Raw genomic sequence first — 57,671 nt, forward strand, 5'->3', positions numbered from 1 at the left:
GAAATAATTTTACGAATCTCTAATAAATCATCAGCAGATTGAATAAAAGAAAGCGCTACCCAATCTACTTCACAAGTTTGTAATGCAGCATGAAGATCCTCTCGATCTTTTTGAGTCAATGCCTGAGTTGTTAAAAAAGTATCTGGAAATGAAATGCCCTTACGATCGGCAATAGAGATGCCAGCAATCACTTTACATTTTATAAAACCTATACCTTTCTCCTGCACACATAGCTTTACCCTGCCATCATCAATCAGCAATCGATCCCCTATCTTGATGGATGCAAAAATCTCTGGATGCGGAAGCATAACACGATCTGAACTGCCAAGAGAATCTTTGTTGTCCAAAGTAAAAATTTGTCCTTCTGTTAGATCGACTTTAGAATTTGCAAATTTACCAACACGAAATTTAGGGCCTTGTAAATCTATTAAAATGCCAATAGGACGTCTAGATCTTAACTCTACCGCTCGTATTTTTTTTATAAGCTCACACATTTTGTCATGACTAGTGTGACTCATATTGATACGAAATACATCCGTTCCTTCTTCATGCAAACGATTGATAACATCTTCTGAAAAAGAAGAAGGACCCAATGTGGAAATAATTTTAATCCTACGAAGGTTCACCATCCTTATCTCCTATCTTGTGCAGGCTCAGTGAGTTGTACTGTCCAATTCTCATGTTGCCCTGTATCGTATTCAGTAAAACCAACTCTCAAATAACCACGCGTATAACAATTCTTTATATCCACGATATTAAATTCATCTTGCCCTACACACATTTGCACATTTCCAGCCCAGTGCTCACTATGTGAAACTCCCTCGGCATACAAATAATAGTACCGTGAATGCAAAGCACCTTTTACAACAGTTTCACAAGTATTCCCAGGAATCTGCCACCATCCTTCCGTCATCCATCCACCTTTTACAGCAGGATACCCTACAGCAACACCGATTAAATTTTTAGTGCCATTACAAACCCGAAAACCAGCAAAAGACACATTTGAACAAAAAATCATAGCTCCAAAGCAAAAACATATCAAAAAACTACGAAGCATGTAAAAGCCTCCATGCTACAATAAATAACAGAAAACATATTCACCTCTTATCATCTTCCGACTATCGAAAAAATTTACGAACAGACGTCAACGATACAACATACATTTAGTATTGCACCATTGAGGTTTTTACCAATACTTTTTTCAAAAAATATTTTCTTAAAAACAGCAAAAATTCTTTCAACATCTTTATCGCTATTCAACCACTTATGAATTTTCTATTGATCAAATATTATTTTTATCAATTATCCTCTTGGAACGGAAATATGGAATATTCAGGTACCATGAGGAATACATCTCTTGTAACAGCATTACGATATGCTCAACATATTAAAGGCATGAGTGTTGACAATGCTATTTGAGCGAAAATATTCTCTAGAAATCACATTGATATTCATCAATAGAAAGATTAATACGTAAACACATTAAGAAAAAATTTTTGCGTTTGTTACAAAAATATGGTCTCTCTGTTAAGATGAGAAGATTGCCAATTCGGTTTTTTCAATTACTATATCTAGGATTGTTGAATATAATGCTTGTACGTTTCTACCCTTTGAACTTTGCTCTTTCTCCGAAGATACAATACAGAATCTTTTTTTTTCATCAAATGCAATTACAGTCTTTGGTTGTGTAGCATAAAAACACACTGCTTATGAATCCCGACGCGTTTCATCATCATGAACAAGAAACTTTATAATGACCGGACTGTTCTGTGTGAATAATTGGTTCAGTGAAATCGATTTTTATGTCTGCAGCAATATAAAAAGAAAAACAGGATCCTGAAAATCATGACCTCATTTTCACATAAAAAGATATGGGAAGCAATAGATCGGATGGCAGAGCGACATAATCTCACTCCTTCAGGTCTCGCTCGAAAAGCAGGATTAGACCCGACTTCCTTCAATAAATCCAAGAGATTCGGTATTGAAGGACGAAACCGATGGCCTTCAACGGAATCGATTTTTAAAATACTAGCCGCTACAAATGAAACAATCTGCCAATTGCTTGATCTACCATTTTCCGATGGCAGAACTACTGAAAAAAAAGAAAAGGAAATCCCCCTTCTATATTTTCCACCAAGTGGGTCGGGTGGTTTTTTTGATAGCGGAGTATTTCCTACTGGAAACAAATGGAATACTGTAGGAGTCCCCGAAATTCGATCTCCACACAATGGAATATATGCGATTCAGACACAAGACACAAGACACAAGACACAAGACACAAGACACAAGCATGTTGCCTTTGTATAGAAAAGGAGATATACTGATTTTAAATTCTGCTATACAAGTCAATTGTGGTGATAGACTACTGATCAAACCTCGTACAGGCGATATAGTTGCTAAGGTGTTGATAAGCAGAAGAGGAAGATCCATAGACCTCATGTCTTTGAACTGTTGTTATCCTGTCGATACCGTTGAAATGTCTGATATAGAGTGGATTGCTAGAATATTATGGGCGAGCCAGTGATTGCGTTTAGGCTAAAGTATACGGAAAATTTTCGGTACCGAGCAATTTGAAAACCTTGGGACTTTTGCATTTACTATGGAGTCAAGCTTTGGATTATTCGCCTGTGAACTACCGTACATTTAATCTTCCAATTATTTTGTATATCGTGATTAAATAATCCTCAATTAAAAGAGATAAAAGTAATGAATTCCGAATCGAAAGCTAATTATTCTGGTACGCTGTATCTGCCTAGAACCGATTTTCCCATGCGCGCAAAATTACCGCAAAAGGAATCAGAATTAATCACATATTGGCAAAAAATTCGCCTATTTGATAAAATCCGCGAGAGTGCAGTTGGTCGTAAAAATTTTACGTTACACGATGGCCCTCCTTATGCCAACGGACATATCCACATAGGGCACGCGTTGAACAAGATATTAAAAGATGTAATAGTTCGCTCATTTCAAATGAGAAATTTTAATGCTTGTTTTGTCCCTGGATGGGATTGTCATGGACTTCCCATTGAATGGAAAGTAGAAAATGAATATCTCGCAAAGGGGAAAAAAAAAGATGACATCCCTGTGAATGAATTTCGCCAAGCATGTCGTGATTCTGCCAGTGCATGGGTTAAAATTCAATCAAAGGAATTTCAAAGATTAGGTATCGTAGGAGATTTCGAAAATCCTTATACTACAATGACAAGAGAATCAGAAGCGCAAATAGCATCTGAACTTTTAAAGATTGCTGAATCTGATCAAATATATCGTGGCATCAAGCCTATTATGTGGTCAATTGCGGAACAAACTACCTTAGCAGAAGCAGAAATCGAGTATCACGATGTGGATAGCGATTCTATCTTGGTGGGCTTCCCCGTAAAATCCTCTGCTGATTATTTGATAAAATCACAAATTGTAATATGGACAACAACACCATGGACGATTCCTGGGAATCGAGCTATTGCATTTTCGTCAAACCATCAGTACGGACTCTATGATGTAATCTCTTGCAGTGGGCAACATACATTTGACACAGGCAAGAAACTGATAATTTCTAAAAATCTCGCACAAAGCATAGCAAATCAAACCAATGTAAAGATCGCATTAGTTTGCGATGTAAAGGCTGAGGATCTATCTAAGACGATGTGTTCACATCCCTTAAAAAAGCTTGGCTATACGTTTTCCGTCCCTTTAATTGATGCTGAATACGTTGCAAATGACTGCGGAACAGGATTCGTGCACGTAGCTCCTAGCCATGGAGTTGAAGATTTTACCGCTTGGAATGAGGCAAAGGATATACTTCTCAATCGCTCAGTTGATATAAAAGTTCCCTCGCCTGTCGATGGAAGGGGATTCTATACAACGGAAGCTCCTGGATTCAGTGGAGCACGTGTCTTAGATGATGCAGGAGAGAAAGGAAATGCGAATGAAGTAGTGATTGCAGCCTTGATAAATGCTTGCGCAATCCTAAATCGAAGCATTGTAAAGCATTCATACCCTCATTCTTGGAGGTCCAAAAAACCCATAATATTCAGAACTACATCCCAATGGTTCTTACACATGGATAAAAAGCTGGGAGATGGATCTACCCTCCGTTCTCGTGCACTTTCAGAAGTAGAAAAAATACGATTTTTCCCATCTTCAGGGAAGAATCGCCTGCGCTCTATGATTGAGAATCGCCCTGACTGGCTCCTATCACGTCAGAGAAATTGGGGAGTTCCAATTTGTTTTTTTTACAATGAGAAAGGAGAAATTCTTCTAGATAAAGCAATCAACGATCGTATTATCAAAACTTTTAAAGATCAAGGATCAGATGCATGGTTTAGCGAAGGATCGCGTGATTTCTTTCTTGGAGACAGAGCCTCGGAACCTTGGATACAGTCAAAAGACATCTTAGATGTATGGTTTGATTCTGCTTGTACACATACCATCCTTCTTGGGAAAGACCCGAAATTAGCGTGGCCAGCAGATGTATATTTAGAAGGATCGGATCAGCATCGTGGCTGGTTTCAACACTCACTGTTAGAAAGTTGTGCAACGCGTGGATCCACTCCTTTTACATCACTCATCACTCATGGGTTCTCTGTCGACGAAAATGGCGAAAAAATGTCAAAATCAAAAGGCAACGTGGTTTTCCCTGAAGAAATAATTTCAGAATCAGGCGCCGATGTATTACGATATTGGGCAGTTAATTCTGACTATCATGATGATCAACGCCTTGGGAAAAATATTATCCAAACCAATATTGATACATACCGAAAATTACGCAATACAATTCGTTGGATGCTGGGAATGCTTGCACATGATACAGGTAACGAACCGTCTCTTGCTGACATGCCTGCTCTTGAACAGCTCATGCTTCACCGCTTAACAGAACTTGATCAAGTAGTGCGCGAAGCTTATGATGCCTTTAATTTCAAAGAAGTCGTTCGTCAACTTACAAATTTTTCTAATGCAGAACTCTCTTCCTTTTATTTTGATATACGTAAAGATTCTCTTTATTGCGATTCTCCTTCTAGCTTGAAACGTCTTTCTAGCATTGCGGTAATACGAATATTATGTCGGCATCTGATAATTTGGATCGCTCCTATATTGCCGTTTACAGCAGAAGAAGCGTGGCTTTCCTTGAATCCAGAGGCTGTTTCTGTGCATCTTGAGCTTTTTCCTATCATACCGCTGGAGTGGCAGAACGCTTGTCTTTCTAAAAAATGGGGAAAAATCCTTCAATTACGCAAAGTAGTCACGAGTGCTTTAGAAATAGAACGAAAAGCAAAACATATAGGATCATCTCTAGAAACTGCTCCCACTCTATACATCACAGATTCATCTCTGATATCCAATATAGAAGGAGAAAATCTTGCCGAAATATGCATAACCTCAGACATAACAATCGTTCATAGCAACGGTCCTACTGACGCATTTCGCCTATCTGACGTTCCGAACGTTAGCGTCCAATGCCTCAAAGCAGAAGGGAAAAAATGCGCTCGATCATGGCGTGTTACTAAAGATGTTGGATTAGATGCCTCCTATCCGGATGTATCTGCTCGTGATGCTGCTGTGTTGCATGAGTTGGGATATCCTAAAAATTCAAATGTGTAATCATTATTAGATTTTTGAACTTGCAAGCATCCTTTGTTGTGAGGTACGGCAAAAGGATGCTATCTCTTCTAAGATGGAAACATCTTATCAATATTGATGGATAGGTTGTCTATAGAAGAGCTATCGCTGTGATATGCTAAAAAAGGCAGAAAACTGGCACTGAATCCTCAGTGATGTTATTGTTCTTCAGACGATTTTCTTTAACAAACTGAAGAAGCTATGTTACATAGCAAAGACATATAAGAGGATTAGGAAGAAAAGGAAAACACGTGACTGAATACGCGAGCTATTTGACCATTCCACACCTTTTTCCTAGAAAAAATTTTTACCGAGAAGAATCATCAAAAGAGTTATTGACTGTGTACTTTCCAAAACCATTACAGATGCGATCTACGTAACGACGATAATGACCATACTCTTTAATAGCAACGTATCCAATTATTTTGGATTTCGTTTATTTTTCTATCATCCAATAAAATGATACCCTGATAAGGTGCAATCTTGGCGTTAGGTATCGCTAGCTCCTTTAATCCCATACATCTGATAAGCGTACTAGCAACGGAATTACTGTTTTTACCAATCCCTAAAAAGGGATAGGGCATATTTTTTTCATTAAGAATTTCTTTTGTGTGTACGGCCGCATTCCACCTACTCATCACACATTCTTCAGAAGAAGAACATAAAACCACTTGTTCTTGATCTTCTTTATATAAACAAGGATACTTAAACTCAAATACTTTCAACCTATCAGACGGAAGATACCCAATTGGCTTGAACTTCCCATCTTTGTTGACAACAAGACCATCAAGTTCAGCAACGAATTCTTTATTGGAATCAAAAACGACCAACAACCTGTGTGCAAAGAATAACCCTATGGTTAATTGAGATAAAACTATGGTAAAATTCTGACTGGTATCACTTTCAGCACTGATCACGATTTATCCCTTACTGTCAAAATATTTCGCCTATCTTCTTTTGCATCGCGCCATATGTTTTCATTAAACAATCAAGATTCTATGAATCAAATAAAAATTCCATGTCAACAGTCATATCGTCATTAGACAAAAAATCTCCTCTATATCATTAAGGATGAAAGACTTGTTGTCAAAAAAAACCGCAGTACTTCTTATCTGAAATCATGAAGTAATACACGCGTCGATAAAAATCATACATTCATTTTAAAAGTATAGTTCCTTCCTATTGGTAAATTATATTTTAAGCTTATATTTAAAACAAATTTTAATTTATATTTATAAAAAGTAAATAATATAGATACAATTAATAAACTATAATTACAAAATAGATTATAAATTACATAAAAAAATATCTATAATACAAATAGAATTTATTTTAATTATTATTTTTATATTTAAAGGAATTATTACTATGATTATTTCAGAATTGAACAAAAGCTCACCACAGATACTTACTCAAAAATCAGAAAATGCTCTTAATAATAATATAAACAAAAAAGAACCTGCCGCAAACTTAGAAAGCAGATCAGTAGTAACTCCTATCGATAACCAGCCTTCCCACAAAACATTAACGTGCATCAAAGAGGCATGCATAAGCATGATCCCTGTTTATGGCACCATCCAAGAATTTAAAAAAGGAAATTATGGATGGGGCGCATTGGGAATTGTAAGCGACGTTGCCTTACTCGCAATACCAGCTGCATACCTTGGAAAAGTACTATTTGGTTTAGTACGCGGAAGCAGTATTGCTACTAAAATAGCAACGACTGGAATTGCAACCGTTGTCCAAGAAGCAACTGTTATGACAAAAACTACTCAAGAAGGCGCTCTTCTAGCAAAAGAGGGAATAGAAGCGACCCATATAATGGAAGGAGGTTCTACCGCTATAAAAAGCGAATCTGTAGGTGCTAAAGAATTAATTTCTGCATCACAAAACAGCCAAACAGTTACCCAAACTGGTAACATAAGCGATGCAACAAAGGCATCTTCAACGATCAAGGATGCACAATCAATCGACAGATCGCAAGCAATATTTCAAAAGATGCCATTAGAGGAATATCCTAGACTACAAAAGATAGGCATCAATTACTTTCGGGATTTTAAATTGCTCGGTACAAATAAGGTCTATAAAAATCTATTAGATGCGAGTCGTGCTACCGAATTCATCATAGATGGGAAGAAAATTAATATTGATAGCGCTCAAAATATGCTAGCAGAACTCAATAAAATATTTCCTAAAGATTTCGAAAAAGTACAACTTATATCTAGTTATGCTCATGAACATATATTTTGTAAGCCTTTCACAAAGGATCTCCTCAATCTTGCAAATAAGAACATATACCAATTATCTAATCCTCGTTACTCTTATCAATTCAATACCTTAAAAGATAAAACAATAAGTTTTGTTGCAAAAGAAGAGGGACTGGTTACCTACTTAAACGGGTCTCTACATCGCAATTATGGTATTAAGGCTGAAGGAATTCTTTCTCGAAACGCCCCCCCAGAACTTCATTTTTCATCCTATGTCAATTGATGATGCATGCAAATAGATCTTTAAAAATAGAATAAGGAATGCACGATTTACAAGTTCATTCCTTTCTATTCATACATTTAAAATTAAAATAAGTATTATTTTAAGTTTATAAAAAGTAAATATTATATATACAATTGATAAACTATAATTATAAAATTAGTTATACTTTTTATAGAAAATAAATATAATATAATTAAGATTTAATTTTAATTTTAATTTTAATTTTAATTATTTAAAGGAAATTATTACTATGAATATTTCAGAAATTAACAAATATTTCCCTCCCAATAATAATATAGAGAGGAAAGAGATCGCTGATAAATTAATCAAAAATATCTCAATTGTTGACAAAACGATGGACGTATTGCCTCTGTATCATCAAGTTCGCGAATTGACACAAAACAAAGCTTCCACTGAACAAGTCATCGATATCTCAACAAAAGTAAAAGACGTCGCAGTAGACGTCGCAGTGAGCATGATTCCTATTTATGGCACTTACCGAGAATTTAAAAAAGGAAATTATGGATGGGGTATAGTAGGAGCTATCAGCGATGCCGCCCTATTGATACCAGTAGTCGGATATGGCGCAAGAGCGGCAATCAATTTAGTACGTGGAGGCAGTATCGCTCTTAAAGCAGGAACAGCCGGAACAATGATCGCTGCTAAAGAAGCCTGTACTATAGCACAAGCCACTGAGAAAACCGCTAAGCTGACAGCTCTGACAAAAGAAGGGATTACATCTATCCGTACAATAGAAGGCAGTTCTGTAACCATAAAAAGTGAGTCTATAGGTACCAAAGCATCAATCTCTAGCACTAATACAGCTGAAAAATCAGCAATTTCCCAAAAAATTACAACAAATAGCACCACAGAAATAGGAAAAACAACTGAAGTCGTCGAAGAATCAATTTCTAAAATAAACTCCCAATTATCCAAAAGTACTCCTCAGGGTATTTGGACAAAAGCCCTTACAAAAGCAGATCCTGCATTGGAATCTATATATCAAAGAGGTAAAATATTTTCAAATACAATAAAAAACAATGCATTTATAGAGAAATTAGCGCACACTACAAAAGCAATTGATAAGAAAATACCTTTCATAGGCAATCAATGGAGAGACATCAATACAGCACATAGTGAATTTAAAATGGTTCCATTGTCTGATCAAACTTTATTCAGAGATTTCCAAGGTCTATGCGGGAAAAATATCGATAACCAATTTATACTTGATCTCAATCGCGCCTCATTTATTTTCAATGGAAAGAAACTGGCGAGAGACAATTCAGCGGAAGCGATACAAAAACTTATGAATCAATTTGCTAAAAACCCTAAACAACTTCAACTGATTTCTAGTTATGCCAATCAATCTATTTTTGCCGATTCAGTGGTTCACTTGATGCAGTCAATACCTGAGTTTGCAAAATATGCATCAAAAAGTGGCAGTGCTAGTAAATTTACAGCTAAAACTTTAACAAATGGGGAAGTGGCATTCACAGCTAAGTACACTACAAAGGTTCAAGCCGTCGATAAAATAGCAGGGAAGCCACTTAAAGAATACGGATTAAAAATATCAGGAATTCTTTCTCCAGACAAAGCAACAGAACTACAACGTTCTTTTTATCTCAAGTAAGCATAACAAGCCATATTCACCAGAGTATATGGCTTGTTACTCATAATCAATAGCGAACAGATTTTCTCCTTGAATAAACCACAAAAGATAATCTACCCATCAAATAATTTAATGAACGATCCGATAGTTGTCTTCGAACCAGAAGATTCCACATAATTGCTCTTTCTCAATCAAAAATTTTAAATCTTATGTACACATACTAATATTTTTCTGATTTGTAATAGTACTCAATCAATTCATTATCTGATTCAAATAATATTAATGAATCGAGCAATGCTAACGACAATCTGAAGTTTTTCGTGTCTATCTCTATATCTTTTGATTGAATATCTCCTGAATAAAGGATAAATTATCCTTACATACTCAATACAAGATAGAGACAGGATTGAATCGGTATCTATGATGGAATCCTACCCTGAGCCTAAAAAATAAAAGGAAGTATTTGTATTGCTTACAAGTATAATTTTAGAAATAAGGTCTTTTTCGGCCTTGATTCTAGTGATAGTAAATATTAACTTCTGCGATACAATGAAGAAAATTATTAGGCTGATGGTATGAGTAGAAAAGTACGAAAATTCGATACTGTATTTCCTTTTACCAACTATATACGTTACTCAATCATAAGCCTCCCTGTAGTGTTTCTAGGTGTGGTTTGTTGCCTTTTAGCTATAATATTAATCATTTTTAAGGATTCCCTAGATAATAGCATATCCTTTGGATTGTTCGGAATGCTTGCTATCGTTGGGATATTATTATTGCTACTGCTCGCAATTGGTTCTATTGAAATGACAATAAAACCGAAGATTCCTCTTGAAACAATTTTTATGGATAGTGAACCAGAGGGGATATTAATTACAAATGAACGTGGGCATATAATTTATGCAAATAATGCATATAATGCACTTACCAATGCTGTCTGGAACAAAAGAACTAAATCTTTGGAAAGTCTTCTCTCGCGCAATCAAGAAGCTAGCGAAGCGCTTTATCGCCTTATCAACAGCTTGCGTTTAAAAAGCGAAGGTAGTGAAGAGTTTCGTTTAATGCAATCTTTAAACAACTATTCTCAAAATTCTGAACCTCATTGGTATCGTCTTAAAGCACGGGTTCTACCTATTTCATTACATAAAGAAAAATTGCTATATGCATGGCGTATCACTGATATTACTTCCGAACGCAAGGATCAGGAAAAGTTCTTTCGAGAATTACAAAATGCTATTGATTACCTTGATCATTCTCCTGTAGGCTTTATGTCAGCCGATCATCAAGGGAAAATTTTGTATATTAATGCTACTCTTGCAGAATGGATTGGCATTGATCTTACTACGTTTACATCAAAATCAATATCTATCGGAGATATTACAGCGGGAGAAGGACTGGCCCTCATTCAAGCTATTCGCACAGAACCCAGCCATCAAAAAATTACAACATTAGATTTAGATCTGCGCCGAATAGATAATGGACATGGAATTCCTGTAAAAATTGTACACCATATCTTGGCTTCATGCGACGGCAAGCCCGGAGAAAGCCGCACTGTTGTCGTCTCTCGCAAAAACTGTGATTCCGGCGATCCATCTGGAACAATCGCAAATATGCGCTTTAACCGTTTTTTTAATAATATACCTATGGCTATCGCTTCTATCGATAAGAAAGGCAGAATTCTACGTACCAACGCACATTTTCTTAAACTTTTTCCTAATTGTACGGAAGGCGATGGCACTTCTAATGATATATTCTCCATTGTCCATAAAAACGAAAAACGCAAGATTATCGCTGCTCTATATGATGCAAACGATCAGAAAAGTGATATTTCCCCTATTGATTCTCCTCATCCCCAAGACGAAAATCGCTACTTTCGTTTTTATATCAGCGCCACACTTGACCGTAGTACAGAAGCACCTGAGGAACAAGCAATTCTGTATACTGTTGAAATAACAGAACAAAAAGCCCTAGAAGCACGTATGGCACAGACTCAAAAATTAAATGCTGTTGGCACGCTTGCTGGGGGAATAGCTCATGACTTTAACAATGTGCTCACCGCAATTCTTCTATCTTCTGATCATTTATTATTACAATCACGCTCTTCTGATGCTAGTTTTGCCGATCTTATGGAGATAAAGCATAATGCTAATCGCGCAGCAATCTTAGTACGGCAATTGCTTGCTTTTTCTAGAAAACAAACCATGCGCCTTACGGTACTCAACCTTACCGAGGTAATCGGTAATTTACGTATGATGATTCAAAAATTAATTTCTGAACCTCCACAAGTGAAACTCACCGTAGATTATGAACGTGACTTGTGGGGTGTCAAAACCGATTTATCTCAGTTCGAACAGGTATTAGTAAACCTGTGTGTTAACGCTCATCACGCGATAATGCTCAAAGAAAGTGGTTCTTTGACCGTGCGCACTCGTAATATTCCATCAACAGAAATACACACCTTTAATTATTCAGATCTTCCAACAAAAGATATGGTATTAGTAGAAGTAGAAGATACGGGGATTGGAATGTCTCCTGATATTATGGAAAAAATATTCGAGCCATTCTTTACTACTAAAAAAGTAGGAGAAGGAACAGGGCTAGGACTTTCAGTTGTTTATGGAATAATACGACAATCTGGCGGATACATATTACCCGAATCTGAAGTAGGGAAAGGCACTATATTCCGTATATTTTTGCCAAGATATGTTCAAGAGCATACTCAAGAATCCCATTACTCCCACGATATTGCTATTATACCACAAGAAGAACCCGCAGATCTGACAGGAAATTCAGCTATAGTCTTACTTGTAGAAGATGAAGATTCTGTGCGACGTGGTAGCAAAAGAATGCTAGAAACACGTGGTTATACTGTACATGAAGCGTTCTCTGGAACGGATGCTCTAAAGGTTATGGAAAAACTACAAGGCCGCGTTGATATTGTTATCTCTGATGTAGTGATGCCCGAAATGGATGGACCAACACTCCTTCGCGAATTAAGAAAAACGTATCCAAGTTTAAAATTTATCTTTATTTCCGGCTATGCAGAAGATGCATTTTCTAAGAATTTACCTAAAGATGCCAAGTTCAGTTTTTTATCAAAACCATTTTCGCTCAAACAATTAGCTACATCCGTTCATGAACTTCTCCAGTCAGATTCTTAAGACCGTTCTTTTTTTCTATCAAGTGAAGCCAATACCAATTAAGATACTTTTTCCAACAGATCATACCAATGTAAAATTACTCCAATGGTACATAGGCTATATGCTGAGCGTCAAAGGATGTGAGATCAATAATCTATCACTCCAAAGGAGTATATATTATTTCTCCAGTCTATAGTTGATTCACTTAAAATAAATTATTTTAAACATATCACCATAAAATCAACTGTACATGTACATCATCCTCAAATAACTGAAATATAATCGAGAAGATACTGTAAAAAAAATTATCCTGATCAAGAAAGCTGTCTTAGAACCGCCTGCAAAATACCACCATTTTTAAGATGGTTAATCTCATCAAGAGTATCAATACAACAAATGATAGGAACACATTTAAATGTACCATCAGAATAATGAATTTCCAAAGTAGATTCTTGTCGAGGAGAAATCGTTTTTAATTTTCTAATATTAATGATTTCATCACCTTTAATGTTCAAATTTTTCCAAGAAATACCTTTTCCGAAAGCAAATGGAATGACCCCCATACCTATCAAATTTGACCGGTGTATACGCTCAAATGATTCTGCAATCACAGATCGTACACCTAATAGTCTTGTACCCTTAGCAGCCCAATCCCGCGAAGAACCATTCCCATATTCAACACCAGCGAATACCACCAAAGGCACTTGATCTACCTTATATCTCATAGCAGCATCGTAAATAAATAACTCTTCCTTAGAAGGATAATGAATTGTATACCCCCCTTTTTTTCCTTCTTCCCCCAGCATATAATTACAAATCCGGATGTTAGAAAAGGTACCTCGCATCATAACTTCATGATTTCCTCGTCGAGTACCAAACTGGTTAAAATCTTTTTCTTTAACACCTCTTTGACGTAAATAGCTAGCAGCAGCAGATTGCAATGGGATCGATCCAGCAGGAGAAATATGATCCGTAGTGATCTTATCACCCAACAAACATAAAATACGAGCTCCACAAATATCTACAATTTCTGGAATATGCTTACTAATCGTTTCAAAATAAGGAGGATTACGCACATAAGTTGATTTTTCGTCCCACATATAAGTTTCGCTTTCGGGCACCTCAATATTCCACCAACTACTATCACCCTTAAATACATCAGAGTACTTTTTCTTATATAAATCACACGTCACATACTTATTAACAAAACTTTGAATCTCACTATCCTTTGGCCAGATATCCCTTAGATATACAGGACTTCCTTGTTGATCTTCTCCTATAGGATCTTTTATGAGATTTTTTCTCACGTTTCCTGCAAGAGCGTAAGCGACTACTAAAGGAGGAGATAAAAGATAATTTGCTTCTACATCTGGAGAAATACGACCTTCAAAGTTACGATTTCCGGATAATACACCCGCCACTACTAAGCTTTTTTGATGAATAACTTCGGAAATTTCTTTTTTTAACGCTCCAGAATTCCCAATACATGTGGTACATCCAAAACCGACAAGGCTAAATCCTAATGCTTCTAGATATTCTACAAGCCCCGCTTGTACAAGATATTCATACGAGACTTGCGATCCTGGAGCACACGAGGTTTTGACCCATGGCTTAGATTTTAAACCTGCTCGAACCGCATTACGAGCTAATAAACCAGCTCCTATCATGACAGATGGATTGAAGGTATTCGTACAAGATGTTATAGAAGCAATTGCTACATCTCCGTGCTTTAAATGAAAATCACATCCTTTAACAGGATATTTTTCGTCTAATGTATGTGATTTTTTATAATACTCATTCATCTCAGTAACAAAACTAGAAGGAACTTCGCTAAGGGAAAGACGAGATTCTGGACGTCTAGGTCCCGCAACGGAAGGAGAAACATTTCCAAGATCCAGCTTCATTTTTTTTGTAAATGCAACCTTCTCGTAATCTATGTCCTCACGCCACATACCTTGGACCTTAGTATATGCTTCTACAAGGTCAACACGACTGTTAGAGCGCCCTGATAACCTTAAATAATCAATAGTTCCTCTATCAACTGGGAAAAATCCACATGTAGCACCATATTCCGGCGCCATATTTGCTATAGTCGCGCGATCTGCAAGCACCATACTTTCAAATCCAGAACCAAAAAATTCAACAAACTTTGATACTACCCCTTCTTTGCGCAACATCTGTGTAATCGTCAATACAAGATCCGTTGCCGTAACCCCTTCTTGCAGGCTACCTGTTACCTCAAAACCAACAACTTCTGGAAGCAGCATTGAAATAGGACATCCTAACATCGCAGCTTCGGCCTCAATACCGCCTACACCCCAACCCAAAATACCTAAAGCATTAATCATCGTAGTATGGCTATCAGTACCGACGCAAGTATCAGGATAAGCTATATTCTCTCCGTTTTCATTTTTGGTCCAAACCGATTGACCAAGATATTCAAGATTGATCTGATGGCAAATACCTGTCCCAGGAGGGACGACTCGAAAATTCTTAAAGGATTTTTGTCCCCATTTCAAAAAACGATAACGTTCTTCATTACGCTGATATTCCAAATCTTTATTACGAGTGACTGCATCCTTATTTCCCGAGTAATCTACTATCAGAGAGTGATCTATCACAAGATCTACTGGAACAAGGGGATTAATATTTTGAGGGTCCCCTCCTAAGACGACAATCGCATCGCGCATAGCAGCCAAATCAACCACAGCAGGGACACCCGTAAAATCCTGCATAAGAACACGCGAAAAACGATAGGAAACCTCACTTTCAACCGTCCCTTTGTTGTCTAACCATTTTACAAATGCATGAATCTGTTCCTTAGTGACAGTACAACCATCTTCAAATCTTAATAAATTCTCAAGCAAAACCTTCATTGAACATGGGAGACGAGATATACCTTGCAAACCATTAGCTTCAGCTTTTGGCAAGCTGTAATAAACATAATCAATCCCTCCCACTGATAGTATAGAACGACAATTAAAACTGTTTAAGGATCGGGACATCTATTCATACCTTTATCGTAAAATACACAGAAAAACGTAAAAAAATTATTATAATTGAATAGGCAAAACAAAGAGACTAAATCCACCGCCTACTCATTCAATCACAACATCATTAAATCTTATTTAACCTTATAAATATTTAGGTGAGATTATATCTATTTTACTCTCAATAACGAAAAAGCGACCTTCAACAGGTCGCTTTTCATCATTCAATAACTTATATATACGTACTTTAATCTCTTCTACTTCCTAAAAATCTAAGAAGATGCACGAAAATTTGGATAAAATCCATATAGAGCATCAAAGCTCCTATCACAGACTGGCGCTCCGCATAAGCTACATCATAACGATCCGAATATGCCTCTTTGATTTTTTGAGTATCATACGCTGTAAGGGCAGAAAAAATAACCAATCCCATAGCACTCATAGTTAAATCAATTGCAGAAGAACGCATAAATAAATTAACTAAAGACAGTAAAAATAATCCGAATGCCCCCATGATCATGAAGGATCCAATAGGACCTAAATCCCTCTTTGTTGTGTACCCATAAAGAGATAGGGAACCAAAAGAAGCTGCAGTAATAAAAAACGTCTGTACAATGCTCTTGCTAGTATAAACCAGAAAAAAACTAGAAAGAGACAATCCTATGAGAGCAGAATACAATAGAAACATCATTTTTGCCGCGTAAGCACTTAAAGAATGTAAACGGACGTTCAGAAAAATAAATACACCCAAAGGCGCGAATATGAATATCCAACGCAAAGGAGAAGTGTACATAAGAGCACCAAATCCCGTCAACATAACACCACGGTTAATGATGATAGATGCTGCATCTGGATCCACAGTAGTTGCCAAAATATTGACTAAAAATGACATAATACCGGTGACGCCAAGCCCTAGAGCCATAAGGTTATAAACCCTAATCATATACGCCCGTAAACCCTGATCGATTGTAGAACCAAATCCACTTCCTGAGTTTACCACTCTCTGGTAATTACGAATATCAGACATTTTCACCCTCTAATAATTAAACATCTTGTGTACATAAACAAGAAACAATCTTAAATCTCATCCATCATTCAACGGTCGTAACACATAACCTGATGCAAAGACAAGACCTAAATAAAACCCTCTATCACATCGTATACAAACCAAACACGTGGGCTGATTATAAATCATAATCTAATCTTTGCAAATAGAAATATTTCTCTTCACATTTCTAAAGACAACCCGATTCATACCATATAATATCTTTATTAATTTGAGCATATTTAATGCATAATGATTTGTGCTATTCAACGGTTATCTACACATCACATCATTTCTACCATATCTAAGGCTTAAAAGGAAACGATGTGATACCACCTCTTAATTAAGGAAAAATGGCAGAGAAAATTTTTATATCACGAAATTAAAGAAATAGCACGTTGAAACTCTTGAGCTGCGGATACTGGATCTGCAGCCCTCACGATAGGACGAGAAACAACTATATGGCTAGCACCATATTTCAACGCTGTTTCCGGAGTCGCAAATCTTTTCTGACCATCTGTTGCACTCCCTAGCATCCTAATACCAGGAGTCACAATAACCATATTATGACCTACTATTTCTCGTACCATCCGTACCTCTTGAGGAGAACACACTATTCCACCCATTCCTATATCACGTGCTTGAACTGCACGCATTCTCACCATATCAGAGATATCTTTTTCATAACCCGATTCTCTGAGATCAAAATCATCCATTGAAGTCAATACGGTCACAGCAAGCAAGCAAATACCTGTATCTCGCACAACACTCACAGCCGAACGCATAGTTTGAGGATATGCATGCACTGTTAACATGGCAACTCCCATGTTTGCTATATGCTCAATAGCTGCAGTGACAGAACTTCCTATATCAAATAACTTCATATCTAAAAAAACACTTTTGCCATCTGATATCAAATCACGTGCTAACTCTAATCCTCCTGAAAAAGATAAATGATACCCTATTTTATAAAAGGAGACCGTATCACTCAAAATTGACACGATTCTTTCTGCCTCCTTTACCGTTGGAAGATCAAGTCCAACAACAAGACGCTTCTTCTCGTCAACATCAATGATTAATCCAGCATCCATACCCACTTACTACACCAATCGCTTATTTTATTAATATAAAATTCTCTTTTCTAACAAAGAACCTGACCAATCAAAATTGAAAAAACTGGTAGTTCACAATTTATAATCTGTATTTCACGCATTTTATAAATATAAACTTTGGATTTTAATACCTCTATATCCTCATAGGCATCAAAACATAAAATGCATTCACTTTGTTATCTTTGTTATTTTTGCTATCTTTGTCTTTCCCTCGGATAAAAACAGATGAATTAGAACTATCCAATCGAAAAACAACTTCATCGTCAACGACTTCATCACTTGAAATATTATCAATAATTTCCAGTAAATATTTATAATTAAAACAAATATCCATGGGACATTCGTTATAATACACATTCATACTTTCTATTGCTTTCCCCATATCAGGATTATCAACTGTCATACATAGTTTATCAGAAGATAAAGACAACTTTACTGCTTGGATCCGCACAGACGACATTATTGATACGCGATCCACAGCTTGCCTCAAGTTAGTACAATTAACTCGTAATTCTTTATCATTACTACAAGGAATTACATTTTGATAGTTAGGAAATTCTCCATCTATCAACCTTACACTCATAGAAAGGGATTCTATATTCAAATGAATGCGTGATTCAGAAAGACTAACCTTTACAGACGAATCTTTGCTAGAAAGAATCCTGAGAATTTCTCCAACTGCTTTACGGGGCACAATAATACTCGGCATCTTTGCTATTTGGGCCACAATGTCAACCTCAGCTACCGCCAAACGATGCCCATCAGTTGCCACAGCACATAATTTCAGATCTTCTTCATTAATATGAAAAAAAATACCATTTAAGTAATATCTTATCTCTTCAGTCGCCATCGCAAAATGCGTGCGTTCTACAAGATTTTTTAAAACAGAAGACGCAAGTTCAAAAGAATACACATACTCTTCTTCTTTTGTACTAGGAAATTCCGATTCTGGAAAAGACTGTAAATAAAAATTTGAATCTCCATGAGAAATATTTACTTCTGTTCCAAGTTCATTTTCCTTAAAAAACGAAATCTGCGCACCATCTTGCAACTTACGTACTATATCATAAAGAAGATGCGCAGAAACAGTAATAGAACCACAAACATCAACGCTAGCAGGGATCGCTCCCGTAATTTCAATTTCAGGACCGCTTGCCTTTATCTCCAAAAGACCATCATTGGCCTGCAGTAAAACATGACATGAAACGGGAATAGTATTCTTGCGCTCAATAATCCTACAAGCATGACCTAAAAGTTCCAATATATCAGAACGCTCAACAGTAATCTTCATATAGCCCCTGCATTTCCGTACGATACAAAAAATTTCTCACCATATAATACTAAACAACACAATTCATCAATAAGATTTAGTTGATAATAGAACCATACCTTGCTAAAAAAATGTACTATTACAGCTCCTGATTTAAAACGCGCACCAAGATACAAAAAATGGTATGCGAGGAATTGATAATACTGATTTAAGCAATAAAGTCACCTCATAAGATAGTGAACTAAGGTATATCATCCAAACGTTCAATGTCAGCGATTCACATAATAAGAACAAGGTGCATTATAACAATCTCCCTCCTTAAAAAAGAAGGAAAACCCTGATGAAAGAATATTTTTCAACATCTGATCCTATAATCAGTAGTTTGCTGGATACAGATTTTTATAAAATTCTTATGTTACAATTAATTTGGAAATTCTACCCAGATATTAAAGTTACTTTTTCGCTATTTAATCGTCAAACACAATTACATTTATCAGATAAAATAGACGAGTCCGAGTTACGCACCCAACTAGATCATGTCCGCTCCTTACGAATCACTGAAAAAGAAAGGAAATGGCTTGTCGAGAATAGTTTCTATGGGAAAAAGCAACTTTTTGAACCGAAATTTCTATCATGGCTTTCTGATTTTCAGCTACCAGAATATGATCTTTCACATAAAAAAGGACAGTATGTCCTTAATTTTCATGGATTATGGAAAGATGTAACCTTATGGGAAATTCCTTCCTTGATCATAATAAGCACACTTTATTCTCGCATCACTGTTCGTTCAATGAATCCTTTTTCTGTAGATCTACTGTACGCCCAAGCAAAAAAAAAACTCTGGTCCAAGATTATCAAATTAAAAAATTTCTCTGGATTAAAAATAGTGGATTTTGGAACACGTCGCCGACACTCTCTCACATGGCAGAAATGGTGCATCGAAGCTTTACAAGAAGGCATTAAAGATTCATTTCTTGGCACTTCTAATGCCCTTCTTGCAATGAATTATAAAATCAACGCCATTGGAACTAGTGCACATGAATTGCCTATGGTAGCAGCTGCAATCACACGCACAGACATAGAAACTCAAAATGCCCCTTATCAAATGATGCAACAGTGGAATAGATTGTACGATGACAATCTACTTATAGTATTACCCGACTCTTTTGGAACTGATTTTTTCTTAGAACACGCCCCTTCCTGGATGACTCAATGGAAAGGGTTTCGTCATGATAGCGCATCTCCTATTGAAGGGGGAGAAAAAATCATTGCTTGGTGGAAAAAAATGAATTGCAACCCACAAAATAAATTCTTGGTTTTCTCAGATAATCTTGATGTTGATTCAATCATCTATACTTATAAACACTTCGAAAATCGCGTACAAATGATCTTTGGATGGGGGACAAACCTCACAAACGATTTTGATGGTTGCACACCTTATCAGAATCTACAAACAGAAAAATTGCAAATTGTATGCAAAGTAACTAAGGCCAACGACAAACATGCCGTTAAACTATCGGATGATCCAGCTAAAACGACAGGAGATATCTCCGAAATCAAGCGCTATCTAAAAATATTTAAAATAAAAAAATCATAAATAATTTCTGCCAAATAATTCGCCATCTTTATAGCAAAGCATTAATAAAACAGAAAAAAATATATTCATTGCCTATTTAAAACTACCCATTCACCGGCATAAGCGAGAAAAAACCGCAAAATAGGAGTATATTTTTTAACTCAAGGCCTCTATCTAGATAACGTCATTTCCATTTTCATGGCGGACAGAGAGGGATTCGAACCCTCGATACGCTTTAACGTATACACGCGTTCCAGGCGTGCGCCTTAGACCACTCGGCCATCTGTCCTATTAGAAAGACCCTGAATCACTGAGCCATCCAACCTTTTAGTCCACAAGGAATCCTTCTAATAAAAAACAAATCTATCCCTGATTATCATTGGAATCGCCAGCATCATTCCCACGATTCTTAAGAGCCATACCCAGTATATCACCTAGCGATGCTCCTGAATCTGAAGAACCAAATTGTGCAACAGCACCTTTCTCTTCTGCTATTTCCAAAGCTTTGATAGACAAAGAAACTTTTCCATCCTTCTTAGAGACATTGACAACGCAAGCGTCTACTATTTGCCCTTTGGAAAAACGTCCAGGATCCTGATCTACACGATCACGCGATAAATCAGAACGACGTATAAAGGAATTAATACCCTTGTGATCAATAAGAGAAACTTCTATACCACCTTCACTAACAGAAATTACTTCACACGATACGACATCATTCTTCCGCAAGCTACTCACAGAATCGACAACGTCCGGAGCAGAGCCACTGAGCTGTTTCACCCCTAAAGATATACGCTCTTTTCCAACGTCAATATCTAGAACAACCGCTTTAACGATATCTCCTTTAGCATACTCTGCAATCACCTTTTCCCCTGGACGATTCCAATCAAGATCAGAAAGGTGTATCATCCCATCTAAATGTTCGTCTAGACCAATAAATAATCCAAAATCAGTCTTGTTTTTAACTTCACCCTCAACCTCCGTACCAGGCGGATGACTTTTGGAAAACTCTTCCCAAGGATTAATAAGGGCTTGCTTTAACCCGAGAGAGATGCGCTTTCTAGCAGGATTAACTTCCAAAATAACAACCTCAACTTGCTGCCCAACGGAAAGAATCTTGCTAGGATGAATGTTCTTCTTCGTCCAAGATATTTGAGAAATATGAGCTAATCCCTCAATACCAGATTGCAATTCGACAAACACTCCATAATCTGTAAGGTTTGTAACAACACCCGAAACCTTACTCCCTTCAACATACTTATCCTGAACATCATCCCAAGGATTTTTTTCTAATTGTTTCATCCCCAGAGATATTCGATGTGTTTCCTGATTAATCCGTATAATCTTTACTTTAACTTGCTGTCCTATACTTAAAACTTTTGAAGGATGAAGAATACGATGCCATGCTATATCAGTAACATGTAACAAACCATCAACGCCAGACAAATCCACAAATACGCCATAATCCGTAATATTCTTGACAGTACCTTCGATAACCTGCCCCTCTTCAAGCTTCTGGACTATCTCAGAACGCTGTTCGGCGCGTGATTCCTCTAGGACTGCACGTCGGGAAACAACGATATTCCCACGTCTTTTATCCATCTTCAAAATCTCAAAAAGCTGAGGTTCATGCATGAGAGGAGTAACATCTCTAACTGGGCGAATATCTATCTGCGAACGCGGCAAAAAAGCCACTTCTCCATTAAGATCAACAGTCATTCCACCTTTAACTTGGTTAAATATCACACCTTCGATTCTCTCTCCAGCCCGAAATTTGGCTTCTATTTTTTCCCATACCCCTTCACGCAATGCTTTATCTCGAGAGAAAACAGCCTCTCCTAAAGAATTCTCTGTGCGTTCAACATACACTTCAACTTCATCGCCAACCTTGATAGGAGTATACTGCCCTTTCCCCATGAACTCCCTTCGAGGAATACGCCCCTCAAATTTGAGCCCTACATCAACAACTACAGTATCCTTCTCTAGGCCTACAACGATACCCTTAGTTACACAATTCTCAGCAAGATCCTTCTTAGTAAAGCTCTCCTCAAGAAGGGTAGCAAAATCCTCGCGGGACGGATTGGTAAAAGACATCAACACTCCTGATAAGCAACAAACAAAAAATCCTATTACTTCATCTGTCCCAATAATCTGAGATCAACGAAACAATCTGAAATCAACGAACGTAACAAAAACCTAAAATCACACAAAAAAAGAAAGCAGGCAAGAACTTTTAACTGTTGTCAAGCTTTGTGTCAATAAGTCCTTTTGCAACTTTACACATAGTACCTATATCCATCTCCGATGTATCAAAAAAATAAGCATCCTTATCTCGTACAAGTGGGCAATAACTCCGATTTCTATCTTGATTATCACGATTTCGTAAATCTTCAAGAATCTTAACGTAATCAACTTTTTCTCCACGAGAAACCATTTCATTATAACGCCTCCGCGCTCGTATATCCAAAGAAGCTGTTACGTAAAATTTTATCCTAGCATCTGGAAAAATGATTGTCCCTATATCTCTCCCATCAAGAATCACACCCAGTTTATTTTGAGCAAAAGACCGTTGAATATCAATTAGCGCATCACGAACAGAATCTATTGAAGCAACCTGTGATGCCACATTAGCAATGGCATTTGAAGAAAGTTGTGCCTTATCTAGATTAGACAATACGATATTTTGCGCTATTTTTATTGCCATTTTTTCATCATCTAATGATATACCAGCATCTAAAATATTTTTAGCAACAGCTCGATAAATCAGCCCCGTATCAAGATAATGAAATCCATATTCAAGCGCAATAAAACGAGATAATACTCCTTTGCCAGCCGCCGCAGTGCCATCAATAGCAATAATAATACTCTGTGATTCTAATCTACCCATTCAATCCTAGCGCCTAAAGTCTTCATTAAGTTTATAAAATCTGGAAAAATAGTAGAGATCATAGTATAATCGTCAACAACAACCGAATATTCCGATGCAAGCCCCATAACAAGAAAGCTCATTGCTACACGATAACCAAACTTTGATTGCACCATATGCCCTGTACTACATCCCAATCCCTTACCTCCAGGGACTCCTTTAATCATGAGATAATCCCCCTCTCTTTCATATTGAATATTATTAATATTGAAGCATTCGATAATCCCAGAGAATTGCTTGGATGTCATTACCTCTGCCAGCCCCTTTATAATCGTTTCTCCTTCGGCAAAAGCAGAAATCACCAATAAAATAGGATATTCATCTACTATAGATCGTAAACGATTATCGGATATCGTAATCCCTTTGATCTTGGAAAAACGGACTCGAATGTCAGCAATATTTTCACCACTCTCAATGCGAGAATTTGAGAGAGTAATATCCGCTCCCATTTCTCGCAAGATGTCAATTATTCCAACTCGCAATGGATTAGTTAACACATTTAAAAGCTTTATATCAGATCCAGGAATCAATAAAGCAGCGGCTAATGGGAAAAAAGCAATAGAAGAATCTCCTGGTATTTTTAAATTACATCCTGAAATCCTTTTTCTTCCTTCTATTCGAACTGAATAATCTTCAATGGTATCGGACTTGATTAATAAATCGACTCCAAATTCTTTGAGGATAATTTCCATATGATCTTGTGTCTTTACAGGCTCTATAACTTCGGTAATGCCGGGAGTATTGAGTCCTGCTAATAAAACAACCGATTTCGATTGCACTGAATCCATAGGAGATTTATATACAATTGGATTTGGTGTTCTTGGACCATGCAAAACCAATGGAAGACGCTTATCTTCAGGAAGTTTTACCTGAACTCCCATCTGATATAAAGGGGCTAAGAGAGATTCGATTGTCGGCTGTAAAATTTCTGCCCTTCCCTTAAAAAAAGTTTGAAAATCATATACGCCGACAACTCCCATCATGAGTCCATATCCCATATCGAAGCCTTTAAAATCTAATGGATATTCTGGGGATAACAAACATCCATTGCCTACACCTTGGACAATCCATTCTCTGTCTTTTTTAGTAAAACGTGCTCCTAAATAATGCATCATTCTCATTGTATTGAGCACATCATCGCTTTCCAACACCCCCCTTATCTGCGTCTCTCCTGCAGCAATGCCCCCTAATATGATAGAAAAATGTGAAAGAGACCTATCTCCTGGAATGCAAATAGTTCCCTGAAGACCACATGAATAAGATGATTGAATCGTACTTTTTTTACAAACAAATGACATGAAGGGCAAAAATTTCCACTTAACTAAGCTCTGAATTAGAGAAAAACACGCTACCTCTCGAATTACAATATTGCAAATAAAAATGTATTATTACAAACACATGCTCTCTTGCTTTTTTATAATCCTTATAATAAAGTTCCATCCTTGTTATAGATGGCGTAGATTGCGCTAATTCACCTAACATGAGGACTTTACATTTTGGCAAAACCAGAGCTTGGAACTAAAAGAACTTGCCCAGATACGGGTAAAAGGTTTTATGATTTAAACAAACAAGTGATTGTATCTCCTTACACACAAAATTCTTGGCCTCTCGCATACTTTGAAGCCCCCACCTCTCCTGAAAAAGAAAAAGAAATTTGTAGTCTCGAAGAAGAGACGGAGGTTAAGCCTTTCGTGAAGCACACATCAGAAGAAGAAGAAGAAAGCCCTATATCCAAGGAAGAAGATGATACTAGCCTTGATATGGAATATGTTCAAGAAATGGATCTTGATGACGACGACGATTTCCTCGAACAGAATGATACCGATACCGACACCGATGTAGTTGACATGGATATTAGTATCCCTGATGATGCAGACGAAAACTGACGATTGTAAAGGATAAAATATAGGCAATTAACGATTTAGCCATGATTAAGTTTCCTAGCCCTTATGCGCTAAGAAATTCTAATTTGGTCAAATTCGTTGCAGGTCAGGGGCTATAGCTCAGTTGGTAGAGCGCTTGCATGGCATGCAAGAGGTCAGCGGTTCGATTCCGCTTAGCTCCACCACTAAGCAGGCAATGTGTGCCACTATTACTATATAATTCTAGTAGCTATCCATGTGCGTTATTAAACGCTCTCGAAAATGCGCGCAAGAATTGACAATACCTCTCTGAGATTAAAAACTTCTTTAATAAGTTTGCGTAGTACATCGCAAGCATGCATTTATGCTATTTAGTATGCGGCGAGGCTTTATGCTCAAAAAACCGACTTCATATCGTTGCAATTCAGATACAGATCGTATATCCGTAAACGACACGTGGTAAGTCCTGTGTAAAAAGTGTTTTTGCGTTGAGTTAGTTGGAACTTTAGCTTATGAAGTCCTCGTTCTTAGGAGGAAGAATCGCAAATTTATTGGGAGAAGCAATACATACTTTCTGTATCCATCCTAATAATATAGAGGATTTATTGTAGAATAAGTGCTTTATTGATCGGAATGTGATATCGCAACTCTAAAGATTAAAAAAGGAAATTTAGGATAGAGCGTTTTGTCATGAAAAATAGAAAATCTAGCTATACTTACGAGGAGATTCTTCGCTGTGGAGAAGGAGAAATGTTTGGAGAAGGCAATGCGCAACTTCCTAAACCTCCCATGCTAATGTTCCACCGTATAACACAAATTTCTGAAACTGGAGGCAATTATAACCAAGGGGTGGTACGTGCTGAAATGGACATTACCCCTAACTTGTGGTTCTTCGATTGCCATTTTAAAAACGATCCTGTGATGCCCGGATGTCTTGGATTAGACGCCCTATGGCAACTTACAGGTTTTTTTCTCGGATGGTTGGGAGAACTGGGGAAAGGAAGAGCCGTATCCGTTTCTAACATAAAATTTAGGGGTATGGTAACACCTGATTGTAAACTCGTTGAATATGGAATAGACTTTAAAAAGATATTGCGGGGTCGAGTAGTTCTTGGGGCTGCTGATGGATGGGTAAAAGTCAATGGAAAAGAAATATATCAAGCAAACGATTTACGCGTTTGCCTTACTATAGACCGTGGAGTGACTTAGTGCAAAACGTAGTTATTGCAAATAAAAGGAAGAGACTTTTATTATGAGACGGGTAGCTGTTACAGGAATGGGGATTGTGTCTTCCATAGGGAATAATGTTTCTGAGGTGGCGATTTCGTTGCGAGAAGCAAGATCTGGCATTACATTCTCAGAAGATTTTGCGAAATTTGGCTTTCGTTGCCAAGTATGGGGGAAACCCCTTCTTAATGCAGCAGAGTTGATTGACCGAAAAGCCATGCGTTTTCTATCACAGGGAGGAACGTGGGGGCATCTCGCTATGCAAGAAGCGATTACCGATTCCCGCCTGCAACCGTGTGAAATAACTCATGAAAGGACAGGGTTAATTGCTGGATCAGGTGGGCCTTCTACGAAATGCATTGTTAGTGCCGCTGATCTTACTCGCGAACATTGTAGTACTCGGCGTATAGGTCCATTTGCAGTACCTAAAGCAATGTCATCTACGGCATCTGCCACTTTGTCAACTTGGTTTAAAATACGCGGAACTAGCTATTCAATTTCTTCAGCTTGCGCTACTTCTGCCCATTGCATCGGGAATGCTGCAGAATTAATTCAATCTGGGAAACAAGATATAATGTTTGCAGGGGGACAAGAAGATCTTGATTGGACGATGTCTAATCTTTTTGATGCAATGGGCGCCATGTCGTCACATTTCAATCACGATCCTTGTTCTGCCTCTAGACCATATGATTCTAGACGCGATGGATTTGTAATATCTGGCGGAGCAGCAGTCATTGTTCTGGAGGAAATGGAACGAGCTAAAGCACGTGGTGCAAAAATTTATGCTGAATTAACTGGGTATGGCAGTACGTGTGATGGCGACGATATGGTGTCTCCTTCTGGAGAAGGAGCTATACGTTGCATGCGTCAGGCTTTAAGCTCAGTGGAAGAGCCCGTCGATTATATTAATACTCATGGAACAGCAACTCCTAAAGGAGATAAAAAGGAAGTAGAGGCTATTAGAGAGGTATTTAAAGGTAATATTCCATATATCCAATCAACGAAGTCTCTAACTGGACATTCGTTAGGCGCTGCAGGAGCTCAAGAGGCAATCTATTGTTTAATAATGATGCAAGAGAGGTTTATCGGAGAAAGTAAAAATATTGAGGAAATCGATCCTGAATTTAAAGGAATCCCAATAGTTCGAAAACGCATTGATAATGCAAAAATTGATACGGTTCTGTCCAATTCTTTTGGATTCGGTGGAACAAATGCAACTCTTGTCTTTCGCCGATATAAAGGATGATAGGATGATCAATATCCTAAAAGGAAAACGTGGTTTAATTATGGGGGTTGCGAATGATCATTCCATAGCATGGGGGATAGCCAAGGTATTACATTCTGCAGGAGCGCAACTCGCCTTTTCTTACCAAGGGGAATCAATCGGCAAAAGATTAAAACCTCTGGCATTAACGGTAGATTCTGATTTTATGATTCCTTGTAACGTGGAAGATCCATCATCCATGGATTTACTATTTGAACGAATTAAAGAGCGTTGGGAAACCTTAGATTTCGTCGTCCACTCCATAGCTTTTTCTGATAAAAATGAATTGAGAGGACCTTACTACAATACTAGCCGTGATAATTTTATCCAGACTATGTTAGTATCTTGTTTTTCTTTTACTGAAATCGTGAGGCGTGCAGCACAATTAATGCCCCATGGAGGTGCTATGATTACACTTACCTATGGTGGTTCTATGAGAGTAGTTCCTAATTATAATGCTATGGCACCTGCTAAATCAGCTCTTGAATCTTCCACTAAATATTTAGCATGCGATTATGGGGGTATGAACATACGCATTAATGCTATTTCTGCTGGACCTGTTCGCACTTTAGCTGGTGCCAGTATTTCAAATGGGCGTGATATCGCTGCTTGGAGCAAAGAAAACTCTCCTCTTAAACGCACCGTATCACTCGAAGATATAGGAAACTCTGCTCTTTATTTACTCTCTTATCTCTCTAATGGTGTGACTGGGGAAATTCATTACGTAGATTGTGGATATAATATTGTTGCTATGCCTTCATATAATAAGAACAAGGTAATCGAGAATTAAACTAAAATTGTATTTTATTGAAAGTATATCAATGTAATTGCATTTATATTGGTGTCTCTAATTTTAATTGAAAAAGAACCATAGTCCTATCGTGTTTTTAACGATGTTCTGTTAACTTATCGCAATGTAGCCTTTGTTCTTTTGGATGGAAAATCAACTGTAGTTACTCCGAATAAAAATCTTGTATCATATTATTTTTTTTCTAACCACATCGACTTCGTTTTTATAAAACGCATTCTATGTAATCTTCGAAATAACATTTTGTAATAATCAGAATAAATCGTCACTACAAATATCAATCATTGAGGTATTTAAGACAGGTAATCAGGGTATTCACTCTTAAAAAGGTAATGATCTCAAAAATATTATATAAATTAACTAGTTTTTAACTACGTTTGAGGGATGATCATTAGTATTAAGCCTGTTGCGATTATCATCGAATATTAAAGAGTAAACAAGACACGATGAGTGGATTAACACCCTTAAAAGATCATTCTAGTTGTGCGGTATCTAAAAAATCAGAATTAGAGAACCCTTCTGGTATGACAGACATTCATCGTATTAAAAATTGGATCCAAAAAGTTATAGGGGAAGAGAAAAACAAGCCTTTAAGTCAAGAACAAAAAGAAAAAATAAAGATTTTGTGGTCCTCGTTAAGAAAAATTGCCGGTAGCAATGAAGAAGTGAGTGATCCCAACTTGAATTCCCCTATCCAGAGAGAAGATGATTGCAATGTAGTAAGGACAAATGATGATACTAAGCAAATATTTAATCTTTTGAGAAAAAAGCTTTCCAATCCTCATCTGCAACAACATATTGAAAGCAAAACAGAACAAAACGGAGGTATAGATCCTAACCTACAATCAGAATCCCTCCCTACCATCCCTGGTACTGCAATACGAGAAGATGATGATATAGACATTTTTCATTCTGATATGGCTAAGCTATCAAAAAGTATAACTGAATTATGCCGTATTATATCTATTCCAGGGATAAAAAAATCTCATTCCCAACTTGAAAAAATACTTTCCAAAATGGAAAATATTGCAAAAGAGTGTTCTCTACAGAGTGTAGAAAATAATTGGAAAGGTGCTCTACAACACTTTAAAAAATTGGATTTCAAAAATCTTCACGAAAAAATTAATACTCTCTCCTGCCAAATGAATGTTATGCAGTGCACTTTTGATAAAAACAACAATGGATTCGCAGCATCCGGTATTGATGAAAAGCTGGTATCTATTGTAAATAGTACTCATAATCTTTTATCGTTACTGAAGCTTTTGAATGAAAAAATATCAACAAAAGGTGTATTATCATTCGATACCAAACTATCGGAAATCAAAACTGCTGTCGAAAAAAATAGAAAATATGCCCAGTCTTATACCCAAAAATTTGTTGAAAAATTCGAAAAACACTTAGAAAGTATTGGCGCGCAAGTTCAGGATATACACAGCGACGTTAGAGAGCAGCAAAAACCTGCGAAACCAAGATTAGACCTCATTGAAAAAATCGGTGAACGTCTTGGCAATTTGGAATCCCATGTTGCAAATATCATGCTAAAGTTGGAGGAAAGGCAAAATACTTCAGAAGATCCCGCCATTTTACGTAATTTAGAAAATCAACTTCTTAATATCAAAGATCTTGTAACAAACGATTTGAAAGATAATAGGACACTTCGGGAACCTGATCAGCATGTTTTTGGTCTAGAGGATTATATCGTTAAAACTGCCCATAAAACAGCTAGATCGATGTTGAATTCAATCAATAAAAGTCAAGATATAGAACGAATCTTACAAAAAAATATGCATGAATATTGTAAAGAAATACAGAAAGTACATGCAGAACAAACAATCAAAAACTTCACTACACTTTATGACATGCTTGTGAAAATTTTCCAAAAATTAGGAACTCTCACAGAAGAAGGACGCAGATTACCTTACTCTACCTCTAATGATTTGTCTCCAAACCATCAGGCGTCGCACAAATATTCCGAACTCTTCAAAAATCTCTGTAGTGATAATACTCCATCAGTAAATCAAACCAGAGTTGAATCGAACACATATAATGAACAATATCCAATATTATCTTCCAACAACTCTTTAGATCAACATAATCACCCGCACGACATCTCAGAAACACAAGGCGATTCGGTTTATGATCAAAAAAAACGAGAAAAAGAGTTCAATAGTCCTCATGACATACAACATATGTTGGAGAGAGTATCCCTAATACAGCAGGGAATTTTAGAAGACGATAACACAATTCCTACTTATATCTCTGCTGTAAGACGAACAACATCGACATCAACTATGCGGAGTAATGATCTCAAAGAAAAAAATATAGGGAAGAAAATATGGAATTTCACTAAGTATATCACCTCTAACCGGTGGGTTACATCTATCATGTTAGTAGCAACGTTACTAGTTTCTTCATTTTTATTATCCCCTGCTTTATTGGTTAGGGAAACATTTTTCTTTAAAAGTTAAATCACACATTACCTTTTCAACACTCTATTTAAAAAGAATTGTTTATCCAGATCATTCTTTCTCTTCTTTTTATTCTAGATATATTCCTTCCAAAAATGTTCGCAAGTTCGATGCATTCCTACAACAGGCTACTTAGTAACTAGGTGTTGTGTTACATACTTCTAAAGCCTTCTAAAGCATGTATTAATTCACTAGTAGTAGGAACATGATCCATGGGAGGGCCTAAGATTGCAAGAGTCGGCGTGCTACTAAATATTTTTTTTGCTACTCCTACAATATCTTCACAGGTGATAGCCGATATTGTATCGATTATTTTTTCGCTACACAAAATACTACCACAAAACATTACTTGTTTAGAAATTTCCAAAGCACGTAAATAAGACCGTTCTTGACTTTTTATCAACTTTGCGTGGATTTTAGCACATTCCTTATCTATTTCTCTTTGTTCTATATTTTCCAACAAGGACTGTACCACTTCAACAATAGAAGATGTCAACGCCATAATGTTTTCTTTTGCTGTAGCGGAAGCAATGTAAAGAACACCATTATCAGAAAAATTTTCATGATGGGCTGATATCGAATAGCATAGTCCACGTTTTTCTCTAACCTCTTGAAAAAGCCTTGAAGACATTCCATCTCCAAGAATAGATGCTAATATATTTGTTAGATAGAAATCACGCGACTGATATGCACATCCATTAAATCCTAACATCATATGTTCTTCTGCAAGATCTCTTTTTTGAATATATTCCCCACCAACATATACTGCTGGCTTCATACTTTCTTTTATTTTTGCCACTGAACACACATTAAAATAACTCTCAACCTGAGACACACAGAATTCATGATCAACTGCCCCTACACATACTACGTACATACGATCTGCTGTATAATTACGGGATACAAAGGAAATTATTTTCTCTGGTGTGAAAGATGAAATAGTCTCTGGTTTCCCTAAAATTGGTCTTCCTATAATTTGATCTTTCCAAACCATTTCCGAAAAACGGGCATCAAGAAAATCCCATGAATCATCTTCAGACATACCAATTTCTTCCAACACGACATTTCTCTCGCGCTCTATATCAGATGGATTAAAGGAAGAATTACTTAACATATCACCTATAATCTCAAGAGCTAAGGGAACATGCTCTTTTAAAACCCAAGCATGGTAAGAAGTATGTTCAAGTGACGTATAAGCATTGATATCTCCGCCTACTTTTTCAATCTCTTCTACAATTTCTTTTGCAGTACGTTTAGTTGTTCCCTTAAATAACATATGCTCAAGGAAATGAGCCATGCCATGTTCTTCTTGCCTTTCATTACGAGAACCAGCACGTATATTTACTTTTACGAACGCACTGTCAATTGGCATTACCTCGGTTATAACGGTAATACCAGAAGAAGTTTTGCTAATTCTAAGGTTCAATTTTACTCTCCATATTTCTTTTTTTTATGAATTTTTTAATTTCATCTATATTCTTATTCATCACTTTACAATTCTCAGGTCTTCGCATCATCTGTTCCAACGATATAGGACAATCTGGAACTATACCTGAAGCCGCTTTGACAGTATCTGGGAATTTTGAAGGATGCGCCGTAGCAAGCGTTACCATTGGTGTTGAAGAACTCTTCCTGCATGCTAATGCAGCATGAATACCAACAGCGGTATGCGGATCAACGAGATAATTAGACTTTTCTAAAACAGACTTAATAACAGAATTTACATCTTCCATAGAAGCCCTTTTAGCAGAAAAGGACAAAGACATTTTCTGCAAATGCTCAGAATCAATTCGAAAGTACTTTTTGTTTTCAAGGGAATAAAATGCTTCTTTTACAAGAAGAGAATTCCTTCCACTAATTTCAAATAATAGTCTTTCAAAATTAGAAGGTATTTGTATGTCCATTGCAGGTGATGTAGTTTCCATTACTATTTCTGGCCTATACATACCCATATCAAACATACGCACAAGTGTGTCATTTTCATTAGTCGCTATAATCAACTTCTCAATAGGGAGTCCCATCATTTTTGCCATATATCCTGCAAAAATGTCACCAAAATTACCGGTTGGAACGCTAAAAGAAATATTACGATTTGGACTACCTAGAGCAATAGAAGAAACAAAATAATAAACAATTTGCGCCATAATACGCGCCCAATTTATGGAATTAATGCCTGATAGATTGACTGAATGGCAGAAAAAAACATCTGAAAATAAATTTTTAACTATTTTTTGACAATCATCAAAACTACTTTGAACAGCTATAACGTTAATATTAGATGCTTCAGAAGTCGTCATTTGCTTTTGCTGAACAACAGAAATTCTGCCTTCTGGAAAAAGAATATACATATTTATTCTTTTCTTACCTGCAAATGCTTTGATAGCAGCGGCACCTGTATCCCCAGAAGTTGCGCCTACTATTGTTATATAATGATCTCTTTCTTCTAAAATATGATCCATCAATTCTGCTATGAATTGCATTGCTATATCTTTAAATGACAAAGTTGGACCATGAAATAGTTCTAACAGGAACTCATTCGCATTTAATTGGATCAGCGGTGTAACCGCTGCATTTCGAAAACAATGATATGACCTGTTCACTATATCCCGAAGTTTACTAGACTTGATCTCTTGTCCAATAAAAAGACGAAAAATAAATAGCGCAATTTCCTGATAACTTAAACCCCGCAGATCCTTGATCTCTTTCTCAGACAAACGAGGAATATATTTTGGGATATACAACCCCCCATCTGTCGCTAATCCAGAAAGAATCGTATCACAAAAACCAAGACTTAAGTCAACATTACGGGTGGATATATATTTCATAAAATACTAAAAAACCATATTTGCCCAAAAAAAGTATCACTAAAACGAAAAAATAATTTTCTTCGGCTAACGTATACGAAAAAGTAGCTCAATTCGACGTAATACCGGTATCAAAAAAGTATTTCAATATAGTTACCGTTACTTTACCATACTGCACAAATAAATTTCCTGTCCATAGTATCATGACCTGCTTGAAGAAAAAAACTCTACTATCATTAAGATATTTTCTATACGTGAATAGTATTCTATATCGAACAATTTTTGATATTTTCGCATATAATTTAACAAAAACAGTTTAGCTTAATACTTTATCAACTAACTTCGGTAACCATATTATCATGGTTTAAAAGCGTTAACACAAAAATAAAGTATTCTTTCATGAGCCAAAAGAACTCTCTTGCTATTAATGAAAATCAAAATTCCATTTTTGAATGGAAAGACAAAATAATCAAAGGAAATAGCATATCGGTTTTGGAAAAATTGCCTGCTAAATCCGTTGATCTCATTTTTGCAGATCCTCCCTATAATCTCCAATTAAATGGGCAATTATATCGACCTGATCATTCTTTAGTTGATGCTGTAACTGATTCGTGGGATAAATTTTCTTCTTTTGAAGCTTATGATGCTTTTACGCGTGCATGGCTTTTAGCCTGTCGACGTGTTCTCAAACCCAATGGAACATTATGGGTCATAGGTTCATACCATAATATTTTTCGGATAGGAACCATGTTACAGAATCTAAATTTCTGGATATTGAACGATATTGTATGGAGAAAATCCAATCCAATGCCAAATTTCAGAGGTCGTCGATTCCAAAATGCACATGAAACTCTTATTTGGGCATCTCCCTCTCCAAAAGCAAAAGGTTATACTTTTAACTACGACGCTTTAAAAGCAGCCAATGAAGATGTGCAAATGCGTTCTGACTGGCTTATCCCCATTTGTTCTGGATCGGAACGTTTACGTAATAAAGATGGTGAAAAATTGCATCCTACCCAAAAGCCTGAAGCCCTCTTATCGCGTATTCTTGTCTCTTCTACCAAACCTGGAGACATAATCTTGGATCCTTTTTTTGGATCTGGGACCAGTGGCGCTGTCGCAAAGAAACTTAGAAGATCCTTTATAGGAATAGAAATGAAACAAGATTATATTGATATTGCGACTAAACGAATCGCATCCGTTCAGCCTTTGGGCAATATTGAACTGACTGTCCTAACGGGAAAGAGAACGGAACCACGTGTTGCTTTTAATCTTCTCGTAGAAAGAGGACTAATACAGCCAGGACAAATCTTGACCAATGCTCAAGGAAATATCAGTGCAACTGTATGCGCCGATGGCACTTTGATCTCTGGTACAGAATTAGGCTCTATTCATCGTGTTGGTGCCAAAGTAAGTGGTTCGGAAACTTGTAACGGATGGAATTTTTGGTATTTTGAAAAGTTAGGGGAATTACATTCCATTAATACATTGCGTATTTTAGTCCGCAAAGAGTTATACAACTGTTGAAGCACCAATGATAGTTGATGGTGATAAATAAATATCACCATTCTCCTTATGTTTTTTAAATTCCCCAAGTATATCAACTCAAATATTCTCGTATCCATATAATAAAAAAAACATATCACTACCTTCAGATAATAATTTTTCAGAATTTTATTGGGACTACAATTATCAATAATGTAGAAAATTTTTCCATTATTAGTACTCACACGGAAAAAATAAGCTCAAAATTGCCTAAAAAAGGATTAAAAGTGTTACACAAGCGTCGCAAAGCATTAAGATATGGTTTTTTCGCTGATTTTTTTCTGCTACATTCCTGCTGATAAAAGGGTGGAAAATTATAGCCTTACGTTATCGCAATCGCTGTGGCGAAATTGATATCATTGCACATCGTAATAATCTTGTTATTTTCGTAGAAGTCAAAGCAAGAAAAAATATTCAAGATGCCATTTTTTCTGTCTCGCATAATAGCCGCAGACGCATTCGTTCTGCTAGCGCGATTTGGCTTGCACAGCAGACTAATGTCCAATTACTGTCATATCGATATGATATCATTTTAGTAATCCCATGGCGATTACCACAATATTTTCCTCACGCTTTCTAATCCTTGATGATATGGTTCATTTATAAATGAATATTTTTAGACTTTATTGCGATTGACTTATAGAATACTTTTTAAAGGTACAAATATATTCTTTATCCATATTGGATCAAGAAATACATTACAATCCATCATAGGTAATAATACAGTAGCCGGAGGAGTAATAATAATGAATGATGATTCAATCAATCTAGACGATCTATCTCATCTACCTTTTGAAGAAGCAGTATCGGAACTTGAAAATATCATCGCAAAACTTGAACGTGGGGATGTAACCTTAGATGAATCCATCTCTATTTATGAACGGGGTGAAGCTCTAAAATCGCATTGTGAATTCTTGCTTTGTTCTGCGGAAAAGAGAATTGAGCAAATAAAATTAAACCGTGACAATAAAATACAGAGCGTTAAACCTTTCGATGAGAAAAATTAAAAATAAGGCATATCACTTTTTAATATGAGAACTATACAAAAAAATTATCAATAGCTTCTGCTTAGGTATTTTTAACGAGAGGGAATCTCTCTTTTAATAATTTCAATATAGAATTAAATCCCAGAGGTGAAGCAACATGAGAATCTTGGATATAATCACATCCCATCCTAGTAAGCTCTTTGATATCAATCTCTCCATAAATATCCTTGGCAATTATCGTCGTCTCTATATTTTTTGCCATTGGAATGATCGAACGTAATATAGCAATACGCTTTTCTGTAGAACCAGTCATTAAAGATCCATTAAATTTTACCGTATCAAACGGAATATATCCGAGATATGACAATAATGAGCATTTCGTTCCAAAATCATCAAGAGTTAAACTAATTCCTATTTTTCGCAGCCTACCAAGTAACAACCGACTCCTTTCGGGGTTACCCATCACAACAGATTCAGAAAATGACAACTTAATCCTACTAGGAGAATACAGTGTCTTAGAAATCAAAGCCTGCATACCTTCACATAATTCATTGTCTAAAAGATCTTTACTAGCGATATTAATCAATATAAAAATCGGTGGCATATTTGCTTGATCACGCCAACTTATAATATCCCTAGCAATCCGTTCTAACATAAACAAATTTATCGCTTTGATCATACATAGCTCTTCGGCAATCAACATAAATTCAGAAGAAGATATATTACCCCATTTAGGATGATCCCACTGTATAAGCGCTTCAAGCCCTACAATTTCCTCATCCATTAAACGTATTATAGGATGATATACGAGATACAGCTCAGAATTTTCCACTGCAAGACACAAGTCTTCTTTTATCATCACTCTATCACTGCGAAAAGAAGAAACTCGAAATGACTCCACATGATTTCCTCCTCTATGCTTAGCATGATACATAGCTAATTCAGCATTTTTAAGCATCTCACTTGACGTAATCTTAGAGCTTGTCCAACTTGCAAAACCAATTGACGCAGTAACCGTAATTTCGCGTTCCAAAAGATTAATAGGCATGGCTATGGACTTTCTCATAGCTATCGCAAAATCCGCTATTTTTAAGGAATTATTTTCAGATATAAGAATAATACCAAACCGATTACCAGAGAGACGTGCAAGTATATCCGGAAATTTTAACAATTCACCAATTCTCCTAGTCAAAGACACTAGGACATCGTCTCCAACCGCAATACCTAATACATCATTAATCTTCTTATATTTATCAATATCGATAACCATAACAGTAGGACGTAGGTTATCATCTGTTGCCGACAAATCAAGAATTGTTGTAAGACGATCTAGAAAGGATTGTCGATTCGGTATTCCTGTCAGATTATCTTGAAATGCATTACATAAAATACCTTCTAGAGACTTTTTCTGTTCGGTTATATCATTTGCAATTCCAATATAGCGTAAAATATCGCCATTGGAATTTGACATAGGCCGAATCCGAATAATCATCCAATGAAATTGATTGTCTGCTGCACGTACTCTAAATTCATACTGTAATCTTCCCCGTCGATATCCTACGAAACTATCCAGTATAGTGCGAAAATTATCTCGATCATTGATATGTATATATGGCAACCAATTGCGTATCGGTCCATGCATAGAACCAGAAGCCAAACCTAATATAGTAGCAATATCTGGAGTAGTTGTTACCCTATCACGAACTATATCCCAATCCCATACAATATCTCCTGATCCCAATACTGCTAAAGACTGACGCTCTCCATCTGAAAAAATACCCTGAGAAAAATATCCTGTTGCCAATACGTGCTGAATCACCGTAAAACCTATCAGTATAACGATTAATACTAAGCCACCAACAAGAGCTGGTTGTATAATATCGTTATCTAATCGCTTGGTTATAGCCATCCATAGCCCAATAAACCATATAAAAATTAGAATCCAAGCTGGAATCAATAAAACAGCACGTTCGTACCCTTTCATTCCATGATAAATAATAAAGTATGTGTAATACAAAACGATGCTGGCAAGAGTAATACGAGCAATACTTGCTGTTACCATGGGATAATAAAAAGACATACAAAATAATATTGCTATGCAAGCAATCCCACTAAACGTAATATATCCTACTTTAGCGTGCCATCTATTCCAATGTAGATACATAAAAAGAAAAATAATTAAAGAAGAAGATAATGCTATTTCAGAGCAAGCTCGCCAAATTAACAGTTCCCCTGATGGCAGATTAACAAGTTTAGAAAGAAAACCAAAGTCAATACTAATATATCCAAGAACAACCCATGCCATTGCAAAAGTGGGGATAAGCATAGAACTTCTGTTAACCATATAAAAAATAGTTAAAAAAATTGCTAACAGACTCGCAACGCCAATTATGATTCCTCGATATAATGTAAAAGAATTGACTGTATCTTTATAAAAATTTGGTTCCCAAAGATAGATTTGAGGCAAATTTGGAGTACTTATCTCCATAATAAAAGTCACAACAGCCCCTGGATTAATAGTGATGCGAAATACATCCGAATCAGAATTAGGTATACGATCCAAAGAAAACCCTTCTGAAGGTGTAACGGAAATAATACGACGAGATCCAAGATCTGGGGAAAAAAAATGCGACCCTACAAGACGATAATGAGGGACAACAATCAAACGCTCAAGTTGACTATCAGATGTGTTGGCCAACGCAAAAACAGCCCAATCCCCTCGGTGCCGAATACTTGATGCACTAACTTCAATACGCCTACTGATACCATCTATATCTGCTGCCGTGAATACTTGAAAATCTTCCCCCTGATTAACATAAATTCTCGTTATAGACGTTAAATCTAAGACCCTGTCACTAGAAGAAATATTAATCGGCTCAATAGCAAAAGATGGTGATACCATCCACAAAAGAAATAGCACTAAAATCAAAAATGCTTTTTCAAAATGACTTCTCAAAGAATTGCTTAACAGCACAATACTACCCCGTGTGTCTATAAAACAATAGACTTGTATTTGATCTCAGATAGCATACCTTAGAGAGAAAATAGAGGAATGCCCTCTAATTCTATTTACATTTTTCCCAATAAATTTGCTACAAATTCGGTAGTATTTTTCGATAATATCCACTGCCTAATATAACCCTGCAATTATAAGTGTAAAAGGAATAAACAATTGACAATACTTACTTCCTACATCGCAATAGTGTCCTCCATACACATTCTTATCTAAATGGAGGACATCTTTGGAATATAATATATATACTACCAAATCTATATCCACGCGCGATAGATCTATAGGCAGAAGAATACGTTAAATACAATTTATAGAACCATCTAGAACGGAAAAGAAACAATACTCCTTTCACACAATATCCACGATTTCTTTCAAGAGCTTCAAATACCAACTAACCTGTGATAACTTTCATTATCAATGTTTCAGAAATTTAAAATGCAGGAGTAAATCAACTTTAAACACCCGTGGTGCCCAGAGCCGGATTTGAACCGGCGACACATGGATTTTCAGTCCATTGCTCTACCAAGCTGAGCTATCTGGGCATTAACACAAAGACACCACCATCTTGAGAAACAAAAACATATCGTATTTACAATATATCCTTGACTTCTTCCTCAGATTTTTCATCCTCCACTGCTGCGATTACATACTCACCATGAAGCCAACGCGAAAGATCAATCGAACGACACTGTGTAGAGCAAAAAGGATAAAACTCAACCATAGATCCCTTTCTACATTCAGGACAAATAGATTTTAATGACCTAAAATCTGATGTTTGCAAGTTTTATTATCCTCTTCAGACTACAATTGCAATACACAACCTAAACAATCCGATAAATCCTGTCGGTAATAGCATGTTTTATCCAAGATACACAATACCCCACACAAGCATTTTAAACAGGAAGCCTACCTAATAGCACGCAAATAAAATGATCACTTGAAACGATAAGTAATACGAGCTCTCGTCATATCATATGGATTCATTGCTACTTTTACTTTATCCCCAAGTGATATGCGAATTCTATGCTTACGCATACGACCTGCAGTGTAAGCAATAACTACCGCATTATCAAGATACGAAATAGGATCAACACCATCGTTCCCAGATTCAGAACCAGACTCTGAAAAATTGGATTTTACTTTAGAATCCAATTTGCAATCAGCGGAAGAATCATCATCATTTGTAATTAACTTCACTCGGAAATTAGCATTCGGCAATAACTCAGATACAATACCAGAAAATTCAAGGGTTTCTTCTTTAGGCATATTAGATAAGACATCCTATAATCAATAAATATTGATAGCTTTTACGCCATAAAAATATAACATAACATAACAACGAAAATGCTAAACATGATTCGAGTATTTCTTCTAGAAGACTACTTGTCAATCCTTAATTTTATTACCATAGGAGAAAATCTCCCTCATCATTCTGTCTTCAAAAAATAAGGGGGAGATCGACTTTCCCCCACCACATAAAATTAATGTACAAACTAATAATTTTTTACACTGAATCCAATCCTCAGACAGTTATTTTTAGATCAAGGAATACTCAACATAGCAAAAACCACTCATTATATTACAATAATTTTTATCAATGAATGCTACGCATACCCTCCATGGACATCATATTGTTATTAAGATGATACATCACCCACATCGACCCAACAAAACAAATAGCCACCATGATAATCGTGAAAATCATTGCCATAATACTCCATCCATCTTCAACCTTGGTACTCATGTGCAAGAAAAACACTAAATGAACTATTATTTGCGCAATAGCACATAGGACAATTGTTAAACACATTATATTTTTATCTAGGAAGAAACCTTTCATAACTATTCCAAAGGGAATAATGGTTAAAATCAAAGATAATATGAAACCAACTAAACATTGTTTTTTTGTCCCATAAGAATGCATATTCATATTGTGAATGTTGTCATATTTCATCCTTATCTTCCTTCTATCAAAAAGATCACACGACACCCATAAGGTATACAAAAGAAAAAACACATATCCAAATCAAATCCAAGAAATGCCAAAACATAGATAAACAGATCAAACGACGCTGATTACCAGAAATAAGACCTTTCTTTAAAATCTGAATAACTAGAACAAAAAGCCAAATAAGACCAAAAAATACATGCAAGCCATGCAGACCCACCAAAGCAAAAAAAGATGATAGAAATGCAGAACGCTGAGGTACCGCCTCCATAGAAATCAAATGTGCAAATTCATAAATCTCCATTATGATGAAAATCATTCCAAAAAACGCCGTAACCAACAACCAACTAACTGTTTTATGAATCAGCCTTTTAGTAGCTGAAGCTAACATTGCAAAACTACAAGATAGCGATGATAACAACAAAACAATGGTCGAAACAAAGATTCCGCTAATATCAAAAACATCTATCGGCGCTGGACCTGCAGCATAATTTTTCCCCAGAACAGCATACGTTACAAAAAAAACGGCAAACATCAAACAATCACTCATCAGATAAATCCAGAAACCCAGATACGTACCATCATGATCAACGCAACTTTCTTTTTTATCTTTTACGTAAAAAAGAGAGAAATTTGGTGATTTCCCAATTTTTTGTCTGCTCATTTTAACAATGCTCCCTGTCTTTTGGCATGTTCATTTTTCTATGAACTTCTTCAGAAAATGCCACATCTTTCGCAGAAACTTCATATCCGTCATTATAATTAAATGTATGAAATATCGTATAGAAAACAATTGATATAAAAGAGAGAAGTGCTAGCCACCACATATACCATACCATCGCAAAGGAAAAAACAATACTCAACGCTGCCAAAATAATACCCGTAGCAGTATTTGACGGCATATGAATTGGCATAAAACCTTCGGATGGATAGCGATATCCACGATTCTTCATATGTTCCCAAGCATCTATTGTAGATACGATAGGAGTAAAAGCAAAATTATACTGTGGACTAGGAGAAGAGATAGACCACTCCAAGGTACGTCCATCCCATGGATCCCCAATCGTATCCTGTAATTTAGATCTATTTAAGAAGGAGACAATAAATGATAAAACAAAAGAAAACACCCCAATTCCTATAAGTACAGCTCCTAACAACGCTACAACATAGTAAACTTGCAAAGTAGTATCTTCATATTGACTTAATCGACGAGTCACACCTTTTAATCCAAGGGCATAAAGCGGCATAAACGCTAGGTAAAAACCGACAAACCAACACCAAAAAGAAACCTTTCCCCAAAAAGAATTGAGTTGATAACCAAAAGCCTTAGGAAACCAATAAACGATCCCCGCAAACAAACCAAAAACAACACCTCCAATTATAGTATTATGAAAGTGAGCAACCAAAAACAATGAATTGTGCAGCGTAAAATCCGCTGGAGGAACAGCGAGCAATACCCCTGTCATACCCCCTATCAAAAAAGTTATCATAAAACCTAAAGTCCACATCATCGGAACTTCAAAACGCACTTTTCCTAAACGCATTGTAAAGAGCCAATTGAAAATTTTAGCCCCCGTAGGCACTGCTATAACCATTGTCATGATTCCAAAGAAAGCATTCACATTAGCCCCAGAACCCATGGTAAAGAAATGATGTAACCAAACAGTATACGACAAGATTGTTATTGCTAACGTCGCATAAACCATGGAATTATATCCAAACAGTCTCTTTCCCGAAAAAGTTGCAACAACTTCAGAAAAAATCCCAAAAGCCGGTAATACGAGTATATACACTTCTGGATGTCCCCATATCCAAATCAAATTAATATACATCATTGGATTACCACCAAGATGGTTAGTAAAAAAATTAGTACCTATATAACGATCAAGTGTTAACAAGAAAAGTGTGGCTGTTAAAATAGGAAACGCAGCTATAATCATTATATTAGAACAAAAAGCAGTCCAAACGAATACTGGCATCTTCATCATCGTCATTCCTGGACAACGCATCTTTATGATAGTCACTACTAAATTTATTCCGGATAAAGTCGTTCCGATCCCCGCAATTTGTAATCCCCAAATATAATAATCAACTCCAACTCCAGGAGAGTACGATATTCCAGATAACGGAGGATATGCTAACCAACCTACAGAAGCAAATTCGCCTATAAATAAAGAGCACATTATAACTACTGCGCCCGCAACAGTCATCCAAAACGAAAAATTATTCAAAAAAGGGAAAGAAACGTCTCGAGCACCTATTTGCAATGGAACTACAAAATTCATGATGCCTGTGATCATGGGCATAGCCACGAAAAAAATCATAATCACACCATGAGCTGTAAATATCTGATCATAGTGATGAGCATCCAGATATCCTTCTCCCCCGCCAGATGCTATAGCTTGCTGAAGACGCATCATTATAGCATCCGCAAAACCTCGAAAAAGCATCACCAAAGACAGTATTATATACATAATACCTATTTTTTTATGATCAACACTTGTAAACCATTCTTTCCACAAGTAACCCCAAAGACGATAGTATGTAATAGCGAAAATAATAGATACGCCTACTAAAGCCACCACAAAAAATGTCCCCAATACTATAGGGATGTTATAAGGAATGGAATTAATCGTTAAACGTCCAAATATGAACTTATGGAAATCAATGTTTTGTAGCATCTATGCTCTTTCCCTACACAATAAACATTACCACCTAAAATATGCAAAACTAGGATACGAAAGAACCCTCTTTGAGAACATATTGCTCACAATTGAATTATTTCTACATCTTCCTCCTACTACTGTCTATAACCCTCATCATATATGAGAGAATGACGATCAATACCCCTCATTCCCCCTCCCCCTAAAGCATCAATCCGCATCATTTCATCCATACATATTTTACCTGGATGAACACACAAATTAAGGATGGAATAATATAATCCTTTCTCTATAGGAGAAAAATAACGGACTGAATCACGTTCTGAAGGCTTTTTTAATAAGAGATATTCCTGCCGATTAAGAAAAGTTCCTTGGCGTTTTACTTTTGAAATCCAATCTTCAAATCCCTTCTCCGATTTCCCATAAAATTTAAAACGCATATGCGAAAAACCTCTACCTGAATAATTAGCAGAAAATCCGCTATATGCCCCTTTTTTATTCATCACAGCATGCAATTTAGTCTCCATGCCAGCCATGGCATAAATTTGTCCAGCCAAACCAGGGATATAGAAAGAATTCATAACAGAAGAAGCAGTAATCCTAAACTCCAAAGGACGATCTATTGGAACAACTAATTCATTAATTATCGCAACTTGCTGTTCTGGCAATAAGAAAAGCCATTTCCAATCCAAAGCTACAACCTCTACAACAAGGGGTTTACTATTCTTGGCAATAGATTTGCTCTCACTAATCCTTTCTAAGGGCGCATAAGGATCCATGCGATGCGTAGCATCCCAAGTGATTACGGCCAAAAAACCAACAATCACCAATGGGACAAGCCAGACAAAAAGTTCCAATAGAGTCGAATGACACCACTTAGGGTCATAACGGGCTTTCTTGTTGGTAGAACGATATTTCCAAGCAAAAAACAAGATAGAAAAAAAAACTGGGACGACTATTAATAACATCAAAGCAACTGCTATACGAATAAGACTCGCTTGTTGCAAAGCAATATCCCCGTAGGGATCCATGACGATAAATTCAAAACCTGAAAGCATTACACTCGAGAAAAATAGAAAAAAGAATTTCAGAGATTTACCCACGCTAACCCCCATCCAGTTAAGACAATCGCTCATAATAATCGAAAGTGGACTCCCTAATAGTTGCCTTAAATTATATAAAAAAATAAAAGTTTTAAAAAATAATTACGCTAGTTATCAACACGCCGTGTGTTATACTATGTAATCGAATTATTTTCTACCGTATTTATATAGAAACTATTTGCCTCAAATTTCACAAAAGGAAATAAGAATTCTTCTTGACTTTGCTAGAAACCAATCATAGGATTTCCTCTCTACTATGTATGGATTTATTATCGCTTTTTCACCCTTATATCGTGAAGCGGAATTTTACGGGATGCAAAATGGCAAAAGCAGCAACTATAAAGATTAAACTAATATCATCTGCGGGAACCGGTTCTTTTTATGTCACTAAAAAGAACTCCCGTACCATGTCAGGTAAAATGGTAAAAAACAAATATGATCCCGTAATTAGAAAACATGTAGAGTTTAAAGAAGGAAAAATAAAGTAACAGTAACAACAATTCACTCTTACATCCTCTTTAGATGGATAAATAATGTGCTTGTGGCATGTTTTTGAACAGAGATGATCGCTTAGTTAGTGCTTTTTGGATCGTATATCAACCAAGGGCTCTATATTTTCTCCCACTCTATACAGTAGAGAGTAGTGTAATTCCCATAAGTCTCGATCAATATGCATTAAATTTGTGTATTTTCTCGAATTTTCGTTCTTGAAAAATAATGACACGATTGCAATCAATGCTCACATATTAACATCAGGCTTCTCCTATATACTTTTTAATCGTTTCCATAAAGATAGACAAAGAAATTGGCTTAGAAATATATGCCTCACAACCTCCCTTACGAATCCTCTCCTCATCTCCTTTCATCGCAAAGGCTGTTACCGCTATGACGGGAATCTCCTGTAGTTCACTATCTTCTTTTATTTGCTTTGTAATCTCTAATCCAGAAATTTCCTGAAGCTGTATGTCCATGATAATAACATCTGGTTTATGTTGCCGAGCAAGCTCCAAAGCCTCCATACCATTTCTCGTCTGAAGAGCTATATACCCAGACGTCTCGATTAAATCTCTAAAGAGCTTCATATTTAGCTCATTATCCTCTACGATCATGACTTTTTTCAGCATCTTAACATTCCGATCATAAAATTCTCTCAAATGCAATAAAATACACTAAAAGAAACCTCTTAATAATTTGTATTTCATATTGATATCTCTATCCATCACTCTCGATGACAAATTGAGTTTTCAGTCAATTTTGACCAGTGACACTATCTCAAAAAATAAAGACCTCACATGCGATTATCTGCACTTCGCATATCGCCTGATCTCGGTCTCATATAAAAATACTCGAAACCCGTTATACAAAAATTCACATGCCAAACGAGACTCTAAACGATAAAAATAAATTACGCATTAAATTATAGTCATCTACAAAATACCCGAAAACCTAAAAAGTGAATCACTCTAACGACGCGTACTATCCTGTATCATGCTATCGATTATTTTGGAAAAAACACCTTCCGACATATCACCAAGATACAGATTCCCTCCTATGAAGAAAACAGGGGTAGAATCAATTGCAAAATCCTCGGAAGCGCGTTTTTTCCCCGCTTTAATATCATCTAAAATGTTTTGATCGTTCAAACACGTGTCAAAATCATTTTTGGAAAAACCGGCAAATTTAGCCATATTCAATAAAGCATCTCGGTAGTTTTTCGAATTTATCCAATCATCCTGTTTATTAAATAACAAAGAAACAAAACCCCAATACCCACCGTCCATGCGCTTCTCCGCACACCGAGCCAACATAACAGCAACCGTCGACACAGAATCCAAAGGAAATTCTCGCAAAATATACCGTAACTTACCAGTTTTTATGTACTTATCTTCAAGATATTTGAACGTTTTATTATGAAATTCCGCACAATGAAAACACGTCATCGATGCATATTCAACCATTGTAACTGGCGCATCTTTTTGCCCAATTGATACATCTTTCATGGTGCTGGGAGAAGCAGCAAGCAAAGCGCGAAAATCTACTACACCATCGGGAATTGGCAACTCATTTAAAGCAGAACCTTTTCGGGTGTAAAAAAAGTAAGATGCTATAAAAAGTAATACTATTCCCCCTAAAACCCCTATTCTAGTTGTGCTCATCACCATTATTTCTCCTACTTGAATATTATTCCCAACCGAAACGTTGTTTGTTATTTTATCTCAATGAATTCTGTAATAATTTACTTACCTACTATAAATAGGAACATCCGACTACTGCATGACCAAAGCGAATCAGCGCTCGTTTTAATTGCTCATCCTTAATTCCCTCAGTCATTTTGTCAATTTTTTCACAATCATCTTTTTCAAGAGCAGGAATAGAAACAGAAGGAGCTTGATTTACAATACTCATAGATCTTTGCAGAAAACGAATTCTTTTGATAGCACAAAAACCAAAAAAAATATTCACATTTCTGATGATCTTCGATTGATCATGCATTAAAAAAAGAGCATGTGAACCCTCACATGCAATAATCAAAGTGCCACTAACATCGCTCGAGATATCTTGTCTTTCAATGGAAGTTCTATTCGGCCAAATTATTTTTTCTGGTCTACAACACCTAGCAATATTACTTCCTACAATTTCACTCCACGCGCTGACAAGAGACATGCTAATACCCGCTCTACGACGCAAAAAAGGATCAAGCAAATCATCTATGACTTGAGAAAAATGTATCATAACCTTACCCGCCCCTTCACATATACAATTATCTTAAACTCATATAAATACATAAAAGAAACATACTGCGATAAACAGAACATATTTACTCTCATCACTGAAGGAAAAACCCTACCTTGAAGGCAACTTACTTTTACCATCTTTTCAATTTAATGAACACTACTATAGTTGGGTAATATTCCCAATATGCAAGTCAAATTTAAATGGAGTTCAATAACACCATATGCCGCAGCCTGAACACATAATTCAGTCCAAGATTCTCGATTGGTACGATACTAATCACCGTGTACTTCCCTGGAGAACTTCTCCTAAAACCGAGAAATCTAGCTTACCTTCTCCCTATAAAGTATGGATTTCCGAAATAATGTTACAACAAACAACTGTCAAAACGGTAGAACCATATTTTAAAAAATTTATGCAGAAATGGCCCACAATATTTTGCTTGTCTTCTGCTAAAGATGAGGAAATTTTATCTGCATGGGCAGGACTCGGATATTATACACGCGCAAGAAATCTCAAAAAATGCGCTGATATTATTGTAAAAAAATACGAAGGAAATTTTCCTCATAAAGTTGAAATTCTAAAAAAACTCCCTGGTATTGGGGATTATACAGCATCTGCTATAGTTGCCATTGCATTTAACCACTTTGCCGTTGTGGTAGACACCAACATTGAGCGAATAATATCTAGATATTTTGATATTATCAAACCCGCCCCTCTCTATCATAAAACGATAAAAAACTATGCTCGTAAAATTACTTCGACATCTCGTCCAGGAGATTTTGTTCAAGCTATGATGGATTTAGGCGCACTAATCTGCACTTCCAATAAACCTCTATGCCCCCTGTGCCCTATTCAAAAAAACTGCTTAACTTTTTCTGAAGGAAAATCTCATCTTCTCGGCATAAACACCATCAAAAAGAAAAGGCCCATGCGCACTGGTGCTGTTTTCATAGCCATAACCAACGATAATCGTATCCTCCTAAGAAAAAGGACAAACACACGCCTTTTGGAAGGCATGGACGAACTCCCAGGAAGCGCTTGGAGCTCTACAAAAGATGGAAATATCGATACTCATAGCGCTCCTTTCACGGCAAATTGGATTTTATGCAATACAATCACCCACACGTTTACCCATTTTACCCTAACACTATTCGTTTGGAAAACAATTGTACCTCAAATTGTAATAATCCCAGACAGCACATGGCACGATGCACAAAATCTCGCAAATGCCGCCTTACCAACTGTTATGAAAAAAGCCCTCTCTGCAGGAGGAATAAAGGTACCACAATAAACGCGATATCATTACATTTTCAGCATTGCTTAATAATTCAACTCTTTGCCGAAAAGCAATCGTCTAATCATTCTCATCGGGAAAATTCTACTGAGTCTGGTGAAAATGTTTTGATAATTTTAATGCTTGAGATTGATAATGAGATCCTCTTGCTTCCCCATAAAGACGCTCTGGTTCTCCGTCCATAGATTCATACTTAAGGCGTCCAATAATTTGACCATGTTCCAACACAAATGGGACAGATGAGCGCACCTCTAAAACAGCTTTTGCACCTACTTCTTGTGGCAATACACACCCAAATCCAGGATCAAAAAACCCTGCATAATGAACTCTAAATTCTCCTATTGAGTGATCATATGGTATCATCTCAGCCACTAGGGAAGGCGGGATTTGTATAAACTCTCGCGACGCAAAAATGTAAAATTCATTGGGATCCAAAATAAATTGACCTTCAGGTGCATCCCATGAAAACAGGGGGTCCCAGAAATCTGATTCGTCATATTTATTCTCCGAATCAACATCTATTGCCGCCGTATGACGTTTGGCTCTATATCCTATAATGCTTTTTTTACCTATCTCATTCCCCTTAAGATCAACAGATAACGCCACACCTTTTCCCGAGAAATCACGTAGCCCATCTTGAACCAAAGGACTGAGTTCATGAAGCGCACTTAACTCTTCTTGAGAACAAAACTTCCGTTCCTTCACAAACCTGATCTGCGATAAACGAGATCCAACTCTCACAACTATGGGAAAAGTCCTCGGCAAAATTTCTAGATAAAGAGGCCCACTATAGTTTGGGGAAATGCTATCAAACTCTTGAGATCTATCACCGATCACTCGGGCGAATACATCTATTCTCCCTATAGAACTCTTAGGATTTGCATAAGCAGAAATACCGTTTTTAAGATTAAGACTTTCCATTAATGGAACAATGTACACGCAATTGGCATCTAATACCGTGCCTCCTGAAAGATCTATTTCGCGTAATTTAAAGTGCTTTATTTTATCTGAAACAAGACCATCTATATTTGGCAAAAAACTCGCTCGAACACGATATGCTTTTGAGGAAAGCCGTAAATCAATACTAGCAGGCTGAATCTGATTTTTTTCTAATGGGTGCTCAGAAACAATATCTCCACGCTCAGCTAATGTAGCTATGGCTTTGTCTGGCAAGACTCCTTTGTTCATCTTTATCTACCTATCTTACTTAGAATCAAAGTAATGATCTACCTAATATGCCCTGTCTTATAAACCTAATCACTTCTAAACTACAGTACCTAAAATCACATTAATTAAATGAAATCAAACACTGAATTGACTTCGAGTAGTTTCTTATTTAGAGTACGGTATTCTATGGTGTATTAATCGTGAAGGGCCTCCTAGGTTATTGATCAAATGAAACGTACATATAATCCTTCTAATATTGTCAGAAAAAGACGTTGTGGCTTTCTTGCACGCATGTCCACACGCAGTGGCATAAGAATTCTGAATCGGCGGAGATCTAAAGGACGTAAACGCCTTTCTGCCTAACGAACTTCTTTGCTGTCCTTTCCTTATAGGAGGTGAGTTTTGAGCTGTGCTATCAAAGTGCTAACTGTGAATCTTAAGATGCGTGGATGAGTAATATCTGTATACTTAAAAAGCGCAGGCAATTCGCACTAGTAAAAAAAGGAGAGTTGAGAAAAGGTCCTTTTTTCTCTTTAGAAGTTTTGAACAATAATAATTCCAATCTGTTACCACGTGTGGGTTTTACTGTCACGAAAAAGCAAGGATGTGCAGTTGAGCGCAATCGGATGCGTCGTAGATTAAAAGAAGCAGTTCGACTTTGTGCAGAAGGTGTTTTAAAACATGGTCATGATTATGTACTAATTGCTAAGAGGGATGCTCTTTTTATTCCTTTTAAGGAACTTTGCAATCATTTCGTTGAACGTGTTCGTCGCAACAAGCGATCATATTATTCGGGAAAAAATTTCTCTAGGAAATCGTAATGGAAAGAAATTGGAACTATTTTGTAGCTATCGCCCTATCTGTTATCATTGTATACGCTTGGCAAAATTTTTACGTCTATCCTCGCATTGAGGAAATGAACAACGAACGCAAAAATATTCAAACAGTAAAACAACCGAATCAAGTTGATAATTCGTATGCTGCTGTATTGATAGATGATCGTGCGCAAGCTTTATCTATGTCTCCCCGCGTTGAGCTTAAAAATCCTTCTCTCATTGGATCAATTAATCTAAAAGGCGCTCAGTTTGATGATCTAAACTTACGAGGCTATCATTTAGATGTGTCTAGCAACAGCCCTATTGTCACACTTTTAAGCCCATCAAATACAAAAAATGCCTATTTTGCCGAATTAGATTATGTGTCCACAGCCAATAACATAGAGTTGCCAAATTCAAATACTGTCTGGAACTTGATTTCTGGCAAAATCCTCACCCCTACTACTCCAATAAAATTGGTTTTTAAAAATGCAAACAATATTTTATTTGAGCGCACGATATCATTGGATGAGCATTACCTCTTTAAGATAGTAGATACAGTTACAAACAATAGCATAGATCAGATCAGATTTTCTCCGCGTGGGCGAATTATGCGCCATAAACCACAAACGGCAACCAATACCTTTGGAGTACAAGAAGGATTTATAGCTGTTTTAGGGGACAAATCCCTTGTAGAACAGAAGTATTCTGATATTGAAAAATCTAGCATTTCTAATTTCCACGAATCTAACAGTTGGCTCGGAATATCAGACAAGTATTGGGCATCTGTTTTCATACCATCTAAAGAAACATCATTTCATAGCCAATTCAAATATTTGTCTGATGGACACGCTCGTTATCAAGCAAAATTTAGCGCCAATGAAATTACTATTCTTCCTGGAAAATCAATCACAACAACAAATTTTCTATTTGCAGGCGCTAAAGAGTTTCCCACGATTCATCACTACGAAAAGGATTTGGCAATTCCGCGGTTTGAAATGCTGATTGATTGGGGTTGGTTTTACTTTATTGCGAAACCCATGTTTATGCTTATGAGTTATTTTTATAACCTCGTAGGGAACTTTGGTATTGCAATTATGCTAACAACAGTTTTTGTCAAGCTTCTGTTCTTTCCATTAGCAAAAAAGCAATATGTCTCTACGGCTAATATGAAAAATATTCAACCAAAAATAGATGAATTACGCGAGAAATTTAAACAATCCCCTCCTCAAGTATTGCAAAAAGCAATGATTCAACTATACAAGACACACAACATTAATCCTCTTGCAGGGTGTTGGCCCATATTATTGCAAATTCCAGTATTTTTCGCTATCTACAAAGTTATTTCTATATCTTTAGAAATGAGACATGCTCCTTTTTGGGGATGGATTAAAGATCTCGCTGCAGCTGATCCGACCAATATTTTTACACTATTTGGAATATTGCCGTTTTATCTCCCTGGATTCATGCATGTTGGTATCTGGCCAATAATTATGAGTCTATCCATGTTTATTCAGATGAAAATGAGTCCACCTCCTGCAGATAAAGGACAAGCAATGATTTTAAACTGGATGCCCGTAGTATTTGTTTTTGCCCTGTCTTCTTTCCCTGCTGGATTGATTATATATTGGTCTTGGAGCAATGTTATATCCATTGTCCAACAAGCAGTAATCATGAAAATGCATGGTGCAGAAATTGGACTGATAGATAGGTTGCGTTCTACGTTTTCGAAAAACTATAATTCTCAATAAAAGTTAGTTCGATTTCACTGTTTTTCATAAAAATTCAAATGGATAAAATTATTGGTAAGTCATACAATATTCACGAAATCAGCATGGATATTTCTACGAGGAGTTCCAGAAATAGGTCTCCTGCCCAAAGCAGGACCTCCTGAAATAGCATTTTCTGGCCGTTCAAATGTTGGAAAGTCATCTTTAATCAATATTTTAGTCAATCGAAAAAACTTAGCTAGGACATCTAATGCGCCTGGGCGCACTCAGCATCTAAATTTTTTTGTTCCAAAAGATTTTTCCAACCTAAAAAATAATCTTCCTGCCATGGCTTTAGTTGATATGCCAGGATATGGGTATGCTCGGGCTCCTAAGAAAAATGTTGATTCATGGGGGGGATTAATTGTCAGATATTTATCTGAAAGATCAACTTTAAGATGTGTATATCTATTGATTGATTGTCGTCATGGCGTAAAACAAATAGATCAAGATGTTTTTTCCTTTTTAGATAAAAAAGCTGTCTCCTATCAAATTGTCCTTACAAAAATTGATAAACTTTCCCCTACTACAGCACAAGAAACACTAGAAAAAACCAAATATTTGATACGCAATTACCCTACTGCACATCCTGAAGTAATACCTACTTCTTCCGTTAAAAGAAAAGGAATAGAAGTATTGCGAAAGGCGATTCTTGAAACAATAAATTATTAACAATAAAAATCATTTTTTCAACAAACATCAATCTATCTTATTCTTTAAGCATATCTTTTTATAAGAACTTGTTTTACCCTTGTGTATGATAATCAACGGTATAGAGTAATAATTAATGACTGAAAAAATATATCAATTTCAAGCAGAAATTTTAGAACAAGTGCTACCTTTCGTACAGTTTTATGAGAATGAAACTATTGTCGTCAAGTATGGTGGACACGTCATGAATTGTACAGATCTAAGCAAGGATTTTGTTAACGACATTGCTCTTTTAAAAAAATCAAATATTACACCTGTTATTGTTCATGGAGGTGGTCCGCAAATAGGAGCCGTTCTTGAAAAAATGGGCATAAAATCCAAATTTGAAAATGGCCTGCGTATTACAGATCAGCAAACAGCAGAAGTTGTCGAAATGGTGCTTGCAGGATCAATCAATAAAAAGATAGTTTCTTTAATTAATCAAACTGGTACTCAGGCTATCGGTATATGTGGAAAAGATGGCAACATGGTATTTGCCGAAAAAGCTCGGCACAGTTTAAGATTATCTCCCAATACCAAAAAAAACATAAACTTGGGTTTTGTAGGCAACGTAATAAAAGTTAATCGTACTATTCTTGACCTTCTTATAAAATCAGGGATTATACCTGTTATAGCTCCTATTGCACCTGGATATGATGGAGCTACTTATAATATAAACGCCGATACCTTTGCTGGAGCTATAGCTGAAAAATTAAATGTTATACGCCTTTTATTCCTTACAGATGTCCCTGGAGTCCTAGACAAAAATAGACAATTAATTAGCAAATTATCTATCAATGAAGCCCGTACACTAATTAAAGATGGAACTATTTCTGGAGGAATGATTCCTAAAATCGAAACATCAATTAAAGCTATCGAAAATGGTGTAAAAAGCGTTGCCATTCTTGATGGAAAAAAACCACACTCTATTCTCATGGAAATATTTACTAAAAACGGCTCTGGAACACTTCTAATCCCTTAATAACTTATTACATTACACAAAATAAGAGAATACCTCTGCCACAAGCCACTCAAGTAAAATCTATTTTATAATTTCCTGATAAAAATAAATTATGTACTCTCAAGTTTTTTATAATGTATTAAGTGGCAATCCTAACAATCTTATTGTTAATACTACTCGGTTTTACATTGTCATCTATTCCCCTTAATTCAAAATGATCTCCGTATTTTCTTGCCAATTTCAATTATGAATTATAATTGACAATATATGTAATTTTATAATAGAAATATTCCCGTGTATATCATAATCGTTATTACTTTACACCCTTAGATAAAAGACCTTTATGAAGGTTGTAGTAAAAGAGTATCTTCTCAATACGGTACTCATTCCTAGAAGATTCAATAAGAGAAAGATATGAGCAGATCAACCGTTGTTCCAGAGGAAAATCCTACTAAGAAGCCTAAGGTTTGGACTTCTAAAGAGGTATTTCAAATATATAACATGCCATTCAATGATCTTCTGTTTTGGTCTCATACAGTTCACAGGAAAAATTTTGAACCAAATCATATCCAGCTTAGTAAACTATTAAACATTAAGACAGGCGGATGTCCGGAAAATTGTGGTTATTGCAATCAGTCTGTACACAATAAATCAAAATTAAAAGCGTCAAAACTTATAAATGTTGATCAGGTTCTAAAAGAAGCAAAAAATGCCAAAGAAAACGGCGCTACTCGTTACTGCATGGGCGCTGCTTGGCGTGAACCTAAAGAACGTGATCTCAGCATTATTGTGGATATGATCAAAGGAGTAAAATCACTTGGACTTGAAACATGTATGACACTTGGAATGCTATCTTTTGAACAAGCTCAAATATTATCTAAAGCGGGACTTGATTACTATAACCATAATATAGATACTTCTGAACGATTTTATCCTCATGTTACAACCACTCATACTTTTGAAGACCGCCTGCAAACGTTAGAAAATGTTCGAAAATCGGGCATCAAGGTGTGCTGTGGTGGAATATTAGGACTTGGAGAAATGATTGATGATCGCATTGATATGCTCCTCACTCTAGCAAATCTTTCAACACCTCCAGAGAGCATTCCAATAAACTTACTGATTCCAATACCAGGATCAAAGTTTGAGGAAAATAAAAAGGTTGATCCAATTGAGCATGTCCGTATTATATCGGTTGCTCGTATATTAATGCCAAAGTCACGACTACGTTTAGCTGCAGGACGTGCCATGATGTCAGATGAACTACAAGCTCTTTGTTTTTTTTCTGGTGCCAATTCCATATTCGTGGGAGATACATTGTTAACAGCTAAAAATCCTTCTTATAATAAAGATACTATACTTTTCAATCGTCTGGGATTAATACCAGATTTAAGTGCATGAAAAACATTCAAATGTCTTTTTATGAAGAAAGACTGCAAAAAATTAAATCAAAAGGACGTCACCGTCAATTATTACGTCGTCAAGATATATGGGATTTTACTTCTCACGATTACCTTGCATTATCGTCATCTACGTTACTGAGAGAAAAAATATTATCATCTCTTGATTCTAAAATTCCTATAGGTTCCGGAGGGTCAAGATTACTTTGTGGAAATTATAATCAACATCTAGAGTTAGAAGAAGAAGCAGCTGATTTTTTTGGATTTGAAAAGATGCTGTACTTTGGAAGTGGTTATGCAGCAAATATGGCAATTCTTTCAACTTTACCACAAGCAACTGATTTGATCGTTTACGATAAGTTAGTGCATGCAAGTATTCGTGAAGGAATAAACTCTGGAAAAGCACAAGCTATTGCTATTCCTCATAATAATATCAATTCCTTTGCTGAAAACATTAATAAATGGCGCAAAAGTGGAGGAAAAGGATTCCCGTGGATCGTCGTCGAAAGTATTTATTCTATGGATGGAGACAAGGCGCCTTTAGATGATCTAGTCAAGATTGCCAATGATTATGACGGTTTTATTGTTGTAGATGAAGCACATGCTACGGGAGTTTGTGGGCCACTTGGTAAAGGGCTGACACACATTATAGAAGAACGAAATAACGTAATCGTAATGCATTCTTGTAGTAAGGCACTTGGATCATCAGGAGCACTCGTAGGATCTAATAAAATAATATATGATTATCTTATAAACTATGCCAAGCCGTTTATTTATACTACCTCTCCTTCTCCAATTCTAGCAGTTGTCGCCTGCGAAGCTTTAAAACTTATCAAAAGAAAACCAGCTCTTCACAAGTCTCTATTGCAGTTGATTAATATTACAGATAAAATTGCAAATAAGAAAATAGGTTTTTCGAGCCAATCCCATATACAATCAATTGTCATTGGAGACAATAAATCTTGTTTAAATATCGCTAAGAATCTCCAAAAAAAAGGATTTGACATTCGCGCAATTCGCCCTCCAACTGTGCCAATAAACACAGCGCGCTTGCGCATTAGTATTACATTAAATGTAGATGAACCTACTATTGTAAAACTTTTTGATATTCTTCCCCAAATTATTTCAGAGGGAAATTCATGAAATTACGTTTAGTTATAGTTGGAACGGATACATCCGTTGGAAAAACAATTTTTGCATCTGCACTTGTACATGCATTGAATGCATATTATTGGAAACCTATTCAATCAGGTATGTATGAAGAAACAGATAGTAAAACTATTCATAGAATTGGACGCATCCCAAAAAGTCATATTATTCCAGAAAAATGGAAACTCAGAACCCCTGCATCTCCACATTTGGCTGCTGAAATAG

At 36.4% G+C, this 57,671-nt stretch carries 46 protein-coding genes, 3 tRNA genes and 2 pseudogenes (2 of these 51 cut by a window edge); 25 read left to right on the forward strand and 26 right to left on the reverse strand.

What is annotated here, in order from left to right:
• Positions 1-629, reverse strand: partial view of a pyruvate kinase gene (gene pyk / locus CD16_RS01580; protein WP_012778661.1) — the 5' portion only. The gene continues 814 nt to the left of window position 1, outside the view; 629 of the gene's 1,443 nt are visible here — the first part of the coding sequence; it begins with the start codon at positions 627-629; its stop codon lies beyond the left edge, outside the window.
• Between the two features lie 2 nt (positions 630-631).
• Positions 632-1,057 (reverse strand): DUF1036 domain-containing protein, encoded by a 426-nt coding sequence (locus CD16_RS01585; RefSeq protein ID WP_012778662.1) that lies wholly within the window; start codon positions 1,055-1,057, stop codon positions 632-634.
• A 788-nt stretch (positions 1,058-1,845) separates the two neighbouring features.
• On the opposite strand from CD16_RS01585, the pseudogene CD16_RS01590 reads away from it, so the two are divergent.
• Positions 1,846-2,524, forward strand: a pseudogene (locus CD16_RS01590) (S24 family peptidase).
• Between the two features lie 182 nt (positions 2,525-2,706).
• On the forward strand, positions 2,707-5,598 hold the full coding sequence (gene ileS / locus CD16_RS01595) for an isoleucine--tRNA ligase (protein WP_012778664.1): 2,892 nt from the start codon (positions 2,707-2,709) through the stop codon (positions 5,596-5,598).
• Between the two features lie 419 nt (positions 5,599-6,017).
• Here the strand turns inward: ileS and CD16_RS01600 are convergent, their stop codons facing one another.
• Complete coding sequence (locus tag CD16_RS01600) at positions 6,018-6,533, reverse strand: hypothetical protein (protein ID WP_012778665.1); 516 nt, start codon at positions 6,531-6,533, stop codon at positions 6,018-6,020.
• 451 nt (positions 6,534-6,984) lie between these two features.
• Here CD16_RS01600 and CD16_RS01605 point away from each other — a divergent pair, with 451 nt between their 5' ends.
• The 3 genes from CD16_RS01605 (at position 6,985) to cckA (ending at position 12,876) form a co-directional block, all read left to right on the forward strand.
• The gene (locus tag CD16_RS01605; protein WP_238556181.1) at positions 6,985-8,106 is read left to right on the forward strand and encodes a hypothetical protein; all 1,122 of its coding nucleotides are present in this window, start codon (positions 6,985-6,987) and stop codon (positions 8,104-8,106) included.
• Positions 8,107-8,356: 250 nt separating this feature from the next.
• Complete coding sequence (locus tag CD16_RS01610) at positions 8,357-9,736, forward strand: hypothetical protein (protein WP_012778668.1); 1,380 nt, start codon at positions 8,357-8,359, stop codon at positions 9,734-9,736.
• A 554-nt stretch (positions 9,737-10,290) separates the two neighbouring features.
• Positions 10,291-12,876, forward strand: coding sequence for a cell cycle histidine kinase CckA (cckA, locus tag CD16_RS01615; RefSeq protein WP_015452361.1), 2,586 nt, complete (start codon positions 10,291-10,293; stop codon positions 12,874-12,876).
• A gap of 293 nt (positions 12,877-13,169) precedes the next feature.
• On the opposite strand, the gene acnA is transcribed toward cckA, so the two are convergent.
• From acnA to dnaN, 4 genes are all read right to left on the reverse strand, one after another.
• Positions 13,170-15,860 (reverse strand): aconitate hydratase AcnA, encoded by a 2,691-nt coding sequence (gene acnA / locus CD16_RS01620; protein WP_012778670.1) that lies wholly within the window; start codon positions 15,858-15,860, stop codon positions 13,170-13,172.
• Between the two features lie 232 nt (positions 15,861-16,092).
• Complete coding sequence (locus CD16_RS01625) at positions 16,093-16,872, reverse strand: Bax inhibitor-1/YccA family protein (protein WP_012778671.1); 780 nt, start codon at positions 16,870-16,872, stop codon at positions 16,093-16,095.
• A 392-nt stretch (positions 16,873-17,264) separates the two neighbouring features.
• Entirely contained in the window at positions 17,265-17,981 is a 717-nt protein-coding gene (gene pyrF, locus CD16_RS01630; protein ID WP_012778672.1) for an orotidine-5'-phosphate decarboxylase, read from the reverse strand.
• Positions 17,982-18,135: 154 nt separating this feature from the next.
• On the reverse strand, positions 18,136-19,293 hold the full coding sequence (dnaN, locus tag CD16_RS01635) for a DNA polymerase III subunit beta (RefSeq protein WP_012778673.1): 1,158 nt from the start codon (positions 19,291-19,293) through the stop codon (positions 18,136-18,138).
• A gap of 319 nt (positions 19,294-19,612) precedes the next feature.
• Between dnaN and pncB the strand changes: the two genes are divergently transcribed.
• Positions 19,613-20,869 (forward strand): nicotinate phosphoribosyltransferase, encoded by a 1,257-nt coding sequence (gene pncB / locus CD16_RS01640; RefSeq protein WP_012778674.1) that lies wholly within the window; start codon positions 19,613-19,615, stop codon positions 20,867-20,869.
• A 178-nt stretch (positions 20,870-21,047) separates the two neighbouring features.
• On the opposite strand, the gene CD16_RS01645 is transcribed toward pncB, so the two are convergent.
• The 4 genes from CD16_RS01645 to CD16_RS01660 all read right to left on the reverse strand — a co-directional run bounded on the left by CD16_RS01645 (position 21,048) and on the right by CD16_RS01660 (position 25,072).
• Positions 21,048-21,137 (reverse strand) — tRNA-Ser (locus CD16_RS01645).
• 74 nt (positions 21,138-21,211) lie between these two features.
• The gene (rpsA, locus tag CD16_RS01650; RefSeq protein ID WP_040055288.1) at positions 21,212-22,942 is read right to left on the reverse strand and encodes a 30S ribosomal protein S1; all 1,731 of its coding nucleotides are present in this window, start codon (positions 22,940-22,942) and stop codon (positions 21,212-21,214) included.
• Positions 22,943-23,081: 139 nt separating this feature from the next.
• Positions 23,082-23,735 carry a (d)CMP kinase gene (cmk, locus tag CD16_RS01655; RefSeq protein WP_012778676.1) on the reverse strand — a complete coding sequence of 218 codons (654 nt, stop codon included), beginning with the start codon at positions 23,733-23,735 and terminating at the stop codon, positions 23,082-23,084.
• Entirely contained in the window at positions 23,723-25,072 is a 1,350-nt protein-coding gene (locus CD16_RS01660) for a 3-phosphoshikimate 1-carboxyvinyltransferase (protein WP_012778677.1), read from the reverse strand. The genes cmk and CD16_RS01660 overlap by 13 nt, the downstream gene beginning before the upstream one ends.
• A gap of 198 nt (positions 25,073-25,270) precedes the next feature.
• Between CD16_RS01660 and CD16_RS01665 the strand changes: the two genes are divergently transcribed.
• The 6 genes from CD16_RS01665 (at position 25,271) to CD16_RS01690 (ending at position 31,403) form a co-directional block, all read left to right on the forward strand.
• Entirely contained in the window at positions 25,271-25,660 is a 390-nt protein-coding gene (locus CD16_RS01665) for a TIGR02300 family protein (protein WP_012778678.1), read from the forward strand.
• Between the two features lie 106 nt (positions 25,661-25,766).
• Positions 25,767-25,842: transfer RNA gene (locus tag CD16_RS01670), tRNA-Ala, on the forward strand.
• A 484-nt stretch (positions 25,843-26,326) separates the two neighbouring features.
• Complete coding sequence (gene fabA / locus CD16_RS01675; protein ID WP_012778679.1) at positions 26,327-26,845, forward strand: bifunctional 3-hydroxydecanoyl-ACP dehydratase/trans-2-decenoyl-ACP isomerase; 519 nt, start codon at positions 26,327-26,329, stop codon at positions 26,843-26,845.
• 43 nt (positions 26,846-26,888) lie between these two features.
• Positions 26,889-28,109: a beta-ketoacyl-ACP synthase I gene (gene fabB / locus CD16_RS01680; RefSeq protein ID WP_012778680.1), complete on the forward strand. Its 1,221-nt coding sequence runs from the start codon at positions 26,889-26,891 to the stop codon at positions 28,107-28,109.
• Between the two features lie 4 nt (positions 28,110-28,113).
• The gene (locus CD16_RS01685) at positions 28,114-28,917 is read left to right on the forward strand and encodes an SDR family oxidoreductase (protein WP_012778681.1); all 804 of its coding nucleotides are present in this window, start codon (positions 28,114-28,116) and stop codon (positions 28,915-28,917) included.
• A 464-nt stretch (positions 28,918-29,381) separates the two neighbouring features.
• Positions 29,382-31,403: a hypothetical protein gene (locus tag CD16_RS01690; protein ID WP_040055289.1), complete on the forward strand. Its 2,022-nt coding sequence runs from the start codon at positions 29,382-29,384 to the stop codon at positions 31,401-31,403.
• A gap of 151 nt (positions 31,404-31,554) precedes the next feature.
• Here the strand turns inward: CD16_RS01690 and CD16_RS01695 are convergent, their stop codons facing one another.
• Together CD16_RS01695 and thrC are read right to left on the reverse strand one after the other, a co-directional pair.
• Entirely contained in the window at positions 31,555-32,829 is a 1,275-nt protein-coding gene (locus tag CD16_RS01695; RefSeq protein WP_012778683.1) for a M16 family metallopeptidase, read from the reverse strand.
• Positions 32,819-34,228: a threonine synthase gene (gene thrC / locus CD16_RS01700; RefSeq protein ID WP_012778684.1), complete on the reverse strand. Its 1,410-nt coding sequence runs from the start codon at positions 34,226-34,228 to the stop codon at positions 32,819-32,821. The genes CD16_RS01695 and thrC overlap by 11 nt, the downstream gene beginning before the upstream one ends.
• A gap of 378 nt (positions 34,229-34,606) precedes the next feature.
• Here thrC and CD16_RS01705 point away from each other — a divergent pair, with 378 nt between their 5' ends.
• The 3 genes from CD16_RS01705 (at position 34,607) to CD16_RS01715 (ending at position 36,759) form a co-directional block, all read left to right on the forward strand.
• Positions 34,607-35,734 carry a site-specific DNA-methyltransferase gene (locus tag CD16_RS01705; RefSeq protein WP_012778685.1) on the forward strand — a complete coding sequence of 376 codons (1,128 nt, stop codon included), beginning with the start codon at positions 34,607-34,609 and terminating at the stop codon, positions 35,732-35,734.
• A gap of 334 nt (positions 35,735-36,068) precedes the next feature.
• A complete protein-coding gene (locus CD16_RS01710; protein ID WP_329608410.1) occupies positions 36,069-36,332 on the forward strand; it encodes a YraN family protein in 264 nt (87 codons plus the stop codon).
• A gap of 166 nt (positions 36,333-36,498) precedes the next feature.
• On the forward strand, positions 36,499-36,759 hold the full coding sequence (locus tag CD16_RS01715) for an exodeoxyribonuclease VII small subunit (protein ID WP_012778686.1): 261 nt from the start codon (positions 36,499-36,501) through the stop codon (positions 36,757-36,759).
• 61 nt (positions 36,760-36,820) lie between these two features.
• Here CD16_RS01715 and CD16_RS01720 read toward each other — a convergent pair whose 3' ends face one another.
• From CD16_RS01720 to cyoA, 9 genes and pseudogenes are all read right to left on the reverse strand, one after another.
• Positions 36,821-39,640 (reverse strand): EAL domain-containing protein, encoded by a 2,820-nt coding sequence (locus tag CD16_RS01720; RefSeq protein ID WP_244894241.1) that lies wholly within the window; start codon positions 39,638-39,640, stop codon positions 36,821-36,823.
• Positions 39,641-40,216: 576 nt separating this feature from the next.
• A tRNA-Phe gene (locus CD16_RS01725) sits at positions 40,217-40,293 on the reverse strand.
• Positions 40,294-40,340: 47 nt separating this feature from the next.
• Positions 40,341-40,472, reverse strand: a complete 132-nt coding sequence (gene yacG / locus CD16_RS01730) for a DNA gyrase inhibitor YacG (protein ID WP_420895847.1) — start codon at positions 40,470-40,472, stop codon at positions 40,341-40,343.
• A 212-nt stretch (positions 40,473-40,684) separates the two neighbouring features.
• Entirely contained in the window at positions 40,685-40,948 is a 264-nt protein-coding gene (locus CD16_RS01735) for a S1 domain-containing protein (protein WP_236301225.1), read from the reverse strand.
• Positions 40,922-41,017, reverse strand: a pseudogene (locus CD16_RS05770) (translation initiation factor IF-1); the annotation flags it as partial. The gene CD16_RS01735 and the pseudogene CD16_RS05770, both read right to left, overlap by 27 nt.
• 328 nt (positions 41,018-41,345) lie before the next feature.
• Positions 41,346-41,705 (reverse strand): cytochrome o ubiquinol oxidase subunit IV, encoded by a 360-nt coding sequence (gene cyoD / locus CD16_RS01740; protein ID WP_012778690.1) that lies wholly within the window; start codon positions 41,703-41,705, stop codon positions 41,346-41,348.
• A gap of 25 nt (positions 41,706-41,730) precedes the next feature.
• Complete coding sequence (gene cyoC, locus CD16_RS01745) at positions 41,731-42,363, reverse strand: cytochrome o ubiquinol oxidase subunit III (RefSeq protein WP_012778691.1); 633 nt, start codon at positions 42,361-42,363, stop codon at positions 41,731-41,733.
• 1 nt (position 42,364) lies between these two features.
• Positions 42,365-44,380 carry a cytochrome o ubiquinol oxidase subunit I gene (gene cyoB, locus CD16_RS01750; RefSeq protein ID WP_012778692.1) on the reverse strand — a complete coding sequence of 672 codons (2,016 nt, stop codon included), beginning with the start codon at positions 44,378-44,380 and terminating at the stop codon, positions 42,365-42,367.
• Between the two features lie 119 nt (positions 44,381-44,499).
• Positions 44,500-45,498 carry a ubiquinol oxidase subunit II gene (gene cyoA, locus CD16_RS01755; protein ID WP_012778693.1) on the reverse strand — a complete coding sequence of 333 codons (999 nt, stop codon included), beginning with the start codon at positions 45,496-45,498 and terminating at the stop codon, positions 44,500-44,502.
• Between the two features lie 287 nt (positions 45,499-45,785).
• Here cyoA and rpmG point away from each other — a divergent pair, with 287 nt between their 5' ends.
• Positions 45,786-45,953: a 50S ribosomal protein L33 gene (gene rpmG, locus CD16_RS01760; protein ID WP_012778694.1), complete on the forward strand. Its 168-nt coding sequence runs from the start codon at positions 45,786-45,788 to the stop codon at positions 45,951-45,953.
• Positions 45,954-46,217: 264 nt separating this feature from the next.
• Here the strand turns inward: rpmG and CD16_RS01765 are convergent, their stop codons facing one another.
• The 3 genes from CD16_RS01765 to CD16_RS01775 form a co-directional block, all read right to left on the reverse strand.
• Positions 46,218-46,589, reverse strand: coding sequence for a response regulator (locus tag CD16_RS01765; protein WP_012778695.1), 372 nt, complete (start codon positions 46,587-46,589; stop codon positions 46,218-46,220).
• 339 nt (positions 46,590-46,928) lie between these two features.
• Positions 46,929-47,627: a DsbA family protein gene (locus CD16_RS01770; RefSeq protein ID WP_012778696.1), complete on the reverse strand. Its 699-nt coding sequence runs from the start codon at positions 47,625-47,627 to the stop codon at positions 46,929-46,931.
• Positions 47,628-47,712: 85 nt separating this feature from the next.
• Positions 47,713-48,198, reverse strand: coding sequence for a DUF721 domain-containing protein (locus CD16_RS01775; RefSeq protein WP_012778697.1), 486 nt, complete (start codon positions 48,196-48,198; stop codon positions 47,713-47,715).
• A gap of 223 nt (positions 48,199-48,421) precedes the next feature.
• Here CD16_RS01775 and CD16_RS01780 point away from each other — a divergent pair, with 223 nt between their 5' ends.
• Positions 48,422-49,492, forward strand: coding sequence for an A/G-specific adenine glycosylase (locus CD16_RS01780; protein ID WP_012778698.1), 1,071 nt, complete (start codon positions 48,422-48,424; stop codon positions 49,490-49,492).
• A gap of 87 nt (positions 49,493-49,579) precedes the next feature.
• Here CD16_RS01780 and CD16_RS01785 read toward each other — a convergent pair whose 3' ends face one another.
• Positions 49,580-50,683, reverse strand: coding sequence for a 2'-deoxycytidine 5'-triphosphate deaminase (locus CD16_RS01785; protein ID WP_012778699.1), 1,104 nt, complete (start codon positions 50,681-50,683; stop codon positions 49,580-49,582).
• 207 nt (positions 50,684-50,890) lie between these two features.
• Here CD16_RS01785 and rpmH point away from each other — a divergent pair, with 207 nt between their 5' ends.
• The 8 genes from rpmH to bioD form a co-directional block, all read left to right on the forward strand.
• Positions 50,891-51,025 (forward strand): 50S ribosomal protein L34, encoded by a 135-nt coding sequence (gene rpmH / locus CD16_RS01790; protein WP_012778700.1) that lies wholly within the window; start codon positions 50,891-50,893, stop codon positions 51,023-51,025.
• 86 nt (positions 51,026-51,111) lie between these two features.
• Complete coding sequence (gene rnpA, locus CD16_RS01795) at positions 51,112-51,483, forward strand: ribonuclease P protein component (protein WP_012778701.1); 372 nt, start codon at positions 51,112-51,114, stop codon at positions 51,481-51,483.
• The gene (gene yidC / locus CD16_RS01800) at positions 51,483-53,228 is read left to right on the forward strand and encodes a membrane protein insertase YidC (RefSeq protein WP_012778702.1); all 1,746 of its coding nucleotides are present in this window, start codon (positions 51,483-51,485) and stop codon (positions 53,226-53,228) included. The genes rnpA and yidC overlap by 1 nt, the downstream gene beginning before the upstream one ends.
• Positions 53,229-53,279: 51 nt before the next feature.
• Positions 53,280-53,918: a ribosome biogenesis GTP-binding protein YihA/YsxC gene (gene yihA, locus CD16_RS01805; protein ID WP_012778703.1), complete on the forward strand. Its 639-nt coding sequence runs from the start codon at positions 53,280-53,282 to the stop codon at positions 53,916-53,918.
• Positions 53,919-54,033: 115 nt separating this feature from the next.
• A complete protein-coding gene (gene argB / locus CD16_RS01810; protein WP_015452364.1) occupies positions 54,034-54,918 on the forward strand; it encodes an acetylglutamate kinase in 885 nt (294 codons plus the stop codon).
• Positions 54,919-55,311: 393 nt separating this feature from the next.
• Positions 55,312-56,298 (forward strand): biotin synthase BioB, encoded by a 987-nt coding sequence (gene bioB, locus CD16_RS01815; RefSeq protein WP_012778704.1) that lies wholly within the window; start codon positions 55,312-55,314, stop codon positions 56,296-56,298.
• Positions 56,295-57,440, forward strand: a complete 1,146-nt coding sequence (locus CD16_RS01820) for an 8-amino-7-oxononanoate synthase (protein WP_012778705.1) — start codon at positions 56,295-56,297, stop codon at positions 57,438-57,440. The genes bioB and CD16_RS01820 overlap by 4 nt, the downstream gene beginning before the upstream one ends.
• On the forward strand, positions 57,437-57,671 hold the 5' portion of the coding sequence (gene bioD / locus CD16_RS01825; RefSeq protein ID WP_012778706.1) for a dethiobiotin synthase. 419 nt of this gene lie beyond the right edge of the window; 235 of the gene's 654 nt are visible here — the first part of the coding sequence; its start codon is at positions 57,437-57,439; its stop codon lies off the right edge, out of view. Before CD16_RS01820 ends, bioD begins: the two co-directional genes overlap by 4 nt.

It is taken from the genome of Candidatus Liberibacter asiaticus (genome assembly GCF_000590865.3).
In the GTDB taxonomy this organism is placed as follows: Bacteria; Pseudomonadota; Alphaproteobacteria; order Rhizobiales; family Rhizobiaceae; genus Liberibacter; species Liberibacter asiaticus.

Bases quoted from the DNA above. Each gene is read 5' to 3' on its own strand.
- CD16_RS01585 (WP_012778662.1), bottom strand. From the start codon at position 1,057: ATGCTTCGTAGTTTTTTGATATGTTTTTGCTTTGGAGCTATGATTTTT.
- ileS (WP_012778664.1), top strand. From the start codon at position 2,707: ATGAATTCCGAATCGAAAGCTAATTATTCTGGTACGCTGTATCTGCCT.
- CD16_RS01605 (WP_238556181.1), top strand. From the start codon at position 6,985: ATGATTATTTCAGAATTGAACAAAAGCTCACCACAGATACTTACTCAA.
- CD16_RS01610 (WP_012778668.1), top strand. From the start codon at position 8,357: ATGAATATTTCAGAAATTAACAAATATTTCCCTCCCAATAATAATATA.
- cckA (WP_015452361.1), top strand. From the start codon at position 10,291: ATGAGTAGAAAAGTACGAAAATTCGATACTGTATTTCCTTTTACCAAC.
- acnA (WP_012778670.1), bottom strand. From the start codon at position 15,860: ATGTCCCGATCCTTAAACAGTTTTAATTGTCGTTCTATACTATCAGTG.
- CD16_RS01625 (WP_012778671.1), bottom strand. From the start codon at position 16,872: ATGTCTGATATTCGTAATTACCAGAGAGTGGTAAACTCAGGAAGTGGA.
- pyrF (WP_012778672.1), bottom strand. From the start codon at position 17,981: ATGGATGCTGGATTAATCATTGATGTTGACGAGAAGAAGCGTCTTGTT.
- dnaN (WP_012778673.1), bottom strand. From the start codon at position 19,293: ATGAAGATTACTGTTGAGCGTTCTGATATATTGGAACTTTTAGGTCAT.
- pncB (WP_012778674.1), top strand. From the start codon at position 19,613: ATGAAAGAATATTTTTCAACATCTGATCCTATAATCAGTAGTTTGCTG.
- rpsA (WP_040055288.1), bottom strand. From the start codon at position 22,942: ATGTCTTTTACCAATCCGTCCCGCGAGGATTTTGCTACCCTTCTTGAG.
- cmk (WP_012778676.1), bottom strand. From the start codon at position 23,735: ATGGGTAGATTAGAATCACAGAGTATTATTATTGCTATTGATGGCACT.
- CD16_RS01660 (WP_012778677.1), bottom strand. From the start codon at position 25,072: ATGTCATTTGTTTGTAAAAAAAGTACGATTCAATCATCTTATTCATGT.
- fabA (WP_012778679.1), top strand. From the start codon at position 26,327: ATGAAAAATAGAAAATCTAGCTATACTTACGAGGAGATTCTTCGCTGT.
- fabB (WP_012778680.1), top strand. From the start codon at position 26,889: ATGAGACGGGTAGCTGTTACAGGAATGGGGATTGTGTCTTCCATAGGG.
- CD16_RS01685 (WP_012778681.1), top strand. From the start codon at position 28,114: ATGATCAATATCCTAAAAGGAAAACGTGGTTTAATTATGGGGGTTGCG.
- CD16_RS01690 (WP_040055289.1), top strand. From the start codon at position 29,382: ATGAGTGGATTAACACCCTTAAAAGATCATTCTAGTTGTGCGGTATCT.
- thrC (WP_012778684.1), bottom strand. From the start codon at position 34,228: ATGAAATATATATCCACCCGTAATGTTGACTTAAGTCTTGGTTTTTGT.
- CD16_RS01705 (WP_012778685.1), top strand. From the start codon at position 34,607: ATGAGCCAAAAGAACTCTCTTGCTATTAATGAAAATCAAAATTCCATT.
- CD16_RS01715 (WP_012778686.1), top strand. From the start codon at position 36,499: ATGAATGATGATTCAATCAATCTAGACGATCTATCTCATCTACCTTTT.
- CD16_RS01720 (WP_244894241.1), bottom strand. From the start codon at position 39,640: ATGGTATCACCATCTTTTGCTATTGAGCCGATTAATATTTCTTCTAGT.
- yacG (WP_420895847.1), bottom strand. From the start codon at position 40,472: ATGGTTGAGTTTTATCCTTTTTGCTCTACACAGTGTCGTTCGATTGAT.
- cyoD (WP_012778690.1), bottom strand. From the start codon at position 41,705: ATGAAATATGACAACATTCACAATATGAATATGCATTCTTATGGGACA.
- cyoC (WP_012778691.1), bottom strand. From the start codon at position 42,363: ATGAGCAGACAAAAAATTGGGAAATCACCAAATTTCTCTCTTTTTTAC.
- cyoB (WP_012778692.1), bottom strand. From the start codon at position 44,380: ATGCTACAAAACATTGATTTCCATAAGTTCATATTTGGACGTTTAACG.
- cyoA (WP_012778693.1), bottom strand. From the start codon at position 45,498: ATGAGCGATTGTCTTAACTGGATGGGGGTTAGCGTGGGTAAATCTCTG.
- rpmG (WP_012778694.1), top strand. From the start codon at position 45,786: ATGGCAAAAGCAGCAACTATAAAGATTAAACTAATATCATCTGCGGGA.
- CD16_RS01765 (WP_012778695.1), bottom strand. From the start codon at position 46,589: ATGCTGAAAAAAGTCATGATCGTAGAGGATAATGAGCTAAATATGAAG.
- CD16_RS01770 (WP_012778696.1), bottom strand. From the start codon at position 47,627: ATGGTGATGAGCACAACTAGAATAGGGGTTTTAGGGGGAATAGTATTA.
- CD16_RS01775 (WP_012778697.1), bottom strand. From the start codon at position 48,198: ATGATACATTTTTCTCAAGTCATAGATGATTTGCTTGATCCTTTTTTG.
- CD16_RS01780 (WP_012778698.1), top strand. From the start codon at position 48,422: ATGCCGCAGCCTGAACACATAATTCAGTCCAAGATTCTCGATTGGTAC.
- CD16_RS01785 (WP_012778699.1), bottom strand. From the start codon at position 50,683: ATGAACAAAGGAGTCTTGCCAGACAAAGCCATAGCTACATTAGCTGAG.
- rpmH (WP_012778700.1), top strand. From the start codon at position 50,891: ATGAAACGTACATATAATCCTTCTAATATTGTCAGAAAAAGACGTTGT.
- rnpA (WP_012778701.1), top strand. From the start codon at position 51,112: ATGAGTAATATCTGTATACTTAAAAAGCGCAGGCAATTCGCACTAGTA.
- yidC (WP_012778702.1), top strand. From the start codon at position 51,483: ATGGAAAGAAATTGGAACTATTTTGTAGCTATCGCCCTATCTGTTATC.
- argB (WP_015452364.1), top strand. From the start codon at position 54,034: ATGACTGAAAAAATATATCAATTTCAAGCAGAAATTTTAGAACAAGTG.
- bioB (WP_012778704.1), top strand. From the start codon at position 55,312: ATGAGCAGATCAACCGTTGTTCCAGAGGAAAATCCTACTAAGAAGCCT.
- CD16_RS01820 (WP_012778705.1), top strand. From the start codon at position 56,295: ATGAAAAACATTCAAATGTCTTTTTATGAAGAAAGACTGCAAAAAATT.